Origin of the sequence: Candidimonas humi, assembly GCF_019166065.1 — a bacterium.
Classification (GTDB): Bacteria; Pseudomonadota; Gammaproteobacteria; order Burkholderiales; family Burkholderiaceae_B; genus Candidimonas; species Candidimonas humi.
This window is the reverse complement of the sequence record NZ_JAHTBN010000002.1, coordinates 112,060-169,006: the sequence shown is the minus strand read 5'-3', so window position 1 is coordinate 169,006 and position 56,947 is coordinate 112,060. Positions and strand designations below refer to the sequence as shown.

Genomic DNA, 56,947 nt, shown 5'->3' with positions numbered 1-56,947 from the left:
GCACACGCCCCGGCGTGCCCAGCAGCCGGCCGGAGTGTAGCGGCAACTGCGCCTGCATGAAGATGTCGCCCCCGGTGCCGTGACCCGGCACCTTTGCGCCGACGATCGCACCCGTATCCCCGTCCAGGTAGAGAACTTCATTCCCCATGCCGTCGTCGTCCCGGTCGTCTTCCGGCGTGAAGAACGCCACGCCATAGATGCCGAAGCGCTGGGCGTAGAAGATGGATCCAGCGGGAGTGGTCCAGCCGCGGTGGCGGCCCTCGGCCTCGGCTGCTGCGATGGCCTGCTCTCGGTCTAGCAGCGGTTCGGCCAGTTCCCGCTCGCGACTGCCTTGGCGCGACTGGAATGGCGAGGGCGTCAGGGGCGAGAAAACCGACACTAGCGGCCGCATCACTTGCGTTCCCAGGTTCAGCGACACCGAGGTCACGGCCAGCATCAGCAGCAGGCTCCACACCCACACGCCGCCGGAGCGGTGGACATCGAAATTGAGCTTGGCGCCGCCATGGCGCAGCCGGAATCTCAGCGACTTGCGCCAGGTGCGCGCACTGGGAAACGAGATATACAGCGCCAGAAAGCAGTCGATAATCCAGACCGCCGACACCATTCCCATTAGCCACACTCCGAAGTCGATTCCCCAGCCCCTGGGAATATGCATGGTGTAGTGCAGTTTGTAGAGGAAGGGCAGCAGGTTCTCGCGCGACAGCGATATCTGGCCCCACTGCCGCCGCCCCTGGACTAGGCCGGTGGCCGGGTCCATAGCCAGTTGGTTGAAGCCCAGAGGGTAAGGTGCGCCGGTGGCGGGGTCGATGCGTGCGGCGACACCCAGCATCGCCGTATGGCCGGGCTCCAGCGTCAGCGGCAGGAAGCTGACCCGCAGGCGCGGATCGTCCGCTTCGGCCCGGCGCGCCAACTCCAGCGGTGGAAGCGGGCTGTCCGTCGCACCGGAGGCGGCCAGGAACAACTGCGGATTGACCCACTCGTCGAGTTCGTGATCCCAGGCGATCACCGCCCCGGTCAGGCCGGCGATGAACAGGAAGCCGGCGATGAACAGGCCGCACCAGCGGTGCAGCGCCACCAGCGCGCCGCGCATGCCGCCGCGCATCAGAACTGGTAGCGCGCCGACAGCATCACGTTGCGCGGTTCGCCATAGACGTTGCTCGGGAAGCTCACGCTGCCGGACAGCGCGTTGTAGTACTTCCTGTCGAAGACGTTATTGATGTTGAGCTGTACGTCCAGTTTCGGTGTCGCCTGCCAGCCCGCCACCAGATCGACCACGGTGTAGGCGCCTTGGGTGATGCGGAAGGGCACGCCGCTCGTGGTGCCCTCGTTGTAGATGGAGTCCTGGTAGTAGACCGAGCCGCCGATGCGCCAGCCCTGCAGGGCACCGGGCAGGCGGTACATGGTCGACAGCTTGAACAGATGCCTTGGTGTGTCGGTGTCGAAGAGCGCGCCCACATTGCTGGCGTTCGAATCCTTGCGGTAGCGCGCGATGGCCACCGTATAGCCGGCACTCAGCTGCCAGTTGGGCGTGATGGCGCCCTGCACCTCAAACTCTATCCCCTGGCTGCGCACTTCGCCGGCGGCCGAATAGCAGGTGACGGTCGGGTAGCCGGCGCACTGGGTCTGGTCGGTGCTGCGGAAGGCACGGTTTTCCTGATCCATGCGGAACACTGTTGCTGAGGCGTTCAGCGCACCATTGAAGTATTCACCCTTGATACCGATTTCGTAGTTGCGGCCCACCACTGGATCCAGCAGCTTGTTGCTGGCATCCAGGTAGTTCTGGGGCTTGAAGATGTCGGTGTAGCTGGCATAGAGCGAGTGTTGGTCGTTCAGGTCGTAGATCAGGCCGGCGTACCGTGTCAGTTGGCTGTTGACGCTATAGCGGTTATGCGCACTGACGGATGGCGTGTTGGAGGTGAAGTTCGGATAGGTGTTGACGGTGTCGTTGTAGTCGAACCAGTCCAGTCGCCCGCCCAGTATCAGCTTCAGCCGGTCGGCCAAATTCAGGCGTGTCGTGGCGTACACGCTTTGCTGGGTGATCCAGGCGTCCATCCAGTCCCGTAGCGGGATGTTGGGATTGGCGACAGCGCTCGGGTCGAAGTTATAGAGGTCGAGGTTGCTGTTGAGAACCACGCCTTGGCGGCTGTGGCCGTCGAAATCGATGTTACGGTAGCTGGTGCCCAGTACCAGCTCATGCTTGCGGCCCAGCAACTCGAAGGGGCCGCTGGCATACAGGTCCACGCTGCTCTGTTTTTCCTGGTGGGCGTTGCGTGCACCCAATTGGCTGTATTTGCCGGTAGTGATGTTGTAGTTGATGTAATGGCCCAGCATGTCCACATCCGCTTGTGCGTAATAGGCCGAAAGGTGCATGCGCCAGCCGTTGTCGAATCGGTGGTCGAGCCCCAGGAAGGCGGAGTTGGTGGTCTTGTTCCAATGCTCCCAGTCATTGGCGTAGGACGTGGACCGAGGCAGTCCCAGATCGCTGCCATCGCGGGCCACAGGAAGGCCGGTGAAGCCGTTGCCGTGCAGCCGATTCTCTTCATGCAGCGCGCTGAACGTGAGCTTGGTGGAGGCATTCAGATCCTTCTCCAGGATCCCGTAGAAAGTCTGGCCCTTGCTGCTTTCGCCGCGCTTGTAGCTTCCGTAGTCCTGAGTGGCGATCACCGCGCGACCGCGCAGACTGCCGTCCTCCGACAATGGACCAGAGGCGTCCAACTCCGCTCTATAGCGGTCCCAACTGCCGGCGCTCACGCCGGCGGACACTTGCGGCACATCGGTAGGCCGCTTGCGCACCAGGTTGATGGCGGCCGACGGGTTGCCTGCGCCCTGCATCAGTCCGGTGGCGCCACGCACGATCTCCACGCGGTCGTAGATAGCCATGTCGGTGGTCAGCAAATCCTGTGACAGATTAGAGCTGTCCAGGCTCACGGGCAGGCCGTCGTACATGATGTTGTCCACATACATGCCGCGTGAATAGAAGGAGGCGCGCTCTGGCCCGAAACGTCGGAAGGTCAAGCCGGGAGCGGCCTGCACCACGTCGTTGACCGTCGCCAAGCCCTGGTCCTGGATGCGTTGCCGGGTGATGACAGTGACCGCCTGCGGCGTGTCGCGCATGGACAAATTGAGCCGAGTGGCCGTGCTCATGCTGCCGGTGGTGTACGAGTGCGTGCCTTCGGTAGTGCTGTCGGGCGTGGTTGTGCCGGTCACAGTGATCGGGGATAGCGTGGTGGCGTCGGACGCCGCGGGTGAGTGCGTGTTGTCGATACGCAGCACGAACGCGCCATTGTCCAGCAGCACGGCCCGAAGGCCGGTACCGGCGAGCAATAGCGCCAACGCGCCGGTGGCTGAATGTCGGCCATTCACACCGGCTGTGTGTTTGCCCTCGGTTTGCTCGGCGGTGAAGGTCAACATGATGCCAGCCGTGCTGGCTAACTGACGCAACGCTGGAGCCAGCGGCCCGGCGGCAATCCTGAAGTCGGCCACAGCGGTCCCGGTAGCAGCGGCGGCGCCTTGAGCACGCACGGGCGCCGGTGCGCCGACCGCGAGGGCGACGATCAGCGCCAGGGAAGCAAGTGCAATAGGGGATGGATGTGGGTGTCCCGAATCTTGGGTACGGCGCGGGTTCGGCATGTTCTTCCTCTTGACTGGACCCCCGAAAATTTAGGTCCCTCATAAGGTAGGTGCCGCGAAAACGCCAATCGGGCAGTCGATGCGAAAAAATTTTTTCCGCAGCCTTAATCGACTGGTACGACCGTCACCCAGTAACGGGTGCGCCACTGCAAGCGTACCGGCAGTACGCTGGGCAGCGTGTCCAGAATTCGGTCGGTGTCGGCCAAGGGGAAGACGCCTGAAAGGCGCAGCCCCGCGATCCGCGGATCGACGCGCAGCAGGCCAGGCCGGTAGCGACCCAATTCGGCCAGGAAGTCGCCCAGCCGCTGTTCGTCAGCCACCAACTGACCCCGCGCCCACGCATCCGCGTTCTCATCGACCAAGTGCGGCGCTTCGACCGCGTCGCGGCTGAACTGGGTCTGCTCGCCGGCGTGCAGCAGACGTGCACTGCCGAATCCAGCCAAGGGACGGATTTCCACTGCGCTCTCTAGAACCGCCACACTGGTCCGTCCGGTGCGCTGTCGTACGGTGAACCGGGTACCCAGCGAGCGGACGCTGCCTTCGGCGGTCTCCACCAGCAGCGGCCGCGGATCGGGCTGCCCCGGCCCATGGCGAGTGGCGATCATGATCTCGCCCGCCACCAGCAGGATGTTGCGCTGGTTCGCATCGAAGCGCAGATTGACTGCGCTGTCCGTGTTGAGAGTCAGCCGGGTGCCGTCATCCAGTGTGAAGTTGCGTTGCTCACCGGTGCTGCTGCGGCAGTCGGCCATGCTGGCCTGCCAAATGTTGGTGCGAGAAGCGAGGAGCCCGGCGCCGGTGGCCAGGCCGCCCCACAGTAGCATTCGGGAGGCCCGTCGGCGGGCGGCGGAGGACGGCCGGTCGCTCGCGCCGTAGGACGATAGGGCCGCGTACGCCGGAGCGCTCTCCAATGATTTCATCCGGCCGGTGACGGACTCGACATGCTGCCAAGCGGCTTCATGGTCGACATGTGCCTGGCGCCATTGGCGCCATTGACGTTGCTGCTCATTGCTAGCCTCTCCGGACATCAGCAGGGTGAGCCAGTCCGCAGCAGCATCCGCGGTGGCCCGGCTGATGACCCGACCGCTGGGCAGGGTCAGCGTATCTTTATGGGGAGCCATGACGTCAGACAGTCAAAGCGAACATGCATACGCGATTGGCCCTGGTCAGATACTGCTTTACCGAACTGGTCGAAGTCCCCAGCCGCTCGGCGATCTCGGCGTAGCTCAGTTCGACAAGGTGAGCCAGCAGAAAAGCTTCTCGCACTTTGGGAGGTAGACCATCGAGCACGCGATCGATCTGCTGCAGGCTTTCGACGGCCATCAGCCGTGTTTCCGGCGAGGGAGCCACTTCCTCCGGCAGGCAGGCGAGGGCTTCGAGGTAAGCGGTTTCGAGCAACTGCCGGCGGCGCCGGTGTGCGAGGAGCCGGCCGGCGACCGTCGCCAGGAACGGGCGCGGCTTCCGGATCTCGGCAGTCGCGGCCTTGCCATCCAGCAGGCTTAGGAAAGTGTCCTGCGCCAGGTCGGCTGCCGCGAACGTGTCGCCTACACGCTTGCGCAGCCAGCCATGAAGCCACGTGCTGTGCTCGACATACAGCACGGCCAAATCGTCGGTAATAGGTGGATCCTGGGCGGGCATGAGGACGGGACAGGGGAGGTCTGAATAATGTAATAATATAATGAGAATTAATCTCATTATTACACGTAATCGAACCAATCAATACGGCAGCCCGCCATCGAATGAATACGGCGGCTCGTTCCAAACCGGCTGCGGCCATCATCAATCGGGCCTTGCCATCACCTTGATCAGGCCGCTGACACCGCAAAAGTAGCGGTCTTCGCCGTTGGATTCCAGGCCCGGAACGGCTGTTTCAGGCGGCATCTCGATGATTTCCAGAACCTCGCCGGTGCGCACCGTGCCATGCCGCCACGCCGCATGCGCTAGACTTTCGCCTTTCTACCCCGTGCGTCCGGGGTGTACTTTCGGGATTTTGACATGGCCTTGCGCGCCACCATATACAAAGCGGAAATCCACGTTGCCGACAACGACCGCGGCTATTACGGCAGCCATGCCGTCACCGTGGCGCGGCATCCGTCCGAGACGGACGAACGCCTGATGGTGCGGCTGCTGGCCTATGCGCTCTGGGTGCAGGCTGACGATCACCTGGTCTTTACCCGGGGCCTGAGCGAAACCGACGAGCCCGATTTATGGAGCCTGGACCTGACCGGCGCCATACAGCAATGGATAGAAATCGGCCTGCCCGATGATCGTCGCCTGTTGAAGGCCTGCGGCCGGGCCGAACAGGTCGTGGTGATGGCCTATGGCCGGGGCGCCGGCATATGGTGGGCCGGCCTGCGCGACAAGGTTGCCCGGGCCGGCAACCTGAAGGTATACGCCCTGGATGCGGAGGCGAGCAAGGCTCTGGCGGCCCTGGCCGACCGCAGCATGGACCTGAGCGTGAACGTCACGGACCGCAATGCCTGGGTGTCCTGCGCGCGCGGCGACGTCAGCCTGGATGTGCAGTGCCTGCGGTGACTTCAATAAGGGGACGTGGGCTACCGGCCCCGGTTTATGCCGCGACGCGCCCCGTGTAGCCCCTACGTACCGGTATCCGGCGCACATCGCGCGCTTCATCCTGGTACTCGCCATGCCGCACGTCCCACAGTTCGACGGAATGCTGGATGTTCAGCCAGAACTCGGGCGAGGTACCCAGCGCGGCGGCCAATTTGATGGCCATAGGCGCAGTCAACACGCCATGATCATTGACGAGTCGGCTCACGGAATTCCGGTGCACGCCCATGGCGTCGGCCAGTTCGCTGATCTCTATGCCTCTGGGCTCCAGGAATTCGTCGACCAATATCCTGCCGATGGTTACGGGCCTGCGCTTTGTGGTTCTCATGATTAGGCTCTCTTACCCTCGGTATGTGTGAGGGTCCAAATATGTATCCAGTGCGGTACTCTCAGCCCATCTGAAGATGAGCCGGTACTTCTTGTTTACCCGAATGGAGCGCCAGCCCGCGTAATTCCCTTGTAGGTGCTCGAGTCGATTTCCGGAAGGTGCTTTCAGATCAGCCTCGGCCGTCGCCGCATCCAGTAGCTGAAGCTTTCTGAATAAAGCATCTTTGATGCTTGCCGGTATTTTTCTGTGGCCTGCGTCACTCTCGTAGAACTCTTCGAGCCACTTATCCCTGAATTCCACCGCCATGTTGTATGCCCCATGGAGTATTTTATGCACAATATGATTGTGCATCAATCGTCCATGGGGCACAGCCTGTCAATTCGGACAGTGACGTCAAGATCCCGTCAGGAGCCGAACAGAAAATCAAACTCGAGCCGCTGGTTCAGGTCTTGCCGAGACTATGTCGAGATGCCGTGTGCGGCCATGCCGCCGGCATGGGCTTTTCAGGTCTGATGTTCCAGGCCTACGGCAGCATGCGCCTCAAGGTATTGTCCCGCATCCAGTAGTGATGGAACAGGGCGGCCAGTGCGTGCAGGCCGATGAGGTAGTAGCCGACATTGCCCAGGGTTTCGTGGATGTTTTGCAGGGTCTTGCCCAGCGGCTTGTCGGGCGAGAGCAGCGGCATAAGGTGCAGGCCCAGGGGCAGGTCCAGCTTGCCCTTGGCGCTGAGCACGAACCAGCCCAGCAGCGGCATGACGATCAGGAACGCATAGAGAAGTATATGCATGGCGGTGGCCAGGCTTTCCTGCCATGCCGGCGGAGGCGGCACGATAGCGGGGGTTTCATTACAGACGCGCCGGATGATCAGGCGGGCGATCACGACCGCCAGGACCGTCACCCCGAGCAGCTGGTGCCATGCCTGCATGGCCGCGCGAGCCTCGCTGCCCTTGGGAAAGTACCCCTTGAGCTCGACCAGCGCATATACCGCGATCAGCAATAGCAACGTCAGCCAATGCATGGCGATGACTGCCCCGTGGTAGCGGGCGCCGGGCGATGGCGCCTGGCCGAAGGACGTGGCGGAAAGGGGTTCGGTGGCGCCGGGCATGTGGGCTCTCCTCGCTGGCTTAGCCATTTGCGCGATAGCGAAATAGTACTGGAATCGAACCGGAGCTGCCTGGGCGCGCCGCGAACGCAGCCCGTCCGCCCGCAACGGCTTAGCGCCGGTCGCCGCGCGGCTGCAGCAGCTTGCGATCCCTTGCCCAGGCCAGGCCGTCCAGCGTGCCGGCGGCGGGCACGTATTCGCACCCTATCCAGCCGGCGAAGTTGCGTGCCTGCAGCAGGTCGAGCAGGTATCCGTAGTTGATTTCGCCCACGGTGGGTTCGTGGCGGCCGGGCACGCCGGCTATCTGTATGTAATCTATGTCGTCGTAGTGGCGCTCGATGAGCGCGGCGAGATTGCCTTGCTCTTGCTGGGTATGGTAGAGGTCCAATTGGAGACGCAGATTGGGCGCGCCGATGTCGTGGATCAGGTCCAGGGCCTGCTCGACGCGGGTGAGCGAATAATGCGGCAGCATTTCCCGGGTCAGGGGTTCGAGCAGTACCAGCATGCCATGTTCGGCAAAGTAATTCGCGGCCCGTTCGATGTTGCGCCGCAGGAGAGAGCGGGCTGATTCGAATGTCTGGCCTGGGCCGAGATTGCCCGTCAGCAAGTGCACGCGGCGGCAGCGCAGCCGGCTCGCATAGGCCAGGCCGGCTTGCAGCGCGAGGCCGAAGTCGGCCTCGCGCCCCGGCAGCGCGGCCAGGCCGCGCTCGCCCGCGGCGTAATCGCCCGGTGGCAGGTTGATGACCGACATTTCCAGGCCGTGGGCATCCAGTTGTTCGGCCATTCGCACGGGGTCCTGGTCATAGGGATACATGGCCTCGACCGCCTCGAAGCCGGCGCGTGCCGCGGCCTCGAACCGTTGCAGGAACGGCAGTTCGGCGAACAACAGCGAAATATTCGCCGAGAGCTTGAGCATGTCGTACCTGCGCGTCTCAGTTTATTTTCACGCCGGCAATTTTGTTGATGCGCTTCCATTTATCGAGCTCCTGCGCGGCGAATTGCTGCGACTGGGCCAGGCTCATCGTCGATATGTCGGCCCCGAGGCGGCGTATCTTGTCCTGGATGTCGGGCTTGGCCAGGTTCTTGCGCAGCGATGCGTTGAGGCGCTCGACGACTTTTTGCGGTGTGCCGGCCGGCGCCAGCACGGCCCACCAGGAAGTCGTGGAAAACGTCGGATACCCTTGCTCGGCGACGGTTGGGACGTCGGGCATTTGCGGCCAGCGCTGTTCCGAGGTGACGGCTATGGCCCTGAGCTTGCCTTGCTGGATGAAGGGCAAGGACGACAAGGGCTGGTCGACCATGAAGTCGACGCGTCCGGCAACCAGGTCGGGGTAGGCGGCGGCGCTGCCCTTATAAGGGATGCTGACCATCTTGGTGCCCGACAGGGCTTCGAGCCACTTGGCGTTGAGCAGGTGCATGGTGGCGCCGGTCGCGTAATTGACGCTGTCGGGCGCGCTGCGGGCCTTGCGTATGACGTCCTGCAGTGAATGGTAATTGGACTTCGAGTTCACCAGGATCACGTTGGGGGAAGAGGCGACCATGCCTATCGTCACGAAGTCCCGATGCGAGTCGTAGGGGATCTTCGAGAAAATTGCCGGATTGATGGCGTAGACGCTGGTGGTGACCAGCATGAGCGTGGAGCCGTCGGGCTTGGCTTGCTTCAAGTCGCGCGCGGCTATGAAGCCTTCGGCGCCCGGCTTGTTTTCCACGATGACGCTGGTGTGGAGATCCTCTCCCATGCCTTTGCCTATAACACGGGCAAGAAGGTCGGTGGAGCCGCCGGCGGAAAACGGCACGATCATGGTGATCGGTCCGCCGGCGCCATTTGCGGCCGCAATCGCCGAAACCGGCGCGATGCAGGCCAGCGCTGCCGAAAGCAGCAAGTGATGGGCAAGTTTTTTCATTTTCATAGTCGTCTCCTGGGTGGTGCCGTGCCTGTCAGGCATGTGCGGCGACATGCCGCTCCAGCAATGCCATGCACTCCTCGGGCACGATATGCTGGATCATGTGGTAAGTGGTGCTCACGTATTGCAAGTCGATATGGGGCACCAGTGTGGCCAGCGCTTGCTGCTGCTCGCTGTTGGCGATGGCTCCCTGCCGTGGATACAGGCTGAGCACCGGCGCCTGTATCTGCGGCAGGTAGGGGCGGGCGTCGGCGTCGATGGCGAACTGGGCCAGCGCCGCCAACACATCGGTTCCCGTCCGTTCGACCGTATCGGTGTACCAGCGCAGGAATTCGGGACTGGTGTCCGGAGGGAACCGGGTGCTGGCATTGGTGCTGTCCAGCCAGTGCCGCGGGCCCAGCTTGCGCACTGCGGCCGGCCAGGACGATTCGCCCAGTGCATAGGCCTGCTTGGCGTTATCGGAGATGAACACGGGGCCCGAGACATTTGTCAGAGTTCGGATGCGCTGCGGATAGCGGCCGGCCACCGCCAGGCCGACCAGCCCGCCTATGGATTCCCCGCAATAGTGGATCGTCGCCGCGCCCAGATGATCGGCGATGGCGATCACATCGTCGCTCAGGGTTTCCAGCGTGAAGCCCGTATCCAGATCGAAATCCCGGCCCGATCCGCCATGGCCGCGCAAGTCGGGGCAGACCACCTTGAACCGGCGCGACAAGGCGGGTACCCATTGATACCAGAACTGCCCACGGCGGCCGTAGCCATGCTGCAGGAACAGATAGGGCGCGTCCGCCCAGGGGTCGGTAAAGTCGGTGACCGAGTAATGCAGGTCGGGCATGCTTGAGCGTTCGAGCGTGGGCACGGTTTTTCCTCGCGTACGGGTGGCGGTTCGATGCGACGGTATCGTAGGCTTTGAAGTACTATCTGTCCAATATATGAAAAGTACTCTGTGATATTTGACAAATATGGAATTGCGCCATTTGCGATACTTCATGGCGGTGGCCAAAGAGCTGCATTTCACGCGCGCGGCAGAACTGCTGGGCATCGGCCAGCCGCCGCTGAGCCAGCAGATCCAGCAACTGGAACGAGAAGTGGGCGCGCCGCTGTTCATGCGCGACCGGCGCGGGGTGTCGCTTACCGAAGCGGGCAAAGCCTTCATGGCGGAAGCGCAATTGGCGCTGGATGGCGCCGAACGCGCCACGGAGGCGGCGCGCCGCGTGGCCCGGGGCGAGGTCGGTACGCTGACGCTGGGCTTTACTGTGTCGGCCAATCTGCATCCCTTCGTGCCGAGCCTGATCCGCCTGTATCGAAGCCGTTATCCCGGCGTCGCGGTACGCCTGGTGGAGCAGACCACGCTGCAGTTGATCGAGCGCGTGCACAATGGCACCGTGGATCTGGCTTTTGTGCGCGCCCCGACCCAGCCTACGCCGGGCGTGCATGTCGAGGCGATTCTCTCCGAACCCATGGTCGCGGTCGTGCCGTCCACGCACGCCTTGGCGGGGCGTCCGTCCATCCGCCTGCGCGAACTGGCGCGGGAGCCCTTCATCTTTTATCCGCGCCAGGTCGGCGTCGGTCTCTACAACGTCCTGGTCGGTGCATGCCGGCGAGCCGGGTTTACGCTGAGCGTGGATGTCGAGGCTCCGCAGCTTACCTCTGTGGTGACTTTTGTCGCGGCCGGCATGGGCGTGTCGGTGGTGCCGGCAACCATGAGCCAGCTGCAGGTCGAGGGGGTGCGCTACCTGCCCCTGCAAGGCCGGCCGCTCGCGGCGGGCCTTGCCATGGCCTATCGCGAGGGCCCGGCCTCGGAGGCGCTGGCTTTCGCGGTCGATCTGACGCGGGAGACGGCGGTGGTCGATTATCCGCCCGGCCGTTCGGAGTAGGGCCCGCATGCCGTTGCGACCTGTGATGGCCCGCTCGGGTGCGGACGTGGGCCGTCGCGCCGCCAGGGGAAAATGCTTCGGACGGAAATGCCTTGGGCGGAAATACCCCGGGCGAAGATATTTCAGGCGGAAGAGCCTGGCGCGGCTTCGGGCGCGGCGTTGATGAAGTTGCTCATGATTTCGCTGGACAGGTCCAGCACGATGCGCGTGGCGGGCGAGACCGGCCGTATGGCCGCGGTGGCGCTGACCAGGGTGCGGCTCAGGGGCCGGCCGGCGATGCGCGCGATCGACACTTTGCCCGCCTCCAGCTCGCGATGGAAACCCAGGCGGGCCAGCAGGCTGTAGCCCATGCCTTGCTCGACCAGGCCTATCATTTCGGGCACGGCGTCGACTTCGATCTGGATGTTCAGGGGCACGCCGGCGCGGGCCGCGGCGCCGCGCACCAGCATGTTCAGCCCGTGCATGCGACCCGGCAGGATCAAGGGGTACTGGCACAGCTCGCCGAATGAAAGCTCGGCGCCTTCGGCAAACGCATGGGGGTGCCCTACCAGGAACAGTTCTTCGGTGCCGATGACGCTGCGCTTGAGGCCGGCCGCCGATTGCACGTCGAACAGCATGGCGATGTCCAGCCTGCCCGCGTGCAGCCATTCCAGCAGGAAGCCGGTCATGGCTTCTATGACCCGCGGCACGATGTGCGGGTAGCGTTCCTGCACCGCGGTCAGCAGCGGGACGATCAGTACCGGGCTTACGGTGGCCGGTATGCCGAGAGTGACTTCGCCACGGGGTTCCTTGCCCAGCGACATGACTTCCTGCTTGGCTTGCTGGAACTGATAGAGGATGCTGCGGGCATGTTCCAGCAGCAGTTCGCCGTGCGGCGTGGGTGTCACGCCGCGCGGGCCGCGCACCAGCAGCGGCACGCCCAGTTCTTCTTCGAGGTGGCGCATATGGGTGCTGAGCGCCGGCTGCGACACGTGCAGGGCCTGGGCCGCGTGGGTCATGCTCGCCAGTTCGGCCACGGTCACGAAATATCTGAGTTGCCTGTTGTCCATGGGGGCGCCGGGATGACGGGAGGTGGAAAGAAGCGCATGCGCGGAGCTGCGGGCAGCGAGAACTACGAATAGCTAGCTATTAGTATAAGTTATGTCTCGCATAATTATTATGTAATTTATTTTTCCCCTGACCCTACCTATCATGCCCTGCATTGAGCACGATCACTGATGGGGACATAGTGGAACAGGAACTTTCCGTCGATTTGTACTGGTCTTTCCGCAGCCCGTACAGCTATCTGGCGCTGCATCACGTACGGGCGCTGTCGCAGACCTATGCGCTGCGCTGGAACGTCAAGGTGGTTTATCCGCTGGCGATCCGCACGCCGGATTTCTTCGAGCGCATGGATCGGATGTGGCGTCCCTACCTGCTGACCGATACGCAGCGCATCGCCGAATTCCTGGACATGCCGTTCCGGCGGCCGGTTCCCGACCCTATCGTGCAGGACCCCCGCACGCTGCTGATTTCCCCCGACCAGCCGCGCATCCACCGCTTGACGCGGCTGGGCGCGGAGGCCACTCTGCGCGGCCGCGCGCTCGAACTGATCGACTCGGTGGGCACCATGCTGTGGGACGGCTCTGTGGACGGCTGGGACCAAGGCGACCATCTGGCGCGCGCTGTCGCCGCGGCAGGCCTCGATCTGCAAGACATGGAAGCGGCAATTGCCAGCGACCCCCAGGCGCGCGACCGCTTGATCGAAACCAACGAGGCGGACTTGCGGGCGGCAGGCCACTGGGGCGTGCCCACCTTCGTGTTCCAGGGTGAACCCTTCTTCGGGCAGGACCGCATCGGCATCTTGCTATGGCGTTTGCGGCAGCATGGGCTGCGGCCCCGGAGCAACTGAATTGGCCAATATCCCCGAAATCGCCGAGGCACAGGCCGAGGGCCGGGTCGCGACAATCTATGCGGACATCCGGGAAACCCTGGGCGTGCCCTTCGTCAATCTCATATATCGCCACTTGGCGACAGCGCCGGCCGTGCTGGATTGCGTGTGGGATGCGTTGCGGCCGCATTACGTGTCGGGCGCCCTGGCCGGGCAGGCCGCGCAGTTGCGCCGCGAGGTCGAGGCCATGGTCCAGGACTGGCCGGTGGCGCAAATGGGAAGCTCGCCGGGCGGCGCGCGCACAGCCGCAGCCGGCCTCGTGGGCATGTATAACGGGGCGAACAGCCTGAACCTCGTCGCCTTGCAGCATTTGCTGGGGCCGCGCGCCTCGCGGCAGGCGCCGCAACAAGGCGCGCACGAGCCGGCCCCCGTAACGGCGAGGTCCGCGGCGGATATGGGCGGGCAGCCCTCCATTCCGCGCCTGCCCGAATTCTGGGAGCTGCATCAGCGCGAGGTCGACCGTATCCATCGCCTCAACGCCTACGGCGAGCCCGGTGCACCGGCCATGGTGGCGAGCCTGTACCGCCACCTGGCGGCATGGCCCGGTGTACTGCAAGAGGTGGAGCTGGTGCTGGTCCCCTTGGACGAGCAGGGCCTGCTGGGCCGCGCCCGGGCCGACACCTATAGTGCGGCGCAGCGTTGCGCGCAGGCGCGGCCGCTCGCCATGAGGCCGCTGGTCGATGCCTTCCACGATCAGTACGAGACGCGCTTGCGGCGGTTCGCCGAAGTCACGATCAGCAAGATGATTCCCATAGGTACGGTCTTGTCCCGGGCCTTCGGGCCGCAGCGGGATCATCCCGGCGGCTGACCCCAGGCCTGCGCCCGCGACAGCACGCGATGGCGTGCGCCAGGCCAACAACGACAGGAGCAGCACAAATGCATCTCACGATCACGAAATTCGAGGTCGATCCCGATCTGACCGTAGCGGACCTGGTGCGCATGTTCGAACAGAGCACGGAACGCTACACCCGGGTGCCTGGCCTGCTGGCCAAGCACTACTACCTCGGGCCAGGGCGCCAGGCGGGCGGCGTGTACTTATGGGAAGACGAAGAGCGCGCCAAGGCCGCGCAGGGCGTGGAGTTCGTCGAGGCGATCCGGCAGCGCTTCGGCTCGGTTCCCGAGGTACAAGCCATGTATTGCCCCTTGTCGCTGGATAACGTCCGGCGCTGCGTGCGTACCGCGTAAACCAGTAGCGGCGGTGCGGCGGATCCGTCCGTCGTGCCGCCGGCATGGCCGCATGCGCGGGCTTTCCCGGGGCATGCGCGCCGGCTCCTTCATGGGTTTTTCACATCACCATATTGCGGACTTTATCGATGCAGCCGAATTTCTTGTTCATCATCACCGACCAGCATCGCGCCGATCACCTGGGCTGCTACGGCAACCCCATCGTGCGCACGCCGAATATCGATCGTATTGCCGAAAACGGCTGGCGGTCGCAGCGCTTCTATGTGTCCAACCCCGTGTGCATGCCCAATCGCGCCACGCTCATGACCGGCCGCATGCCCTCGGTGCACAAGGTGCGTTCCAATGGCATTGCGCTGCCGCTGCAAGCCACCACCTTCGTGGAATTGCTGCGTGCCGGGGGATATACGACCGCTTGCAGCGGCAAGATCCACCTGCAGCCCATGACCGGAGACGTGCCGATACTGGGGCGCGCCGTGGACGACCGCAAGACGCCGCCGCCGGAACTGTCCGACGCCTGGCACACGCAGCCCGGCGACGGCCCCTATGACCAGGAAAGCATCGTCAAGTGGCGCAGCGATCCCGATCACGACTTGAAGCTGCCTTATTACGGCTTCGAGGAAGTGCATCTGACGATGATGCATGCCGACGGTGCCCACGGGCACTACGGCCGCTGGCTCGAGCAGCACCATCCGGGATCGAGCCGGCTGGTGGGGCCGGAGCATGCATTGCCCAAGGGCGGCATCTCGGCGCTGCAGGCCTGGCGCACCGCCGTACCCGAGGAACTGTATTCCACTTCCTATATAAAAGAGCAGGCGATCGGCTTCCTGCAGCGCCATGCTGCGCAGGAATCGCGCAAGCCCTTCTTCCTGCAAGTGTCGTTCAACGATCCGCATCATCCCTTCACGCCGCCGGGCCGCTATTGGGACATGTACGAGCCGAGCCGGATTCCCTTGCCGGCGGCATATCGTCCCAATGTCGGAACCCCGCCGCCGCCGCTGGCCCATCTCATCGCCGAGCGCGACGAGGGGCGGGCCAATCGCGAGTCCTGGATGCTGCAGGCCGTGTCCGAGCAGGACGTGCGCGAGGCGATCGCGCTGACCTACGGGTCCATCACGATGATCGACGATGCGGTGGGCGAGGTGCTGCGTAGCCTCGAGGCGCTGGGCCTGGACCGCAATACGGTGGTGATCTTCACCAGCGATCATGGCGACTACATGGGAGACCATCAGCTCATGTTCAAGGGGCCCATCCATTACGACGGCTTGATCCGCGTGCCCTTCATCTGGAGCGATCCCGGGATCGAGGTGCGCGGCTCCGCGTCGGATGCGCTGGCCGGCACCGTGGACATCGCCGCCACCGTGCTGGCCCGCGCCGGGCTGCAGCCCTTCCAGGGCATGCAGGGCCAGGACCTGATGCCCGTCATGCTGGGCAAGGAGCGCGGCCGGCCGGCGGTACTGGTCGAAGAGGACAATCAGCGCTCGTTCATGGGCTTCGACAGGCCGGTGCGGCTGCGCACCCTGGTCACGGACAGTTGGCGCCTTTCGGTCTATCGCGGCGTCCAGTGGGGCGAACTCTACGACCTGCGCAACGACCCCCTGGAACTGCACAACCTCTGGGACGATCCGCAAGCGGGCGATATGAAGGCGCGGCTGCTGCATCTGCTGGTGCAGACCATGGAAGAGTATGCCGACGACAGCCCGCTGCCCACTGCCAGGGCCTAGTGACCTGTCCGCAGCAAAAGGACTGCGGTACCGATGGGCAACCGGTGGGCAAATGGACGCCATATGCCTTTGCGGGCTGCTTGCGTGTAGCGGCCACGCGGCCCGTGCGGGCCATCCCGCGGCTCCGATGCCGCGCCGCGGGTACCCACACATATTTGAATCGATGGCTCGAATCGCTGGAAACACATAAGGAATGAATATGAGCACGAACCCAAGCACAAACTCGGTCCGCCGGGACGAGGCCAAGCACGGCCCCGGCCCGATCGGCGCCGTGGGCGCGCCGAACGGCGGCGGAAGCGCTCCGGCCGCAAGCCCGGAATTCCCGGCCGCCGTGGAATCCGCAAGACGGCAATTCTCCCGGCTCAAGCTGTTGATCGGCGGCGCATGGGTCGACGGCGGCGAAGGCGCGGCCGAAGACCTGCTGGATCCGGCCACCGGCGAGCCGCTGGGCAAGGTGCCGCACGCCTGCACGGCGGATCTGCAGCGCGCTCTGGCCGCGGCGCAAGACGGCTTTGCGGTCTGGTCGCGCACGCCCGCCATCGAACGGCGGCGCGTCTTGATGCGGGCCGCTGCGCTGATACGCGAGCGGCAGGAGTCGATCGCCTGCATGCTGACGCTGGAACAAGGCAAGCCCCTGGCCGAGGCCCGCGGCGAGGTGGCGGGCGCCGCGGAAATATTCGAATGGTATGCGGAGGAAACCCGCAGACTGTACGGCCGCGTGATTCCGGCGCGCAACAACACTACGCAGCAATTGGTGGTGCAGCAGCCTGTGGGGCCGGTGGCCGCGTTCACGCCATGGAACTTCCCGGCGTTGACGCCGGCGCGCAAGATCGCCGGGGCCTTGGCCGCGGGATGTTCCTGCATCATCAAGCCGGCGGAAGAAACCCCGGGCACCGCCATCGAACTGGCGCGCGCCTGCATGGATGCGGGCCTGCCCGCCGGCGTCTTGAACATGGTGTTCGGCGTGCCTTCCGAAATATCGGAATTCCTCATACGCGCGCCGCAGATCCGCAAGATCACATTCACCGGATCGATCGCGGTCGGCAAGCATCTGGCGGCGCTGGCCGCGCAGCATGGCCTGAAACGCTGCACCATGGAACTGGGCGGCCATGCGCCGGTGCTGGTCTTCGACGATGCGTCGGTCGAGCAGGCGGCGCAGGCCTGCGCCGCCTTCAAATTCCGCAACGCGGGCCAGGTGTGCATTGCTCCCTCGCGTTTCTACGTGCAGCGAGGCGCCTACGAGCGTTTCGTGGAAGTGTTTACCCGGACCGCTGCCGCCCTGCGACTGGGGGCCGGCACGGATGCCTCGACTACCATGGGGCCGTTGGCCAACGACAGGCGCCTGGCGGCGATGGCCGGCTTCGTCGAAGACGCGGCCGCCCGCGGCGGCCGTGTGCTGACGGGCGGGGCGCGTGCCGAGGGGCCGGGATTCTTCTGGCAGCCTACCGTGCTGGCGGAACTGCTGGACGAGGCCAAGGCAATGCGCGAAGAAACCTTCGGGCCGGTGGCACCCATTGCCCGCTTCGACACACTGGAAGAAGCCCTGCTGCGCGCCAACAGCCTGCCTTACGGACTGGCCGCCTATGCATTCAGCAGCTCGGCCGCGACGATGATGGCGCTGTCGGCCGGGCTGGAGGCGGGCATGGTGGGGATCAATAGCTTTGCCGTCTCGCTGGCCGAAGCCCCGTTCGGCGGCATCAAGGAAAGCGGCTACGGCTCGGAGGGCGGGGTCGAAGGCCTGGGAGCCTACCTGGTCACGAAGTTCGTGGCGCAGGCGTCCCTTTGACAGCGGCATCCCGTTAACAAAATCGCCGGTACGGCCGTTGATGACATGGGCCAGCCGGAAAATCCATACCAAAGGAGATCACTCATGAATTCGCGCAAATCCGCACTGGCGGCGGCCGCCGCCGTCTGCATGGCGGTCGCCATGGTGGCACCCGCCTCGGCATCGTCCTACCCCGACAAGTCGGTGGATATGATCGTCTCGTTTCCGGCCGGCGGCATGACTGATACGGTCTCGCGCGTACTGGCCAGCGAAATGTCCAAGTCGCTGGGCCAGTCCGTCGTCGTCATCAACCGCGGAGGCGCGGGCGGCACCATAGGCACGGCCTCGATCGCGCGCTTGCCGCACGACGGTTATTCCATCGGAGCGATTGCCGACGCCGCGTTGACCACCTTGCCTCATATCCAGAAGGTTCCATACACGCTGGATTCGTTCGAATACATATGCCGCATCTATGCCGTGCCGGTGCTGATGGTGGTGCGTCCCGATTCGTCTTTCAATTCCCTGGCTGACGTGGTGAAGTATGCCAAGGCCCATCCGGACCAGCTGAATTTCGCCACCGTGGGCCCCGGCACGCTGCCGCACCTGGCTGCGCTGGACCTCATGAAGCAGGCGCACATTTCCATGACCCACATTCCCTATAAAGGGGAAGGGCAGGCCGTGATAGACCTGCTGGGCAAGCACGTGGACGTATATTTCGGCACCAGCGCCGTGGCCGCGGCGCATCACTTGAAGCAGCTTGCGGTAGCTTCGGACACGAGACTGAAAGAGGCGCCTTCGACTCCGACCTTTACCGAGCTGGGCTACAAGGTGACATGGTCCATCATGGGCGGCTTGATCGCGCCCAAGGGCCTGGATCCCAATGCCAGGACCATGCTCGGCAAGGCCTGCGCCGACGGCGTGAATTCGCGGCATTATCTGTCGACGCTGAAGACACTGGAGGCGGCGCCCGCCTACCTTACGGGCGCGCAGTTCAAGAAGGTGATGGTGGAGGAATATTCCAAGAGCCACGTGTTGCTGAAGGATGCGGTGCGGGCCAAGTAGGCGCGGGCCAAGTAAAGAGCCCAAGACCCGGGGGTACGACCCAGGCCCTGCTTGCCGAGAGGCACTATCGCCGAGCCCATGGCCGGCGTCTAAGTCTTTGACTGCAAGGCGCTGGCGAGCCCGGGCCTTACGGCATCGCCGCAATCGTCTGTGCGACCGCCGCCGTCAGCTTCCTGGCGTAGGGCACGTGCAGGAATTCATTGGGGCCATGGGCGTTGGACTGCGGGCCCAGCACCCCGCAGACCATGAACTGGGCCTTGGGAAAGCCGGTCTGCAGCAAGCTCATCAGCGGTATGGTGCCGCCCTGGCCTATGTAGCCGCAGGGGGCGCCGTAGTACTGCTGCGAGGCGGCGTCCAGCGCCTGTTCCAGCCATGCTTCGGTCGGCGGCGCATTCCAGCCGGTGGCGGCGCCCTGGTCGGGCTTGAAGATCACTTTGGCGTTGTAGGGCGCGTCGGCCTCCAGCAGGGTTTTCAGTTCCTGCACGGCGGCGACGGCGTCGACCAGCGGCGGCAGGCGTAGCGACAGCTTGAAGGCGCTGCGCGGGCGCAGCACGTTGCCGGCGCTGGATAGCGGCGGCAGGCCTTCGGCGCCGGTCACCGACAGGGTGGGGCGCCAGGTGCGGTTCAGCAGCGCCTGGCGGGGTTCGGTGGTCATGGGCAGCACGAAGCCGCCGTCGGCCCCACAGCTCCAGGGAAAGCGGCGCCAGACTTCGTCGCCCAGGACGCGGGCGGTGGCTTCGGCCTGGTCGAGGCGCTCGGCGGGGATTTCGCAGTGGAAGCTTTGCGGCAGCAGCCGGCCTGTCGCGCTATCTTCCAGGCGGTCGAGCACGTGGCGCAGGATGCGGAAGCTGGACGGCACGACGCCGCTGGAGTCTCCCGAATGCACGCCCTCGTCGAGCACTTGCACTTCCAGCGTACCGGCCACCAGGCCGCGCAGCGAGGTCGTCATCCAGAGCTGGTCGTAATTGCCCGCGCCCGAATCCAGGCACACCACCAGCGCCACTTCGCCCAGGCGATCGCGCAGCGCGTCGACATAGGGCAGCAGGTCGTAGCTGCCGGATTCTTCGCAGGTCTCGATCAGCCCGACACAGCGCGGCCGCGGCACGCCCTGGCGGTCCAGGGCCTGGATGGCCGTGATGGAGGCATAGGCCGCGTAGCCGTCGTCGGCGCCGCCGCGGCCGTAGAGCTTGCCATCGTCGTATTTCGGCGTCCAGGGGCCCAGGCCGTTGCGCCAGCCCGTGAATTCGGGCTGCTTGTCCAGGTGGCCGTAGAGCAGCACCGTGTCGCCCGGGCCGCTGCGGGTGGCCGGTGCCTCGAAGAAGATGACCGGGGTGCGCCCCGGCAGGCGCAGCACCTCCAGGGTGAGGCCGTGGATTTTCTGCGCTTCGATCCATGTCGCGGCGTCGCGCACCACGCGGTCGATATAGGCGTGCTCGGCCCACTGCGCGTCGAAGGCGGGGCTCTTGGCGGGCACGGCGATATAGTCTCGCAGGGCGGGCACGATCTCGTCGTCCCACTTGGCGTTGACGAAGTCCCGCAGGGTTTGCGGATCCAGTTGGGCGGGCAGTGCCTGCTCGGGAATGCGTGCGTTCATCGCGGGTGCCTCGGTCGGGTCGGTACCTGGAAATTTTACGCCTGTCCCCGTTCTGTTGACACCGGCCGCGGGGTCGCATAGTGTTCCCTGGCTGGAAGCTGCGTTGCAGCGGCCGATGCGTTGAAGAAGTGGCTATACCGGGTTTTATCGGGTCGCCTCCGGGCGGTCCGCGCACCATGGCTGCCCGGCCTTGCAGCGCCGCGGCCACCAATCCGACCCATGAGCGACGGCATCATGCACAACGACAATGGCATTTCCCAACCCACCTTGAGCGGCCGCCTGGTCGAGCTTCGGCCCCTGGGGCTCGAGCACGAAGGGGCGTTGCTGCAAGCGGCAGCCGACGGCGAGCTGTGGAACCTGAAGGTGACGGTGGTGCCCGGGCCGCAGACCGTGCGCCAGTACATCGCGGCGGCGCTGGCCCGCAAGCAGGAAGGCAGCGTGATGCCTTACGTGATCGTGCGCAAGGACACGGACCGGATCGTGGGCAGTACACGCTACTGGAAGATCGACGCGGCCAACCGCCGGCTCGAGATCGGCTCGACGTGGCTGTCGGCCTCGGCCCAGCGCACCGGCATCAATACCGAGGCCAAGTACCTGATGCTCGAGCACGCCTTCGAGTCCATGCGCTGCGTGCGCGTCCAGTTCACCACCGACCAGCTCAATGCGCGCTCGCGCGCGGCCATCATGCGGCTCGGGGCCAGGCCGGAAGGCATCGTGCGCAACGAGCGCATCATGCCCGACGGCCGCCGGCGCAATTCGGTGCGCTTCAGCATCATCGATACGGAATGGCCCGAGGTGAAGGCCATGCTGCAGGCAAGGTTGCAAGGTCGAGCTGGGGGATAGGCCGGCGCCGATGCCGAGGCCTGCGTGGCACGGGCCAGGTGGATCGATCTGCAGCCCGGCCTGCGTGGCGGGATCTTTGGCGTGGCTCGGCCTATGCGCGACCTGAGCGGCTCAGCCTGCGTGCTTCGACCTGCGCCGCCCGGCTTGCACGGCCCGACCTACGCGGCCCGACTTGTATTCACCTTTCGGGACTCCTACTATAAAAAAGGAGAAGAAGCAGGCCGGCCTGGAACACACAGAACACCACATAGACATGCCGCCTTGGGAATTAACCCGGCCGACGGGCGGCGTGTGACGTGCATGCGCCGGCAAGCCGGTCTTCACGCCACCGGCCGCAAGCCGGCGCGGTGGGCTACACAAGGAGTCTGCAATGAAATCTTCCCGACGAACTTTCCTGGCGGCCGGCATCGGGCTGGCTTCCGCCGCGGCCCTGTCGGGCCGCGTGCTGGCCGAGCCGGCCAAGGTCGAGGAAAGCGATCCCACAGCGGTGTCGCTGGGCTACAAGCATGACGCGTCGCTGGTCGACAAGGCCAAGCAACCCAAGTACACGGCTGGCGAACACTGCGGCAATTGCCAGTTGTTCCAGGGCAAGGCCGGCGAAGACTGGGGCCCCTGTCCGATCTTCGGCGGCAAGCTGGTGTCCGTCAAAGGCTGGTGCAGCGCCTACACCAAGAAAGCTTGATTCCGCCGATCGGGTCGCAGCGGGCGCAGGCCGGCCGCGACCCGGCTGCATGGATTTGAAGTTGGAATGGCGGTTGTGCCGTGGCAATCGCGTTGAGGCGGCCGGGTTGAAGGATGCAAACGCGGCGCCATGTGCGGCGCAGGCCGCAGGGTAGCGCGGCCGGCCCAACGCGCCCGCCGTCACGACCGCAATACGATTATCGATGCTGGGCTGCCACCGTCAGGCCCAGCCACAAGAATATCGTCCCCACTATCTTGCCCTGCCAGCGCACGAGCCAGTGCAGGCGTCCGGCCAGCCGGCCCAGGGGGCGCAGCGCCACGGCCAGCAGCGTCGTATAGAGCGCGCTCATCGATACGAATACCAGCCCCAGCACGGCGAACTGGGCCAGGGTCGAGCCGTGGCCGGGATGCACGAACTGCGGCAGGAACGCCAGGAAGAACAGCGCGGTCTTGGGGTTGAGCACTTCGGCGGGGATAGCCTGCAGATAGGCCTGCGCGGGCGTGACGGCCGCCATGCGCGGCAGCGTCGGGTCGGCGGGCCGGGCCAGCAGCGCGCGCACCCCCAGGTAGACCAGGTAGGCCGCGCCGCACAGCTTGACCGCGGTAAAGGCCAGCGACGACGCCATGAGCAGCGCCGACAGGCCTACAGCGGCGCACAAGGTATGGATCGAGTCGCCTGTCGCCACGCCCAGCCCCGTGAGTATGCCCACCTTGCGCCCGCCCTGTATCGTGCGCGTCAGCACCAGCAATACCGCCGGACCGGGTATCAGGAACAGGCCCAGCACCACGGCGATGAAGGTTCCCAGTGTGGGCAGGTCGATCATATTGTTCTCCGTGCGGGAAAGTTCGGGCCTATGCGGCGGCGCGGCCGGCCAGCCGCCGGCATGCAAGGCTGGCTATGGGAAGACTATGCTGCTCCCGAGACGCCGCGCCGCATAACGACCGGCGCCGGCCGAGAGCAAAGCTCGGCGCGGGGCCTGCGCAAAATATACCCGAAACACGGCTTGCCCGAACGTCGTCGAGGGTTCTTGCCCGGCATGCGCCCATGTCCGGTAGCGGTCCTTGTCCGCCAAGCTGCGCGGCGCCGTGGCGCCATGGAAACAGTCGAGATAAAAAGGCGCCGATAAACGAGTGGGAAATGGCTGGAGCGGCAAGGAAATCGAATAAGATTGCGCATCCCTACAACTCCCCCTCCGTGCCGCAGAGGTACCCGTATGTCCGAAGTCCATGGTTATGTCGCAACACAGTCCGGCGGCATTTGTTTACAGGGAGGGGTGGGGCGCGATCTGGATGCCGAGAGCGGCGCCGTGCGGGCCTATCTGGCGGAAATGGGCCTCGACGCCTATGTGACGATGCGGCGCGAAGTGCGGGACGGCCGCGAACTTGCGGTTTTCCGGCTGGACGAGCAGCGAGCCCGGCAGTGGGCCCCCGATTTCGACACCTTCGGCCTGGCGCACGCGTTGGGCCTGGACACGCACGGCAAGCCCGCGGATCTCGAGCGCGAGATCCTGCTGGCGATGCTGCTGGGGCCGATGGCCTTTCCCTACCCCAGTTGCGCAGAGCTGCGCTGCAGCGTGCGGGTGCGCCGCTACACCGTCGAGGCGGCGCGCAAGACGCTGCTCGCCTTCGACACGGAGGAAGCCGAGCGTCCCATGGATTGCTGGGAAGAATATTCCGAACAGCGCGGTTTCACGCTGCGCCCCGGCCAACCCTTGATTCCCGCTTTGGAAAAAACCACCCAGCCGGAGAACTCCGGCGGCAAGCTCTATTCTTTTTCCTGCTATCGGGCCACCGAATACGTGATGCTGCTGGGCATAGCGCGCGGCCTGGCCGAATGGAATCCGCCGCTGCTGGCCGAATTGCAGCGGCAGTGGGAGACGCGCGCCATCCTGGCGGAGGAATTCCACGATGTATTCCTGCACGAGTACGGCTCGCTGGAGCAGCCCATGCCCTTCAGGTACTACGTGCCGGGCGACCGCCTGTGGTTCCGCAACCCCGACGAGCCTTCCACCAACGCCGAAGGCTACGAGGGGTCCTGGGTGGTCTACCTGGGAGAAGGGCTATTCTCGAATTTCTGGAAGCCGCGCAAGCATTACACGCTGACCGACAAGTGCGTGGAAATCTTCCATTGGCGCAATGCCACCTACATGGGCGCCGACGGCAAGCTCAAGGTCGACGAGGACCTGGTCGACGCCAAGGTGGCGCAGTCGCTGCGCGACCCGCAGGAAGTGGCGGATATCCTGCAGCGCATGCTGCGGCTGCGCGAGCCGTTCGGCGTGTACCGCAACGGCGGTTGCGTGGATGCCTCGCGCGAATATGTGCGCTGCCTGTGCCCCGGCACCGCGGAACTGGTGTTCCCGGGCGCCGCGATGCCGGTAGAGGCCGCCTGAGCCCCGCTTACAGGAATCGGTCGAGCAGGCGGCGGCTGGCCTTGTCCAGCGCCGCGATGTCGCGCACCAGATACTGGACGCCGTAATAGTCGGCGATCAGCAGGGTGTTGGCCGACAGCCTGCGTATGTCGTCCTCGGCCCTGAGCAGCAGCACCGCATCGCCGCGGTCGGTCTCGATCTGCCATTTGCAGGGAGTGGCGAAGCCCGAGACCTGGCGGATGCGGCGGATCTCGGGTATGAAGTCGCGGCTGGCCAGTTCTTCCTGGATCAGCCGGCGAGAGCCTGGTTCCAGCTCGTCGAGGCGGCCTATCCAGGCGAGTTCCTTGCCGCGCGGCCCGACCAGCGCAATGCCTTCCTCGGGCGCCGATACCGGAAAGCTGCGCACCGGCACCACGCCGTCGTGCAGGACGCCGTCTTGTTCCAGTTCCAGCCGGCCGTAGGCGTTGCGGCGCAGGGGCAGCGTGCGCCCGGTGTGCGGATGATCCGCGCCCGGCTCAGGCGACTTCGGCATCTTCATCTTCCTCGTCCCCCCAGTCTTCGTTGCTGGATTCGGGCGGTTCGCCGCGTTCCTGAGCCTGGTACAGGCTGGCATAGGCGCCATTGCGCGCCAGCAATTGATCATGCCGTCCGACTTCGACGATGCGGCCGCGATCGAGCACCACCAACCGGTCGGCCTGGCGCAAGGTGCTCAGGCGGTGCGCGATGGAAATCGTGGTGCGCCCGCGCACCAGGTTGTCCAGCGCCTTCTGGATTTCGTTCTCGGTGGCGGTGTCGACGGACGAGGTGGCCTCGTCCAGGATCAGGATGCGCGGGTCGATCAACAGCGCCCGCGCGATCGAGATGCGCTGGCGTTCGCCGCCCGACAGCGCCTGGCCGCGTTCGCCGACCAGCGAGTCGTAGCCGTGCGGCAGGCGCAGGATAAATTCGTGGGCATGGGCGGCCCGCGCCGCAGCGACGATCTCGGCGCGGCTGGCGCCCGGCTTGCCGTAGGAGATGTTGTCGGCGATGGTGCCGAAGAACAGGAATGGCTCCTGCAGCACCACGCCGATATTGCGCCGGTATTCCGCGATGGGCAGCGAGCGGATGTCCACGCCGTCCAGGCTGATGGACCCCTGCGACACATCATAGAAACGGCAGATCAGGTTGGCCAGGGTGCTCTTGCCCGAGCCACTGTGGCCGACCAGCCCTATCATTTCGCCGGGCGCGATGTCCAGGTCTATGCCTTGCAGCACCATGCGGTTGCCGTAGCGGAAGCCCACCTGGCGCAGGGCGATGCGGCCCTGCACCTGTTGCAGGTGCACCGGGTTGCGCGGCTCGGGCACGCTGGAGACGTGGTCCAGAATGTCGAAGATGCGCTTGGCGCCGGCCGCCGCCTGCTGGGTGAAGGAGACGATGCGGCTCATGGAGTCCAGCCGGGTGTAGAAGCGGCTGATGTATGCCAGGAACGCGGTGAGCACGCCGACGGTGATCTGCTGGTAGGACACCATCCAGATGCCGAAGGCCCAGACCACCAGCAGGCCGGCCTCGGTAAGCAGAGTAACGGTCGGTGTGAATAGCGACCATACGGCATTGACCCGATCGTTGACGGCCAGGTTGCGGTTGTTGGCCTCGCGAAAGCGCAGCACTTCGCGGCGTTCCTGGGCGAAGGCCTTGACCACACGCACGCCCGGTATGGTGTCGGCCAGCACATTGGTGATTTCCGACCAGACGCGATCGACTTTTTCGAAGCCATAGCGCAGCCGGCCGCGCACCAACTGGATGAGCCAGCCTATGAAGGGCAGGGGGACCAGGGTCGCCAGCGCCAGCCAGGGGTCGATGCTCAGCAGCACCGCCGAGGTCATCACGATCATCAGTATGTCGGTGGCGAAGTCCAGCAAGTGCAGCGACAGGAACAGGCAGATGCGGTCCGATTCCGAGCCTATGCGGGCGATCAGGTCGCCGGTGCGCTTGCCGCCGAAATACTGCAGCGAAAGCCTCTGCAGGTGCTGGTAGGTGCTGGTGCGCAAGTCGGCGCCGATGCGTTCGCTGACCCAGGCCAGGATATAGGTGCGGCCCCAGGTCAGCAGCCAGGCCAGCAGCGACGAGACCAGCAGGCCGCCCAGGTACAGGCGCACCAGTTCATAGTCGATCGGGATGCCGTTCTGGAAGGGAATCAGCACCTTGTCCATGAGCGGCATGGTCAGGTAGGGCGGCACCAGCGACGCGGCGGTCGACAACAGGGTCAGCGTGAAGCCGATCAGCAATTGCCGGCGATAGGGCACGGCGAAGCGCCACAGGCGCAGCAGGGCCCAGGTGGAAGGCGGCGCATGCGGTTCTGAGCCTGCCTGGGGCGCCGCATGCGCCGGCCGACTGCCGGGCTCGTCGGCGGCGCGGCCTTCGCGCTGCTGTTCGTAGCGGGCGATCAGGCGCAGCGCGGCGCTTTGCTGCGCCATGGTGTAGCGCCATTGCGCCAGGCGCGCGTGGGCGTCCAGCAGTTCCAGGCTGCCTACGCCGGCGTGGTCGTAGTGGCGCAGCGTCATGGCCGGCGACAGCGGCCAGGCTTGCCACGGCGCGCCCGGCGCCGCACAGGCCAGCAGGCGCCGCTGCGTCAGCACCAGCAGCCCGCGCGCAAAGCGCAAGCGCGTGTCCAGGTCGGTTTCCATCCATGCCTGTATCGCCTCGGCCTCGCCCAGTTGCGACTGCACGGACGCGCGCCAAGGCTCCGGGACGCTGCCTGCGCCGGCGTGGGTGGATTCCGTTTTCATGCGAGATGTATGATCCGTCCCCCGATATGGGGTTCCATGGAAAGAAGTGCGGCCCCCGGCTTGCGGCCGTCCCTTCGGGGCAAAGAGTGTGGTTTTTTCGCGTTATGGCGCACAATTTTCATATCTTTTAGTAAGCTACGCAACTATCAGGCCCCACCGGCGGGCGATTTCCTTTTACGCTTGTAAATCACTACAATTTCGGCCGTTTCAACGCGCCCGCTCGCCGCCGCCTTCCATCGTCGAAGATGAAAAAGAAAAACATCGAGTTCGTCTCCATGCTGTACCTGCGTGGGCCGAACGTGTGGGCGTATCGCCCGGTTATCGAAGCCTGGGTCGATATCGGGGAGCTCGAAGACTACCCCTCCAACACCATTCCCGGGTTCTACGAACGCCTGAGCCAGTGGCTCCCCTCCCTGATCGAGCACCGCTGCAGCGTGGGCGAGCGCGGCGGGTTCCTGCAGCGTTTGCGCGAAGGCACCTGGCCCGGCCACATACTTGAGCATGTGACGCTCGAACTGCAGAGCCTGGCCGGCATGCCCGGCGGCCTGGGCCGCGCTCGCGAGACTTCGGTGCGCGGCGTGTACAAGGTCATCGTGCGCGCCTGGCACGAGCCGCTGACGCGCGCCGCGCTGTATACCGCGCGCGACCTGGTCATGGCTGCCATCGAAGATCAGCCTTACGATGTATCGGCCGCCGTGGAGCGCCTGCGCGAATTGGCGGAGCGGCTCAGCCTGGGGCCGAGCACTGCCTGCATCGTCGATGCCGCCGACGACCGCGACATCCCGGCCATACGCCTGAACGACGCCAACCTCGTGCAACTGGGCTACGGCGCCAACCAGCGCCGCATCTGGACCGCCGAGACCAACCGCACCAGCGCCATTGCCGAAGGCATTTCGCGCGACAAGGACCTGACCAAGCGCTTGCTGGAAGACTGCGGCGTGCCGGTGCCCGAGGGCCGTATGGTCGACAGCGCCGAAGATGCCTGGGACGCGGCGCAGTCCATAGGCCTGCCAGTGGTGGTCAAGCCCTGCGACGGCAATCACGGCCGCGGTGTGTTTACCAACCTGGCCACGCAAGCGGAAGTGGAGACGGCCTACGGCATCGCCGTGGACGAAGGCAGCGGCGTGATGGTCGAGCGTTTCGTGGAGGGCGACGAACACCGCCTGCTGGTGGTGGGTGGACGCCTGGTCGCCGCCGCGCGCGGCGACATCGCCTCGGTGGTGGGCGACGGCGCGAGCACGGTGCGCGAGCTGGTCGAGAGCCAGATCAATTCCGATCCGCGCCGCGGCCGCGACGAGGAATCGCCGCTGAACCCCATACGCCTGGATTCGGCCGCGCGCCTCGAACTGGCGCGCCAGGGCCTGGAAGGCGACTCGGTGCCGGCCGCCGGGAGAACCGTGCTGATCCAGCGCAACGGCAATGTGTCGATCGACGTCACCGCCTCGGTGCATCCCAGCACGGCGCGGACGGTGGCGCTGGCCGCGAAGATCGTCGGGCTGGACATTGCCGGCGTCGACCTGGTGGCGTGCGACATCTCGGCGCCGCTCGCCGAGCAGCGCGGCGCCGTGGTGGAAGTCAATGCCGGCCCCGGGCTGCTCATGCACCTGAAGCCGGCCTGCGGCACGCCGCAGCCGGTCGGCCAGGCCATCGTGGACCATCTGTTCCCGCAAGGCGACAGCGGCCGCATCCCCGTGGTCGGCATCAGCGGCAGCCGCGGCAAGACCGCGGTGGCGCTGCGGGTGGCGCATATGCTGCAACTGGCGGGCCGCTATGTCGGCGCGGCCACGAGCGCCGGGCTGATGCTGGGCCGCCGCTATGTCGAAACCGCCGATTGCGCCAATTGGCAGTCGGGACAGCGAATCTTGCTGAACCGCGCGGTGCAGGCCGCGGTGATAGAAAACGGCCTGCGCGCCATCGTCACCGAGGGCCTGGCCTACGATCGCTGCGCGGTCGGCGTGGTGACGAACCTGGATACGGCTGCGCTGCTGCCCGAATACTACATAGAAACGCAGGAACAGCTCACGAATGTGCTGCGCACCCAGATCGACGTAGTGCTGCCGGACGGAGTGGCGGTGCTCAATGCCGACGATCCCCTGGTGTGCGAAATGGCGCCGCTGTGCGATGGCAGCGTGGTGTTCTTCGGCATGAGCCTCGACGCTCCGGCCGTGGCCGCCCACCTGGTCGCGGGCGGCAGGGCCGTGTCGCTGCGCGATGGCCATATCGTGCTGGCGCAGGGCGCCGAGCTGACCGAGCTGGCTCCCCTGGCGGCGGCGGGCCCGGTGCCCGAGGGCGAGTCTGCCGGGCGCTTGTACGAGATCCTGGCCGCCACAGGCGCGGCCTGGTCGCTGGGCGTATCGCCGGAACTGATGCGCGCGGGTGTCGAAACCTATGGCGCGCAAGGCGCCGAGCCGGCCCTGGCCACTGCGCCGCTGGCTTAGGGTTTGATATGAGAGTCGTCAAATAATGGAAGTATCGCGAGTCCGGGCGCTGCGCGGCCCCAATCTGTGGTGCCGGCAGACCGTCATCGAAGCCATTGTGTCCTGCTCCGGGGCCGAGTTGAGCCCGGCCGATATGGACGCCTTCGCGGTCAGGCTGCGCGCGCGGCTGCCCGATGTCGACGTGCTGGAACCCGCTGCGCTGGCCCATGCCGACTCGATGGCGCATGCCCTGGCTTATGCGGCGCTGCGGCTGCAGACGCATGCCGGCTGTCCCGTGGCGTTCAGCCGCAGTTCGCCGACCGTCGAGCCCGGCGTCTACCAGGTGGTGGTCGAATACAGCGAAGAAGATGTGGGCCGGCTGGCCTTCGACCTGGCGCAGGAGCTGTGCGCCGCCGCGATGCGCGACGAGCCTTTCGACATGGCCGGCGCCCTGGCCCGCCTGTCCGAATTGAATGAAGACTTGCGCCTGGGGCCGAGCACCGGTTCCATCGTGCAGGCCGCGCTCAAGCGCAACATCCCCTACCGCCGCCTGACCGAAGGCAGCCTGGTGCAGTTCGGCTGGGGCAGCCGGCAGCGGCGCATCCAGGCGGCCGAGACCGACAACAGCAGCGCCATCGCCGAGGCCATTGCCCAGGATAAAGAGCTGACCAAGTCGCTGCTCGCCGCGGCCGGCGTGCCCGTGCCGCAAGGACGCTGCGTCGACGACGCGCAGGCCGCCTGCGAGGTTGCCGCCGAGCTCGGCGGGCCGGTGGTGGTCAAGCCGCGCGACGGCAACCAGGGCAAGGGCGTGGCCGTGAATGTACAAGGCCGCGAGCAGGTCATGGCGGCCTACGAAGTGGCCGCCACCCGCGGCTCGGGCGTGATCGTCGAACGCTATTGCCCGGGGCGCGATTTCCGCCTGTTGGTAGTGGGCGACCGCCTGGTCGCGGCGGCGCGCCGCGATCCGCCGCAAGTGGTGGGCGACGGCGTGCGCCGCATCGCCGAACTGGTGGACGCGGTCAATGCCGATCCGCTGCGCGGCGACGGGCACGGCACTTCGCTCACGCGCATACGGCTGGACGGCATCGCCTTGAATACCCTGGCCTCCCAGGGCTACAGCCCCGATTCGATCCCCGAGAAGGGCGCCCTGGTGGTGTTGCGCAACAATGCCAATCTCAGCACCGGCGGCACCGCCACCGACGTCACCGACCATGTGCATCCCGATGTGGCGGCAAACGCCGTGGCCGCCGCGCAGATGGTCGGCCTGGACGTATGCGGCATCGACCTGGTGGGGCAGAACGTCTACGAACCGTTGAACCGCCAGCAGGCCTGCATCGTCGAAGTCAACGCCGCCCCCGGGCTGCGCATGCACCTGAGCCCCTCGTTCGGCAAAGGCCGCGACGTGGGCGAGGCCATCGTCGACAGCATGTTCGTACCCGGCGAAGACGGCCGCATCCCGCTCGTCGCGGTGGCCGGCACTAATGGCAAGACCACCACCGTGCGCCTGGCCGCGCACCTGATCGCGGGCACCGGGTTGCGCGTCGGCATGACCAATTCCGATGGCGTCTACATAGACGGCGACCGCATCGACAGCGGCGACTGCAGCGGCCCGCGCAGCGCGCGCAACGTGCTCATGCATCCCGACGTGGACGCCGCGGTGCTCGAGACCGCCCGTGGCGGCATATTGCGCGAGGGCCTGGGCTTCGACCGCTGCGATGTCGCCGTGGTCACCAATGTCGGCACCGGCGATCACCTCGGGCTGAATTTCATCAGCACCGTCGAAGACCTCGCCATCGTCAAGCGCGTCATCGTCGAGAACGTCGCGCCCGACGGTATGGCGGTGCTCAACGCCGCCGACCCCATTGTCGCGGCCATGGCCGAGAATTGCCCGGGCTCCATCACCTACTTCGCGCAAGACCGCCAGCATCCGATATTGGCCGCGCACCGCGCCCAGGGCCGGCGCGTGGCCTACGTCGCAAACGGCGACATCGTGCTGGCCGAAGGCGCGTCCGAATGGCGTTTCCCATTGGCCCGGATTCCCCTGACGCGCGGCGGCACCATCGGCTTCCAGGTCGACAACGCCATGGCGGCGGCCGCGGCGGCCTGGGCCGTGGGCATAACCGAGGCCGACATCCGCTCGGGCCTGGCTTCCTTCGTCAACGACGCGGCGACCGCGCCGGGCCGCTTCAATGTGTTTTCATACCGCGGCGCCACCATCGTCGCCGACTACGGCCATAATCCGGACGCCATCACGGCCCTGGTGCAGGCCGTGGAGAGCATGCCCGCCACGCGGCGCAGCGTGGTGATCAGCGGCGCTGGCGACCGCCGCGACATCGACATCCGGCGCCAGACCGAAATCCTCGGCGACGCCTTCGATCAGGTAGTGCTGTACCAGGACATGTGCCAGCGCGGCCGCGCCGACGGCGAGGTGCTGGCGCTGCTGCGCCAGGGCCTGCAACGGGCCCGCCGCGCCACGGAGATCAGCGAAATCCACGGCGAGTTCCTGGCCATAGACACGGCGCTGGACAGCTTGCGGGAAGGCGAACTGTGCCTGGTGCTGATCGACCAGGTCGAAGAGGCCCTGGCGCATATTGCGCGGCGCGTAGAGGCTGCGTGAAGGCTGGCATTGTGACGGAGGGTATGGCATTGTCTATATCTTTGAGACGATGCCATTGTTCCGGAGAATTCCATGCTTATCAGCGAAGAAATCACTCTGAGAAAGCTGGAAATATTTCTGGCGTTCATGCAATACGGAAATCTCGGCGAAGCGGCGCATGCGACCGATAACAGTACCGTAAGCGTACATCGGGCGCTGCATTCGCTAGAGAGCGGCCTGCGGTGTCCGCTGTTCAAACGCCAGGGGCGAATGCTCGTGCCCTTGTCCACCGCTTATGTTTTTGCGGAGCACGCTGCGAAGGTCGTTAGCGAATGCAGCCTCGGAATTGAAAAAACACAGGAGGCTGCGGGATTCAAGGCTACTCGGCTTGTGATCGGCAGCGCATACTCCCTGACGGTCCGGACTATTCCCCAGTTGCTGTTCGGCCTCAAGTCGCGGCGCCCGCAACTGGGCCTGGATCTGAATCTGGGGTCCACAAGAGAGCTGGCCGAAAAGTTGCGCAAGGGCGATATATCTGTCGCATTGGTTGCGACGGTCAGCGACGAAGCGTTCAGTGATGATTTCGTAAGCCTGGAACTTTTTACCGACGAAGTGTGTTTCGCTGCTCCGTTGAATTCCCGCTATTCCGATCGCGACGAGATCGACCTCGACAAGGCGAAGGCGGAAAAATTCGTCTCGCTCAATCAGGACTTTCACACTGTTCAGAGCCAAAAAGCGATCTTCCATATGGCCGGCTTTGATCCCAATGTCGTCATGAGGGCTGCCAACCTCTTTGCACTCGCCAACCTCGTTGCGGATGGGATCGGCTTTGGCTTGCTGCCGCGCCGTGTAGCGCTATTTACATCCAAGGTGCAGCTGATCCCCTTAAGTGCCAAGTACCGGACTTGGCAGAAGATCGTTCTGCTGATCCCGAAACTCAGGGAACGCGATCCGAACTTGCTCGCCATTGCAGCCGAGTGCCGCTTGATTCAGCATTGAAGCATCCCCGGAGAAACTGCGGCTGCAATGAAACGCTGGCGCTTGATGGCCAAGAGTTGCTATTCGCTTTTTATTCCAGCCATGCGCACCACCTCGGTCCAATGTGCGATATCGGTCGTCATGCGTTGTTTTGCTTCTGCAGGAGTGTCGCCCAGCGCTTGCATACCCTGGTTGCGCAGCCATTGAACCATGTCGGGCTCATGCAGGATGGCCACTAAGTTGGCGTTGAGATAGTCGACGACCGCTGTCGGCGTCTTTGCCGGCACGAAGAACATATGCCAGATGCTTGCGTCGTAGTGCGACAGGCCTGGAATGCCGCTTTCGGAGACACTGGGCAGATCGGGCCAGATGGGGCTGCGCTTTGCCGTAGTCACCGCCAGTGCGCGCAGCTTATTGCCGTTTTTTGCATAGAACAAGGCGACAGGAATCGGGTTGAACAGCACCTGGATGTCGTCCGCGACGGCTGCAATGACGCTCTGGCTGCTGCCTTTGTATGGAATGTGTTCCATCCTGATGCCTGCTGCCAATTCGAACTGCGCGGTTGCCATATGCAGGGATGAGCCCAGGCCGGAGGATCCATAGTTCAGCTTGCCGGGGTGGGCTTTTGCGTAGGCCACCAACTGTGCGATATTTTTGGCTGGCAGCTTCGGATTGACCAGCACCACCAATGGAGAAATCTCCATGGTCGTTACAGGCGTGAAGTCCCGCAGTGCGTTGTAACCGAGGTGCTTCTTGACCACGGGGTCGATGGACATCGATGAAGAATTGAGCAAAATGGTGGTGCCGTCGGGTTCGGCATGCGCCACGTATGCACTACCGAGTTCGCCTGCCGCCCCCGGCTTGTCTTCCACGATGATGCTTCTATGGATACGCTTGCCCAGGCGCTCGGCGATCTGTCGCCCCATGACGTCCGCAGGGCCTCCTGCGGGGTACGGGATTACCAGGCGCAGGGGTTGGGTGCCAGGAATAGGGCCGTCGGCGGCGTGCGCCAGGAAAGTGAAAACGCATGCTGTGCCTAAGGCCATTAGACGAGGTATGAGAAATGGCATGAAGTGTCTCCGTAATTGTCGTGCGGTTTCAGGAAGCGACGCTTGCGCCGCGTAACTCGTTGGTACGACGGAGCGCCTCCGCCACCATGAATCTCAGGTCGCTGTCCGTTGTCACGAATCGGCCGCCCGCCTCGATAAAGGATCGTTGCCGAGGCCCGTTGCGGTCGCCGCCGCTGCCGGGGAATTTATTGCCGGCGGCCCGGCAGGCTTTAATGAGGCGCACATTGATTTCGCGCAGCTCCGGGCCGTCAAACTGCCCAGGAATACCTAGATCCATCAACAGGTCGTTGCAACCCAGGTGCACCACGTCGACGCCTTCGACCGCGGCAATCTCTTCAAGATTGGAGAGCCCTTCCGCGGATTCGATCATGCAGACCACCAGGGTCTCGTTATTGAGCGCCTGCGCCGCGATCGAGACGGGTAGGGGTTCGTATCCTAGCGCGACATAACCCACTGTGACCGATCGCGTACCCACCGGAACGAACTTGCATCGTTCGACAATCCGCCGCGCTTGGGCGGCGGTGCGTACGTCCGGAAGAATGACGCCCATAATGCCGGCATCCAAGAGCCGGATCGCGTCGGCATATTCGACATCCGGAATGCGCACCAGCGGGGTTACGCCAAAGCCATAGCAAGCCAGCGATATTTCCACAGCCGTTGCCACGTCCATGCCCGAATGCTGCAGATCGATCATGACCCAGTCATGGCCGCTGGCCCTGGCGGCCCCGGCGACTTCGCCGCTGCGGCCGAGCCTTAGCTGCATTCCCAACGCCGGCTCGCCCGCACGCATGCGTTTGAGCGCCTGATTTTCAACAATGGCCATTGTGGTCCTTCGATAACGGTGGAGGGCTGGTATTCAATCTCGGGCAGGGAGTTTCGTGTTGGCTCGCGCCTGCGCCGCCCCCGATATGGCACGCTGCATCAAATCTGTCTCCCTCTCATGCAGTTCTTTCAGCCGCGTCAGGCCGTAATAGTCCGGCAGTGGGATGAGGTGTTCTCGGACATCGGCGACGCCTTGTGCAGACTTGAGTGCACGAAGCATGGCCGTCACCCCGTGCGCGGCGGCGAACAGCGCGATGGATGGCAAGGTTGCGGCTGCGGCTCCCGCCTGCCGAAGCGCTTCGAAGCTCAGTCCAGTCTCACCGGCCGCTTGCGACAGGGTTGCGAAGTGCGGGCCGGGAACCGTCCGGCACACTTTGCAAATGCCCATGTAAGAGTCGATACCCTGGGGTTTGGCCATGTCTACGCCAGCTTCCATGAATTGCAGGCATCGTTCGATAGCGGCGCTCTCGCCTTCAATCGAGAAGATATCGGTGCGGGCGCAAATCACGAGGCTGGAGTCGCGTCGCGCGTCGAGGGCGGCGTGGATTCGCGCCATCATTTCTTCTATTGGCACTACTGCTTTCCCAGGCAGGTAGCCGCAGCGATTCGGGAAAACCTGGTCGTTCAGAAAAATTCCCGCCACCCCGGCGTCTTCGAATGCGCGGACGGCTTGGCGTATATTGTGGACGCCACCGAATCCGGTGTCCGCGTCGGCATAGACCGGAATCTCGACGGCTGCGCAGATGCGGGCATAGTGGTCTGCGAGATCGCGCATATTGGATTGGCCCATGTCCGCCTGGCCCAGCAGGCTGCCGACTGCGGCGTATCCTCCGGCAACCATGGCGGAAAATCCCGCCGCTTCGATCATGCGGGCCGAAAGCGCGTCATATGCGCCCGGCAGCAACAATAGCTCGGGGGCGTTGATCAAAGCACGGAATTGCTGGCGTTGCGTGGACACGGTCACCCTAATCAAAGATTCATACTGTGCGGATGAATACGATGATAGGTACCGACCTCAAGCGTATCAATAAAGCTAGTGCCGCAATCGTTACGCGTATTGAAATGATTCGGGGGCGGGAGGTAGCGACGCCTTCGACGAAGTGGTGCTGCGCCAGGACATGTGCCAGCGCGGCCGCGCTGACGGCGAGGTGCTGGCCTTACTGAGCCAGGGCCTGCAACCTTCAACGAGCCGCCGAAGGTTCCTGCGCCAGCAGGGCGAAGATTTCCTCGAGATCTTCGGCCGACAGGTCGCGCGCGATCACTACCAGTGCGCCGCGCAGTGCGGGCGGCACGCTGTCGTCGGGCAAGGCCTTGGGCGGACTGAACAGGTGGTGCACGGCATGTATGGCGTAGACGTGGCCGTCTTCCATGACCAGAGTGCCCTTGAGCCGCAGCAGGCGCTCGCCCAGCGTGCGCTGCATGGCGTCTACCCAGCGCGCATACTGGGGCCAGCTGACGGCTTGGCCGGTGTGCAGAGTGAAGCTGCCGATGCCATAGCGCAGCAGGTGCGAGAATCTGTCGGAGCGGGGGCGAGGAGTTTCCTGTGCCGCGGGCAGCGCGTGCGCCTGCAGCCCTTCGATTGCTGCGCTCGCTGCGTCGTCGGGCCGTTCCCCGGGGGACTGCACCGCCCGCGCGTGAGGATTGCGGCGCGCTACTTCTTCAAGCACCGCTTGTACCTGCGCGGCCCCGGCCACGTCGGTCTTGGTGACCACGACGCGGTCGGCCAGGGCGAGCTGGGTGGCTGCTTCCTTGTACGAGGCCAGTGCGGCGAGGCCATGCACGGCGTCCATTGTTGCGACGACACCGGCGAATTCATAGTGGGCCGCCACGGAAGGATCCGCGGCCAGGGTATTGACCAGCGGCGCCGGGTCGGCCAGGCCGGAGGTTTCCACGATTACGCGCTGAAATGCGGGAATCTCTCCCCGCAACCGGCGGTAGTAGAGATCTTCCAGGCTGTCCTGCAGCGGGCTGTTCATCGCGCAGCACAGGCATCCGGAGTCCAGCAGCACGACGTCACGATCGTCGGATTTTTCCAGCAGCACGTGGTCCAGCCCGACTTCACCGAATTCGTTGATGATGACTGCGGTGTCGGCAAAGGCGGGGTGGTGTATCCAGCGGGCCAGCAGCGTGGTCTTGCCGCTGCCCAGGAATCCGGTCAGCAGAATGACCGGCATCCGGCCGGCCGCTGTTTGCGCTTGGGCAAGCGGGTGCGGCACGTCGGCCTCAGGCCTGCCGCACCGGCAGGTCCTCCAGGTACTGTTCGACTTCGCAAGAGGGAATTACGTCGGCATACTTGCAGTTCAAGTCGAACAAGTTGATTGCGTGGCTGGCCTGGAACCTGTCGAAGGCGGCTTCTTCGGGGATGATTACCTTGAAGTTGTAGGAATAGGCGTCCACTGCCGTAGCCCGCAGGCAGCCCGAAGAGGTGCAGCCCACCAGGATCAAGGTGTCCACGTCGAGGAAGTTGAGGTGGCTCATGAAGATGGTGCCGAAGAAGCACGACGGCTTCTGCTTGGAGATGCGGATGTCTTGCGGTCGCGGGGCCAGCGGCTCGACCGTCTGGGTCGCATGGGTATGAGCGATCACGGTCTTCTCCTGGCCGCGATGGTTCTTGCCTACCTGGACTCCGCTGTCCATGAGATCGGGCCGCCGTCCGCTTTCCGTGTAGAACACGGGAATGTTCTTGTCGCGGGCCAGTTTCAACAGCGGCACCATGTGTTCGACCGCAGCCCAGGCTTCCTTGCCGCAGTGGGTGCGGTATTGCTTGAGGCCTTCGAGGATTTCCTGCGGAGTATCGCCGCAGAAGTTGTATTGGACGTCTATGATGAACAGTGCCGGCCGCTTGCCGAAGCCGCCGCGTTTGCCGTAGCCGGCAACCTTCAGCACTTCTTTGTCGCGGTCGGTGAGGAAGTCGTCCCAGATGCGTTTCGTATCGCTCATTGTCATGTTCCCTATGGGGTGTAGTGGGGGATATCAGGATGCGGCATCGGACTGCGCGCGCCGCAGGTAGCGGCCGCCGGGATAGGTGCGCGCCTCGTCGGTGATGCGGCCATCCTGCATGACGCAGCGGCCGCGCACCAGCGTACGCACCGGCCAGCCTTTGATCTTCATGCCCTCATAGGGCGAATAGTCGGCGTGGGATTCCAGCGTCGCCGGGTCCACTACCTTTTCCAGGTCCGGGTCGACGACCAGCAGGTCGGCGTCCTTGCCGACTTCGATGCCGCCCTTGGACGGAAGGTTGTAGATGCGCGCGGAGTTCGCCGCGCACAGTTCGACGATGCGCGCCAGCGGAACCTGGCGGCGATGGTAGCCTTCGTGCAGCATCAGCGGCAGGATCATGCCGGTGCCCGGAAAGCCGTTGCTGGCGGCCCAGATCGTCTTGTCCTTGGTGGCGCGCTTGCGTGGCACATGGTCCGATCCGATGGTGGTGATGGAGCCGTCCAGCACGCCTTCCCACATGGCCTCGACATCGTCCTGGCTGCGGACTGGGGGATTGACCTTGGCATAGGTGCCCGCCGGCGATTCGTCGTTCAGGAAGAGGTAGTGTGGGCAGCTTTCCACATAGATGGGCGGCCCGTTGCGGCGCAGGCGATGGCGGCGCACTTCGTCCAGCGCTTCGCGACTGCTCAGATGCACGATATTGACCGCCGCTCCGGTCTTCGAGGCGAAATAGCAAACGCGGTGGACGTTCTCCGCCTCGAGGAAGTCGGGGCTCTGCTGGTTCCAGGCTTTGAGGTCGTCGCGGCCCGCGGCGCGCAGCTCGTCGCGCAGCAGCGGGATCACTTCCACATTCTCGCAGTGCACTCCCATGATGGCCCCGGGGATGCGCGCCGCCTGGCGCAGCGCCGCATACAGCAGCCCGTCGTCGATGTCGGTGAAGCCTTGGGCCAGCCCGGCCGCACCTTTGTACATCATGTAGAGCTTGTAGGACGATACGCCGAAGCGGGCGGATATTTCCTCCAGGGTCTGCACATGCAAATGGCTGGTGATGCCGAAATGGAAGCCGAAGTCGATGCAGCTCTGCGTTTCACCGAGTGTGCGCGCCGCGTCGCAGGATTCGCGAATGTCCTTGGACCTGTGGAACGAAAGTACGGTAGTCGTGCCGCCGATGGCGGCTGTGCGCGACTCGGTCTCGAAGTCGGTCTCGGGCGAACCGAAGCCGAAGTGCACATGAGGGTCTATCACGCCCGGCAGCAGCCAGAGGCCTTCGCAGTCCAGGGTTTCGCGCGCCGCCAGGTCGGCGCCGCGGTCGGCGATGACTGCGATGCGGCCGTCGCGCACGCCCAGCGTGGCTTCGGTCAGCCCCTTTCCGGGCAGCATTATCCTTGCGTTGGTGATGAGCAGATCCAGGGTCATGTAGGGTCTCGGTCGTCCGGGATTGAAGAGTCATGCGCGCCGGCCCGCGCCGGTTCGCCGATGAAGCCGCGCAGCACGCTCTGGGGAATGCCGCCGTCGGCCATCAGGCGGCGTTCGGCTTCGGTGAGCACTTGCGGCACGGCGAGGAAGTCCACGGTGGTGCCATCGTCGCGACGGGCGCGCACCTGGACCTGGCCGTCGCCTTCGACGGCCTGCTCGATCCGTTCGAAGGAAAATGTCTCGGAGCCGGTCAGGCCCAGCTGGCGCCAGCCTTGGCCGGGCAGGAAGGCCAGCGGCAGCACCCCCAGCCCGACCAGGTTGGCGCGGTGGATGCGCTCGAACGACTCGGCCAGCACTGCGCGAACCCCCAGCAACTGCGATCCCTTGGCGGCCCAGTCGCGGCTGCTGCCTGTACCGTATTCCTTGCCTGCCAGGATGATCGTGCCATGGCCCTCGCGCCGATAGGCGAGCGCAGCATCGAATATGGTCATCTGTTCCCCATCGGGGAAGTGGCGCGTATAGCCGCCTTCGGTTTCGGGCAGCAGTGAATTCTTGATGCGGATATTGGCGAAGGTGGCGCGGGTCATGACCTCGAAGTTGCAGCGCCGCGCCACATACGAATTGAAGTCCCGCGGCGCGATGCCGGCATCCAGCAGGTATTGCCCCGCCGGGGTCTCGGCCGGGATTTCACCGCCCGGCGAGATGTGGTCGGTGGTCAGCGAATCGCCGAAAGCGGCCAGCACGCGCGCCTCGCGCAGGTCGGTTGCGAGTCTTGCCAAGGCCTTGCCGTCCGGCGTGCCGTGGAAGAACGGCGGTTCGACCAGGTAGTGGGAATCGGGATCCCAGGGAAAGCACAGTCCGGTGGGGGCCTGCAGGGTTTGCCACATTTCGGCGTCGAAGTTGTCCGGGTCGTACACGGCCTGGAACAGCGCGCGCTGCTGTGCCAGCGGCAGCAGGGCCTCGATCTCCGACGTAGCGGGCCACAGCTCGCGCAGATAGACGGGCTGGCCGGCGGCATCAGTGCCCAGGGGTTCGCGCTCGAAATCGATGTCGATGCGCCCGGCCAGGGCATAGGCGACGACCATGGGCGGCGAACCGATATAGTTGGCGCGGATCATCTTGTGGATGCGGCCCTCGAAGTTGCGGTTGCCCGACAAGGCCGCCGCGACTACCAGCCCGCGCCGCTCGATTTCGTCCGCCACGGCGGGATCCAGCGGGCCGGATTTGCCGCCGCAGGTGGTGCAGCCGTAGCCGATAGTGTGGAAACCCAGGGCTTGCAGCGCGGGCGACAGGCCGGCCTCGTCCAGATAACGCGTCACCGCGCGCGAACCGGGCGCGAGCGAAGTCTTGACCCAGGCGGCGCTGTGCAGGCCGCGCTCGACTGCCTTGCGCGCCAGCAGGCCCGCAGCCAGCATCACATAGGGATTGGAGGTATTGGTGCAGGACGTGATGGCGGCCAGCACTACAGAGCCGTGCTGCAGTTGCCCGGCGTCGCTTTGCGCGATGCCGGCGGAGCCGGAGTTTGCCGAGCCAGGCGCGCCGTCGGCATCGGCCGCAAAGCCTCCCTTCGCGCGCGGCCGATACAGCCGGGAGTGAAAATCGGTGGCGATTGTGTCCACGGGCAGGCGGTCCTGCGGCCGGCTCGGGCCCGCCATGCTGGGCATGGCCTGGGACAGGTCGATGTCGACGACGCGCGTGTATTGCGGCTGGACGTCGTCCGCGCCGCGGTACAGGCTATTGGCGCGGCAGTAGGCTTGAACCAACTCGATGCGTTCTTGCGGACGCCCTGTCAGGCTCAGATAGTCCAGGGTCTGGCCATCGACCGGGAAGAAGCCACAGGTGGCGCCGTATTCCGGGGCCATGTTGGCGATGGTGGCCCGCTCGGCGACCGCCAGGTGCGCCACGGCGGGCCCGAAGAATTCCACCATGCAGCCGGTTACGCCGGCCTTGCGCAGCAGTTGGGTGATAAGCAGCGCCGCGTCGGTGGTAAGCGCCGGGGCCTGGATCCGGCCGCTAAGGCGCACGCCCACGACCTCGGGCACGGGGAATGTATAGGCTTTGCCCAGCATGGAGGCTTCGGCGTCTATGCCGCCCACGCCCCAGCCCAGTACGCCCAGCGAGTTGACCATGGGCGTGTGAGAATCGCCGCCGATGACGAAATCGGGGTATGCCCAGGGGCCGTCCTCGCGCTGCGTGCTGGCCACCACATCGGCCACGTATTCCAGATTGACCTGGTGGATGATGCCGGTGCCCGGCGGAAACACGCGCACTCCGCGGAATGCCTGCTGCGCCCATTTCAGGAAGCGGTAGCGCTCGGCATTGCGCTCGTATTCCCGATGCAGGTTGCGCGCCACCGCATCCGGTCGCGCCCAGTTGTCGACCTGCAGCGAATGGTCGACGATCAGGTCCACGGGAATGTGGCTGTCCACGGCCGAGGGGTCCCCGCCGTGGCGCGCCACGGCGTCGCGCAGGGCGGCGAGATCCTGCAGCACCGGCAGGCCGCTGGAATCCGGCAGTATCACCCGCGCTACGCGCAGGGAGAGGTCGGTGCCGGCCGATTCCCGCCAATTCATCAGGGCCTGGATTTCCGTGTCCGCGACCGCCGCACCCCAGGCGCGGTGGCGGCACAGGTTTTCCAGCAGCACGCGGATGACATAAGGAAATGCGGCGATGTCCCGGCCATGTGCACGGGCCAGCGCGGCAATGTCCGCATAGCGCAGCTCGCGGTCGCGAAATGAGAGAGAGGAGATCATGGTCGTCTATGAGGCCGCGCGGCGCAGATGCCGTCGCCGCGGCCTGTTTCGCATCCTGTATGTAAGCGATGGTTCGAATAGCCATTATTGGCGATGGCTGCTCTAAATGTCAACACTTCGATAAGAATTCATTGAAGTATCGACAGGCCGGCCAGCAATGCGCGGTCGAAGGTTGTCGGGCAGACCGATATGGCGTCGTGACTGTGCAGCGCATTTCTCTACGTACGCCCAGAGGGAAGAGTGTCGAGATCGTGCCGTCGGGATGCTGGTGGGCGGCTAAATCGGATGGGCGGAAAACATGCTGTTGCGTGCTCCGTTCCTGCGCCTGAAAATAGATTGACAATTTCCACTCACCTCTCTAATCTGTTAACACTATGCGAGAAATAGACCCTTCGGCCAACAGTTCCGATACATCGCCCGAGCCTTTGTCGGAGCAGATATTCGGGCGCATGCTCGACGCCATCTATCAGGGGCGCCTGTCCCCGGGCAGCGTCATCAACGAGGTGGCGCTGGCCCAGGAGTTCGGTGTCAGCCGGGGGCCCGTGCGCGAGGCTGTCCGGCGCCTGCAGGGCATTCAATTGGTGACGCGCGAGCCCTATGTAAAGGCGCGTGTCATTTCCCTGTCCGCAAAATCCGCGCTTGAGCTCTTCCAGATGCGCATGGCGCTGGAAGGCGTGGCATGCAATCTCGCCACCCGTCGCATGAGCGACGAGGAAATCGGCATGCTCTCGGCCGAGCTCGAACAGGACCGCCAAAATTACCTGAGCGCTGCGGGCGGCAAGGCCGCGCTGGGGCGGGTATTCGATTTCCACGAGCGCATCGTTCGCGCCAGCGGCAATCAGCGCATCGTCAACGCGCTGTGCGGCGATCTGTACCACTTGCTGCGCATCTATCGCCGCCATTCAGGCACTGTGCTCGAACGCAAGCACGATGCCTATGCCGAGCACTGGCAGATCCTGCGGGCCATCAAGGCGCGCGACGCCGAATTGGCCGAGTCGCTGATGCGCTCGCATATCGAGCGCGCGGCCCAGCACCTGTCGGATCACTTGATCGAGCCCCGGGTCGCGGTGAACCGCAGCGCCTGAGGCTTTCTTCCCGGAGAGAGCAACTTCCATGACCGATATCGATTCCACCACGCCGCGCGGCGCTCGCGGCATGTCGCGCCGGACCTTGTTGCGTGCGGGGGCGGCGATCCCCGCCGTCGCGCTGTCCGCGCGTACGGCCTGGGCCGCGGATTTCCCCTCGCGGCCGGTGCACTTGATCGTGCCGTTTCCGGCCGGCGGGTCTTCCGACTCCCTGGCGCGTATTGCGGCGGCGGCGCTGTCGTCGCAACTAGGCCAATCGGTGGTGGTCGAGAATCGTGGAGGCGCCGGGGGCAATATCGCCGCCGACTATCTGGCGCGCAGTCCCGCCGACGGCTATACCCTGCTCGAGGCCGGCCAGGGCATCATGGCCATCAACCGGGTCTTGTACAAGCATGTGTCGTACGATTCGCGCAAATTCGAATACGTGGGGATGATGGGCGATAACGCCAATGTGTTGCTGGTCAACCCCAAGGCGCTGCCGGTGAACAGTGTGGCCGAGCTGGTGCAGATGGCCAAGGCCGAGCCGGGCAAGATCACCTTCGGTTCCAATGGCATAGGGTCCTTGTCGCATCTGACCGCGGAAGTGTTCCAGACTGCGGCTGGAATCAAATGCCTGCATGTGCCGTACCGCGGGGCGGCGCCCATGGCGACCGATCTGCGGGCCGGCCGCATCGCTTTCTGCTTCACCGGCTCCACCCTGGCGGTGTCCCTGGCCGCTACCGGCGCGTTGCGTGCCCTGGCCGTCACTACCTCGCAGCGCATCGACCAGTTGAAGGATGTGCCGACTTTCGTCGAGCTGGGCTACCCGATGCTGGACGCGCCGTCATGGTGGGCGTTGATGGCCCCGCCCGGTACGCCGGCGCCGGTGCTGGCGGTATTGCGCAATGCCTTCGCCAAGGTGGCCGCCCAGCCCTCGTATCAGCAGACGCTCAGGAAACAGGCGACGCTGCCCGTTACGCTGCCTGTCGACAAGGCCGCTGCATTCTTCGCGCATCAGCGCCAGGTGTGGGAGCAGGCTGTCAAGTCCAGCGGCGCGACCGCGGCCTGAGCCGCGCTACGTCGGCGATGCGTTGTCCGCGGCCCGCGCCAGCGGCGTGCGCCGCGCCTCTTTTTTCGATTTCATCCATTTAAAAGCATGGCTCCGGCCGTATTTCAGGATTCATCTATGCAAAACAGACCACGCCAGTTCCGCGAACTGCTCAAGAACGAGGCATTCATCGTCTCGCCCGGCGTTTATGACGGCTACAGCATCCGCCTGGTCGAGGCGGCCGGTTTCAAGACGGCTTGCACCAGCGGCGCCGCCGTGTCCAACTCCTTGTTGGGTGTGGCCGATATCGGCGTCATGGGCCTGAACGAAAACGTCACCCATTGCCGCAATCTGGCCCGTTCCGTTTCCATTCCCATGACGGCCGACGCCGACACGGGCTACGGTAATCCCGTCAATGTGTTCCATACGGTGCAGCAGTTCGAGGAGGCCGGGGTGGCCGGCATCAACCTGGAGGACCAGGTCAGCCCCAAGCGCTGCGGGCACATGCCGGGCAAGGACGTCGTGAGCCAGGCCGAGATGGTCAAGAAGATCGAGGCTGCCTGCCTGGCGCGGCGCAACGACGACTTCGTCATCATCGCGCGCACCGATGCGATAGCGGTCGAGGGGATCGAGGGCGCGATCCGGCGTGCCAAGGCCTATGCGGCGGCTGGGGCCGACATGTTGTTTCCCGACGCGGTGCGCAGCGAGGAGGACATCCAGCGTTTGGTTGATGCGGCGGGGATTCCCGTCAGCGTCAACATGGGCTTCGGCATCCGTTCGCGGCCGACCACGCCGCTGATTCCCATTCCGCGCCTGAAGGCGATCGGGGTCAAGCGCATCAGCCTGCCGCGCATGCTGCCCGCCGCGGCCATACATGCCATGACGCAGGCGCTGCAAGTCATGCAGGAAGTGATACGCAGCGGCGAGCCCACGGATCGCCCCGACCTGCTCGTAGGCATAGAAGACATCATGAAGTTGATGGGCTATGCCGAGATGCGCGAACTCGAGAAGCGCCTGACCACGCTTCCGCCCGAAACCGCGGGCGCCTGATTTTCCCGGATCGGCTCATGGACGGCAGGTGTTGCCTCGTGACCGGTGCGGCCTCCGGAATAGGCCGTGCATTGGTCGACAGCTTATTGGATGAGGGCTGGCGGGTCGAGGGCGCCGATTTGCAGTCTGAAGAGCCGGGGCCTGGCACGCGCACCGGCGGCCGCTACACACATCATCGCGTCGACCTCGCCGACACGATGGCCTGCGATGCATTCGCTGCGGCAATGGCGGATAGGGGCATCACTGCCTTCGTGCATTGCGCCGGCATCATGCGCACGGGCGGCGTTGTGGACACCGATATGGACGAAGCGCAGTACTTGTGGCGGCTGCACGTGGCCGCACCCATCGCCATATTGAAGACCGTCGGTGCGGGCCTGCCCGACCGGGCGGGGCGCGTCGTCCTGGTTTCGAGCCGGGCGGTGCTGGGCCGAGCGGGTCGCGCCGCCTATGCGTCGAGCAAGGCGGCGCAGTTGGGGTTGATCCGCAGCTGGGCTGCCGAATTGATAGGCCGGGGCGTCACGGTCAATGCTGTGGCGCCAGGCGCGGTAGATACACCCATGCTGCGCGATCCGCAGCGTGGTGCTCCCCCTGTCTCGGCCCTGCCCTTGGGCCGCCTGGTGCGGCCGCAGGAAGTGGCCGCCACCATTGCTTTTTTCCTGGGAGACGAGGCGGGGGCGATTACCGGGCAGACGCTGTATGTATGCGGCGGGGCGTCGCTGGGTGCTGCACCCATGTGAAGCGGTCCGTGCGGGCTTGTGTCCCGCTTTTCAGCTACGGTAATTGTTGACAGTTAACGCAAAAAGATATTAGCACCGCAAGCTGCCATTAGTCTGTTTCCAGACGTATATCGAGTAAACACCTATGTTTCACGGATGAATATTTTATTGTGCAATTCTTTGCGTCTATTTATACTGTTAACACTTAGATTCAGACGTTTTTCTTTTTTATTACCCGTACCCAGTACCCATACCTGAGCGAACTTACTCTTGGGGGAGACCATGAGCCACTCTGATCACAACACATCTACCGCATCCATTTTCCGTCCCGCTTCCCGCCGTCCGGCCAGCCGCCGCCGGATGCTGGGCGCGAGCGCTGCCTTGCTGCTGCCCATGCTGCTTCCGGCCAGCGGGTGGGCCGCAGGCAGCTATCCCAGCAAGGCCGTAACGCTGGTGGTGCCCTACACTCCGGGCGGTCCGACCGACATCGTGGGCCGCGCCCTGGGCCAAGCCCTGTCGCAGAAGTGGGGGCAGTCAGTCATCATCGAGAACCGTCCCGGGGCCGGCGGCAACATCGGCTCGGCCTATGTGGCCCGCTCCGCGCCCGACGGCTATACCTTGGTGCTTGGCGTCACGGGTTCGCACGCCATCAATAAATGGCTCTACAAGTCGTTGCCGTACGATCCGCAGAAAGACTTCGCCGCAGTCAGCCTGGCTGTGGTGTATTCGAACGTAATCGTCGCCAATCCCAAGTTTCCTGCCAACAATCTGAAGGAACTGGTTGCGCTGGCGCAGAAGAATCCCGGCAAATACAGCTATGGCTCGGACGGCAATGGTTCGGCTAGCCACCTGTCGATGGAATTGCTCAAGGAGCGGGGCAAATTCAATATCGTGCACGTGCCCTATCGTGGCAGCGCGCCACTGCTCAATGACGTAGTCGGAGGCACTATTCCCCTGGGCATCACGGGGCTGCCCTCGGCCGGGCCGCTCATCGAAGGCGGCAAGCTCAAGGTGATCGGCCTGACGACGGCCAAGGACTACAGCGGCCACAACTATCCGACCATCGAGTCGCAGGGTTTCCCCGATTTCGACATCGCGCCGTTCTCGGCCGTCTTCGCACCCAAGGGCACGCCGTCGGCCATTGTTGACAAGATCTCCGCCGATATCAGGGACGTCATGTCGCAGCCAGCCATGAAAGAAAGAATGGCCAAGCTCGGCCTCATGCCTATGCCCACGACGCCGGAAGAGACGCAGAAATTCCTGGCCAAGCAGATAGCCGAGTGGCAGAAGGCGGTGAAGATTTCGGGCGCCTCGATCAATTAAGCCTGGCCTGGGCGGCCGCGGCCGCAAGCTGCGCTACGAGCACGGTCGCGTACGCGCCGTGACGGCCGCCCGTCCCCGGCTTTCCGGAACTCTGCGATGCTACATGACCGAGACGTCGAATTCGACGCGGCAGTCGATATCCTGGTGATCGGCGCGGGCGGCTGCGGCCTGTGCGCGGCATTGTCGGCGCATAGCGCTGCGCAGGGCGGCGACATTGCCGTGCTCGAAAAAAACGACAGGCTGCAAGGCAATACCGCGCTGTCCAGCGGGTCGATTCCCGCCGCAGGAACACGCTTCCAGGCGCAGGCCGGTCTGGCCGATTCGGCCGAGGCCTTTGTCGAGGATCTGCAGCGGATTGCCGGCGTGCATCAGATGCCCGGGCTTACGCGCAGGCTGGCGGAAGTCTCGGCCGAGCTGGTGGAATGGCTCGTCGATGTCGCAGGCGTGAACCTGACATTGGTGGAAACTTACAAGCATATCGGGCATCGTCAATATCGCCTGCATTCGCCGCCTTCGCGGCGCGGCGCGGACCTGCTCGACGATCTGGCCGACGCCGTAGCCAGGCGCAATATCCCGATCGTATTCGGCAACGGAGCGACGGATCTGGTCGTCGACGAGCGCGGCCGCGTTTGCGGCGTGCAGGCCCGCACCCGGGACGGGGCATGCACGACATTGGCAGCGCGGGCGGTGATACTGGCCACCAACGGCTTCGGAAACAATCGCGAGTTGCTGCGCGAGTTCTGCCCCGAAGTCGCGGCTGCGCCATACGGCGGCGCGACCGGCAGCGAGGGCGAGGCGGTCCTGTGGGGCCGTGAACTGGGCGCGGATCTAGCCAATATGGGGGCCTACCAGGCCCATGCCAGCCTGGCAGACCCTCACGGCTCGCTCGTCACCTGGACTGTAGTGGAAAAGGGCGGCTTTATTGTCGATGCGTCGGGCCGTCGCTTCGGAGACGAAAGTCAGGGCTACTCGTCTTTCGCCGCCCTGGAGCTGGAGCGGGCTGGTCCGTTCCATGTGATCGCCGATGCGCGCATACGCGACCTCACCGCCCAGGGCCAGTCCGAATACGCCGAGCTCGTTGCCAACAAGGGTGTGCTGGAATTCGACACCATCCAGGCCCTGGGTGACCGTTGCGGAATCGAGCCCGTCCAATTGGCCCGTACATTGGGCCACGCCGTGGCGGCTGCCGCTGGCGAGGAGGCCGATTCCTGGGGCCGCAGCCAGTGGGGAGGCGGCCCCTTGCGGCCGCCTTATACGGCTATGCGCATCAGTGCGGCCCTGTTTCATACGCAGGGCGGCTTGCGTGTGGATCCGGAAGGGCGCGTGCTGCGCAAGGACGGTTCGATCATTCCCGGCTTGTACGCTGGCGGCGGCGCCGCCGCCGGCATCAGCGGCGCTCGGGGCAGCCAGGGATACATGTCTGGCAACGGCCTGTTGTCGGCCCTGGGCCTGGGATATCTGGCCGGCCGTTGCGCGGCCGGGCAATTGTCCCGGGAGGCATGCTCCTGAGCCTGCGGCGGCTGCCGGTGCGCTTCCGCCGGCAGCCTGTGAGCCCTCTTTGTGCCGTGTTACGCGGCGCCGGACACATTTCCGGAAGGGGGCGCATTCGCTGCTCTGCTGTGCGCGAACTCAGGCACAACCCACCGGCCGCCGCAGCGGCGCCTTGCGCGCGGCCAAGGCTGCGTCCAGCGCACCCGACGAGAACAGCACTCCGGTAATCACCAGCAGCGCGCCCACCCATTGGGCCATCGACACTTGCTCGCCCAACACGATGGCGATCAGCATGGTGAAGATGGGTACGAGGTCGAAGAAGACCGCGGTGCGCGCCGGCCCTATGGTCTTGACGCCATTGTTCCACCACAGGTAGGCGAGCACGGTCCCGAACAAGGCCATGGCCGAGATCGAGGCCAGGCTCGGGGCCGCGGGCAACGGCAAGGCGCCGCCGTGCCCGAACAGGGCTAGGGCCACGATGCCCAGGCCGCCCATGACCGTGGTGGCGGTAGTGGTCTGCAGCGCGGAGAGCTGGCGGATCGAACGCTTGCCGATGACGCTGTATGCCGCCCAGCACAGGTTGCCGAGCAGGATCAGGCCGTCGCCCAGCACAAAATGAAAATGGCTCAACAGGGCCGTCCACGAGCCGCCGGTGACTACGATGACGACGCCGGCCATGCTCAGCGCCAGGCCCAGCACCTGGCGCCAGGACACGGCTTCGCCCAGGACCAGCGCGGTCAGCATCACAGTGATGGTGGGGTTGAGCGTCATGATCAGCGCGCCGTTGACCGACGACGTGGTCTGCAGGCCATAGAAAAAGGCCATGTTGAAGCCGAAGATGCCCAGCGCGGCCATGGCGGCCAGGGGCAGCAGGTTGCGGCGGATTCCGGCCCAGTCCAGGCCCTCCCGCAGGCGGGTGTAGAGCAGCATGGCGGCGCCGGCGATGATGAAGCGCCATGCCGCGGCCGAGGCCGGGTCGGTGTAGTGCACGACGTATTTTCCGAGATTGAAATTGGCTCCCCAGAACAGAGTGCTGAGGACTAGCGCCAGATAAACACCACGGTGTTTCATGATGGTTCCTTGATCCAAAAGGCTTCGAAGTCCGGGAGGCGGCGCAATCCGAACCGGGGGCTGGCTGCGCGATCCGCGGGGGCTTCTAGCGGTTGTACGCAAGAATGCGACATGGAGGCATTATTCTTTTTTTATAAATAAAATGATATAGATCTAAATTCAAAATCATTTTTCATAAATAAAAAATGAACTGGGAAGACATACGCTATTTCCTGGCGGTTGCCCGTCAGGGCGGCTTGACCCCGGCGGCAGCGGACTTGGGGGTCAGTCCGGCGACTGTGTCGCGGCGTGTCGAGGCCTTGGAGCGGGACTCGGGCATGGCGCTGTTCCTGCGTCGCCAGAGCGGCTATGTGCTCACGGACGAGGGCCAGTCCATGTTCGAGGCGGCGCAGGGCGTGGAGCAGGCCATGCTCGGATTCGAGCGCCGCGCGCAGCGGGTCGGCGAGCCGGGACGCTGGACGGGCTGCACCCGGCTGGCGACTTCGGACGCGCTTGCCTCGCATGTGATCGCGCCGCGCCTGGGGGATTTCCTGGAAAGGCATCCCGGCTTGCAGGTGGAGCTGGTCACAGGGATACAGGCGGTGAATCTGTCGCGGCGCGATGCCGACATGGCTTTGCGCATGGCGCCTCCGAGCGCCGATGAAGAAGGCGAATATATCGCTCAGCGGCTGCCCGACCTGCAATTCGCAGCGTACGCTGCGCGCGCGCTCGCGCGGCGCGGCTCCGACTGGCGCGAACTGCCCTACGTGTCATGGCCGGACTCGCTGTCGCATATAGCCATGGCCAAGTGGATGCGGGCCACTTATGGCGCCGCGCAGCCGCCGCTGCTTACCAATAGCGTGGGCACGCAATACCAGGCCGCGCGCTACGGAGTGGGGGTGGCGGTCCTGCCGGTGTTCATGGCCGATGAAGATCCGCTGCTGCAGCGGGTGGAGCCCGGGCATCTCGCCTGCGTCCGGCCGCTATGGCTCATGCACCATCGCGACCTGCGTTCGAGCCGGCGCATCGTCGCGATGAAAGAGTTCATCCTGGGCTTGTTCCCGGGCCGGCCTGCGTGAGCGGGCGAGGGGGCGTTGCGCAAACTCGGCCGACGCCTGGGCCGCCGGAGACGCAGGCGGCGAATGGGACGAGGAATAGGGCGGTGATAGGGTGGCGAATAGGGTGGCGAATAGGGTGCGGCGGCTTTGCACCGCGGCCGGCGCGCTTGCCGCCTCCAAGGAATGCGGGCCCCGCAGCTCTGCGTATTTACCCTAGACCGGGCTGGCGGGCGCTGCCGGCCAGCCTGATAATGGTTGACGTCGCAAGGGGTATGTATATACTTTTTGCCAGGCTCGGAACTGGTGCTGCGGCGCCGGAGAGCCTGCGGCCGCGCAGACGGCCGTGTGATACAAAACAGTCTTTCCATCCAGAGCGAGGAGTACAGGAAAATGCGATTTTCATATACCCTGAAGGCCTGCATGGCCGCGGCGTGTTTCATGGCGGCTTCGGTGTCGGCCCACGCCGAGGACCAATTGGCGCGCATCAAGAAGGCCGGCGTGCTGGTGATGGGCACGGAAATGCAGTTCGCGCCGTTCGACTTCCTGAAGGACGGCAAGCAGGAAGGCTTCAACAAGGAATTTTTCGCCGAGGTGGGCAAGGGGCTGGGCGTGAAGGTGCGCTTCATCGACCTGCCCTGGCCCAGCGTGCTGCCTGGCCTGGATGCGAAGAAATTCGACATGGTGGCTGGCCCGCTGAATGTCACCAAGGCGCGCATGGAGCGCTACCATTTCACGCTGCCGATCGCCGATGGCACCGTGGCGCTGCTCAAGCGCGCCAGCGACAAGTCGCTGCAGAAACCGTCGGATATCGCCGGCAAGGTGGTGGGCGGGGGCAAGGGCTCGGCGCAACTGGCCCAGCTCAAGGAATACGCCGACACGCTCAACCCCAAGCCGCAGATCCGCGAATACATCGATAACAACCAGGCCTATGCCGACCTGGCGGCCGGGCGCATCGTGGCGGTGGGCAATTCGCTTACCAATATCGCCTACGTGGCGCAGCAGCGTCCGCAGATGTTCGCCGTGGTCAAGCCGGCCTTCGGCAAGAAAGTGTATTTTGCGTACATGGGCATGAAGGGCGCGGACAGCGACTCGCTGATCCAGGCGGTGAACAATGTCATCCTGGCCATGCACAAGGACGGCCGGCTGGCCGCCCTGCAGAAAAAATGGTTCGGCGTCGAGATGGACGTGCCCACCGGGGCTTTCGTGCCCAATGTCTGAATGCCGGCTCTCCGGGCCCCGGTTTCTCCAGGCCCGGGCTCTTGAGCTTTGATCCTCGATCCGTGAGCCGCGCGCCTGCCGTGTCCCGGCAGGCCGGCGGTTCCGGATCCCTGTTCCGGTTCCCGCTTGCGCGCCAGCGGGGGCCGCATACGCGAGATTCATGTTCGACCTGAAAGCCATTGCCGAGGCCTTGCCGCTGCTCGTGAAGGCGGCGCAAATGACGCTGCTGGTGTCCGCGCTGGGGCTGGTGGTCGGCTATGTGCTGGCGGTGGGCATCGCCACGGCCCGCCTTTCGTCCAGTCGGATGCTGCAGCGTCTGGGCGCGGTCTATGTGTTCATCTTCCGCGGGGTGCCGCTGATCGTGCAGCTCATGATGGCCTATTATTTCCTGCCATTCGTGGGCATCAACGTTCCGCCCATCGCGGCGTCGATACTGGCCATTTCCCTGTGCGAGGGCGCCTACCTGGGCGAGATACTGCGCGGCGGATTCCTGGGCATACCGAAAGGCCAGCTCGAGGCCACGCAGTTGCTGGGATTCAGCCGCGTGGACACTTTGCTGCGCATCGAAATCCCGCAGGCGCTCAAGCTGACCATGCCCTCGCTCATCAACGAGATGATCATGCTGGTCAAGGCCTCGTCGCTGATCTCGATCGTGGGCGTGGCCGAAATCACGCGCACGGCGCAGAACATCGCGGCCAGCACTTTCCTGCCGCTGCAGACATACATCGCAGCGGGGCTGGTGTACATGGTGATCAACGGCGTCTTGTCCATTGCCGGCCATGTCGCCGAACGCCGCTACGGGAGATCGTGATGGCGCTGCACATGGGCATACTCAGTCAATATTGGCCGAACATACTCAGCGGTTTCCTGGTGACGATGGGCACCTGGGCGGGCGCGGTCGCGCTGGGCATGGCGCTGGGCTTCGTCATCGCGGTATTGCAGCTGTTCGGCGGGCGCTGGCTGCGCGCCGTGTTGCGTGTCTATATAGAAGTGCTGCGCACCACGCCTTTCCTGATCCAGTTGTTCGTGCTGTATTACGGCGGGCCCAGCGTGGGACTGGAACTCTCGCCCATCGCGGCCGGCATTGTGGCGCTGGCCGTGTACGGCAGCGCTTATTTCGCCGAGTCGTTCCGTTCCGGATTCATGTCCGTGCCGCGCGGGCATGTCGAGGCCGCGGAATGCCTGGGTTTGTCGCGGCTGGCCACGGTGTGGAGGGTGCAGTTGCCACAGATGCTGGTGATCATCACGCCGGCGCTGGTGAACCTTATCATCATACTCAGCAAGGAGACCGCGGTGCTGTCGGTGGTGACCGTGCCCGAGCTGACCGCGGTGCTGACGCAGATCGGCACCGAGCAATTCTCTTATGTCGAAACGACTCTGGTCCTGTGCATATGCTATTTGCTGCTTATCGGCGCGACCGAGCGCCTGGGGCGCTGGGCGGAAATGCGCGTGAGCCGTTACATGGTGCGCTGATGGGCAGGCATGGCGCGCGGCGGGCCGGCCCGGGGTTGCGCATCCCTGCAGTGTTGCAGCCTGGCGGCTGCGCACCTTTCCTTCCCGGCACGGATGCCGGGGCTACTCGGAGAGTCTGATGAACTTGAAGGCCAAGGCCGCCGTGGACGAAGACGGCGGGGATTATCTGATCGAAGCGCGCGGCATCAGCAAGTACTACGGCCAGGCCCGGGTACTGAACAATATATCGCTGGGCGTGCGCAAGTCGGAGGTCACTTGCATCATCGGCCCGTCGGGATCGGGCAAGAGCACGCTGCTGCGTTCGCTGGCGTTCCTCGAGGAATACGACGGCGGCGAGGTGCTGATCGAGGGCGAGCTGCTGGGCTACGTCGAGAAAGACGGGGCGCGGGCCAGGGCGCCGCTGTCCGAGATCAAGCGCGTGCGCCGCCATGTCGGCATGGTGTTCCAGCAGTTCAATCTGTGGCCGCACATGACCGCCGCGGGCAATGTCGCCGAGGCCTTGCTGCGCGTCAAGAAAATGCCGCGCGCGCAGGCGCGCGAGCGCGCCATGCGCATGCTCGAAAAAGTGGGCCTGGCCGACAAGGCCGATTCCTATCCGGCGAGACTGTCGGGCGGCCAGCAGCAGCGCGTCGCGATCGCGCGGGCGCTGGCCATGGAACCGCACATCATGTTGTTCGACGAGCCGACCTCGGCGCTGGACCCGGAACTGGTGGGCGAGGTGCTGCAGGTCATGAAAGAGCTGGCGCGCGAAGGGATGACCATGGTGGTAGTGACGCATGAAATGGGTTTTGCGGCACAGGTGGCCGACCGTGTGGTCTTCATAGACAAGGGCGAGATCGCAATCAGCGGGCCGCCGGACGAAATCTTCCGCAACCCCGCGCAGCCGCGGCTGCGCCAGTTCCTGCAGAATTACCTGGACCGCAACGCATTCTGGACCCGGCCCCAGGCCGTGCCGGGCGCCGCTGCGGCATAGTTTCGTGTCGCAGCGCCGCTCTGTCGCGGTTCCGTGACGGATGTTGCGGCAATGCCGGCGGCCTGCGCGGGCGCCGGCGACGCCGGCACGGCATGTTCACGCTACACTGGCCCGAGCGCCGCCGGCATGCATCGCAGGCCGGGCACGGCGTCTGCATCATCGATCCGGGCCGCGCCGGCATGCGGGGCCCCGACACACGCAACATCGATCATTACACTGAAGCCATGGCCGCCGTGTTGCGCGAACGGCCGGGCGCGGAGTCACAGATGGCCGACGATCGGCAGCATACCGTGGGTGAAGAAACCATGAACAAGCGGGCCGGCGCCGATGCGCCGTCTATAGAGACGCAGCCGGGCCGGCCTGTTCCGGGTAGCTCTTATACCCTCGAATCCCTGGCGCAGACGATCTCCTGCCTGAGCCGGCCCGAAGACATGCAATCCTACCTGCAGGACGCCAGCGGCCTGGCCGCCGAGGGCCTGCCTGCCCTGGTGTTCCGGCCCGACAGCGTGGAACAAGTGGCGCAGATCGTGCGCGCCTGCCACCAGGAAGGCCGCCGCTTGACTATACAGGGCGGGCGCAGCGGCCTGGCCGGCGGTGCCGTGCCGGACGAAGGCGACGTGGTGCTGGCGCTGGAAAGGCTGGACCGGGTCGATGAATTCGACACCGCGGGCGGCACCATCACTGTGCAGGCCGGCATGATCCTCGAGAACCTGTGCGCACTGGTCGAGGACCAGGGCTGGTATTTCCCCCTGGACCTGGGGGCGCGCGGCTCCTGCCAGGTCGGCGGCAATGTCGCCACCAATGCCGGCGGCAACCGGGTGCTGCGCTACGGCACTACGCGCGAGCTGGTGCTGGGCCTGGAAGTAGTGCTGGCCGACGGCACGGTGATGACGATGCTGAACAAGGGGCTGAAGAACAATACGGGCCTGGATCTGAAGCACTTGTTCATCGGCACGGAAGGCACGCTGGGCGTGATCACCCGCGTGGTGCTGCGGCTGTTTCCCAAGCCCGAGAGGCGCTACAGCGCGCTGGCCGCGGTTTCCGACCTGGACCAGGTGGCGCGCCTGCTGAAGCTGGCGCGCGCACGGCTGCCCGAGCTGTCGTCGTTCGAAGTGATGTGGCGCAATTATCTGGTGGCGGCGGGCCAGGTGCTGCAGAAGACGCCGCCCTTCGAGGCGCGTTACCCCATCTGCGTGCTGCTCGAGACCGAGGGGCGCGACACGCCCGAGGCGGCCGCGGCGCTGGAAGGCTTCCTGGGCGAGATGCTGGACAGCGGCGACGTGCTCGACGCCATCATTCCCCACAGCCAGGAACAGGCCGCCATGCTGTGGAAGTTCCGCGATTCCATCGGCGAGATCCTGCGCACCATACAGCCGCGCGTGGCCTTCGACATCGGCATCCCGCTGCAGAAAATGGAGGCCTTCATTGATGTGGTCTGCGCCGGCCTGTCGCGCATGTCGCCCAAGGCGCACAACCTGCTGTTCGGCCACCTGGGCGACGGCAATCTGCACCTGTCGACAGGGCCGCATGCGCCCGAGAACCTGATGGCGGTGGAAGAGCTGGTCTATCGCGAAGTGGAACGCGTCGGCGGCAGCATCTCGGCCGAGCACGGCATAGGGCGCATCAAGAAGCCGTTCCTGAAGCACAGCCGCGGCGCGGCCGAACTCGCGCTGATGCAGCAGGTCAAGCGCGCACTGGACGGCGGTGCGGAGCTGAACCGGCATCGCGTGGTCGACGCCTGACTGCTGTGTTGGTCTCGGGTGTGTCGCCACGACTGCGGCCGCGGTCGTGGCGTTGGGGACTCGCCGCAGGCGGCTTGTACGGGCGTATGGTTATCGAATCGTCTCGGGCGGGCCGTCAGAATCTGCCAGCTCGGTGCAGCCCGCCGCGCGCTGCCGGCACGCGTTGGAAGGCTATGCGAGTGCCTACACTCATTGAGGAATAGACCAGCCCATCTGCCGGCCTGGAAATTTGGGTTCACAAATCATGAATGCCCATTTACGCCGGCTGTATTGTCCATATCTTATCCACCGCCTAGACTCCTGGCACGCAAGCATAATTAGACATACATATAGCCCTCGTGCTGTCTGACGGGAGAACAGCCCAAGAGTATCTATCAGAGCGCGGCCTCGTTGGGGGGGCTCGAGAAATACCAATCTAAAGAACC

At 64.8% G+C, this 56,947-nt stretch carries 48 protein-coding genes and 1 pseudogene (1 of these 49 cut by a window edge); 26 read left to right on the top strand and 23 right to left on the bottom strand.

Annotation, left to right across the window (positions count from 1 at the left end; translation table 11 throughout):
- The 4 genes from KVP10_RS04205 to KVP10_RS04190 form a co-directional block, all read right to left on the bottom strand.
- A protein-coding gene (locus KVP10_RS04205; protein ID WP_376810952.1) for a PepSY-associated TM helix domain-containing protein crosses the window boundary here: on the bottom strand, positions 1–1,090 show its 5' portion. 173 nt of this gene lie to the left of the window's left edge; 1,090 of the gene's 1,263 nt are visible here — the first part of the coding sequence; the start codon lies at positions 1,088–1,090; its stop codon lies beyond the left edge, outside the window.
- Positions 1,091–1,101: 11 nt separating this feature from the next.
- Positions 1,102–3,411: a TonB-dependent siderophore receptor gene (locus tag KVP10_RS04200; RefSeq protein WP_246600327.1), complete on the bottom strand. Its 2,310-nt coding sequence runs from the start codon at positions 3,409–3,411 to the stop codon at positions 1,102–1,104.
- Between the two features lie 323 nt (positions 3,412–3,734).
- Positions 3,735–4,748 carry a FecR domain-containing protein gene (locus KVP10_RS04195; RefSeq protein WP_217963226.1) on the bottom strand — a complete coding sequence of 338 codons (1,014 nt, stop codon included), beginning with the start codon at positions 4,746–4,748 and terminating at the stop codon, positions 3,735–3,737.
- 4 nt (positions 4,749–4,752) lie between these two features.
- The gene (locus KVP10_RS04190; protein WP_217963225.1) at positions 4,753–5,265 is read right to left on the bottom strand and encodes a sigma-70 family RNA polymerase sigma factor; all 513 of its coding nucleotides are present in this window, start codon (positions 5,263–5,265) and stop codon (positions 4,753–4,755) included.
- Positions 5,266–5,622: 357 nt separating this feature from the next.
- Between KVP10_RS04190 and KVP10_RS04185 the strand changes: the two genes are divergently transcribed.
- Positions 5,623–6,162, top strand: a complete 540-nt coding sequence (locus KVP10_RS04185; protein WP_217963224.1) for a YaeQ family protein — start codon at positions 5,623–5,625, stop codon at positions 6,160–6,162.
- Between the two features lie 34 nt (positions 6,163–6,196).
- On the opposite strand, the gene KVP10_RS04180 is transcribed toward KVP10_RS04185, so the two are convergent.
- The 6 genes from KVP10_RS04180 to KVP10_RS04155 form a co-directional block, all read right to left on the bottom strand.
- Positions 6,197–6,526, bottom strand: a complete 330-nt coding sequence (locus KVP10_RS04180; RefSeq protein WP_217963223.1) for a HigA family addiction module antitoxin — start codon at positions 6,524–6,526, stop codon at positions 6,197–6,199.
- A gap of 12 nt (positions 6,527–6,538) precedes the next feature.
- A complete protein-coding gene (locus KVP10_RS04175; RefSeq protein ID WP_217963222.1) occupies positions 6,539–6,832 on the bottom strand; it encodes a type II toxin-antitoxin system RelE/ParE family toxin in 294 nt (97 codons plus the stop codon).
- A gap of 217 nt (positions 6,833–7,049) precedes the next feature.
- Positions 7,050–7,631: a cytochrome b gene (locus KVP10_RS04170; protein ID WP_217963221.1), complete on the bottom strand. Its 582-nt coding sequence runs from the start codon at positions 7,629–7,631 to the stop codon at positions 7,050–7,052.
- 109 nt (positions 7,632–7,740) lie between these two features.
- Positions 7,741–8,544 (bottom strand): hydroxypyruvate isomerase family protein, encoded by an 804-nt coding sequence (locus KVP10_RS04165; protein ID WP_217963220.1) that lies wholly within the window; start codon positions 8,542–8,544, stop codon positions 7,741–7,743.
- A 16-nt stretch (positions 8,545–8,560) separates the two neighbouring features.
- Entirely contained in the window at positions 8,561–9,538 is a 978-nt protein-coding gene (locus tag KVP10_RS04160) for a Bug family tripartite tricarboxylate transporter substrate binding protein (RefSeq protein WP_217963219.1), read from the bottom strand.
- A gap of 28 nt (positions 9,539–9,566) precedes the next feature.
- Positions 9,567–10,391 carry an alpha/beta fold hydrolase gene (locus KVP10_RS04155; protein WP_217963218.1) on the bottom strand — a complete coding sequence of 275 codons (825 nt, stop codon included), beginning with the start codon at positions 10,389–10,391 and terminating at the stop codon, positions 9,567–9,569.
- 103 nt (positions 10,392–10,494) lie between these two features.
- Between KVP10_RS04155 and KVP10_RS04150 the strand changes: the two genes are divergently transcribed.
- Positions 10,495–11,409, top strand: coding sequence for a LysR family transcriptional regulator (locus KVP10_RS04150; RefSeq protein ID WP_217963217.1), 915 nt, complete (start codon positions 10,495–10,497; stop codon positions 11,407–11,409).
- A gap of 122 nt (positions 11,410–11,531) precedes the next feature.
- On the opposite strand, the gene KVP10_RS04145 is transcribed toward KVP10_RS04150, so the two are convergent.
- Positions 11,532–12,458, bottom strand: a complete 927-nt coding sequence (locus tag KVP10_RS04145; RefSeq protein ID WP_217963216.1) for a LysR family transcriptional regulator — start codon at positions 12,456–12,458, stop codon at positions 11,532–11,534.
- 152 nt (positions 12,459–12,610) lie between these two features.
- Between KVP10_RS04145 and KVP10_RS04140 the strand changes: the two genes are divergently transcribed.
- From KVP10_RS04140 to KVP10_RS04115, 6 genes are all read left to right on the top strand, one after another.
- Positions 12,611–13,300, top strand: a complete 690-nt coding sequence (locus tag KVP10_RS04140) for a 2-hydroxychromene-2-carboxylate isomerase (protein WP_246600326.1) — start codon at positions 12,611–12,613, stop codon at positions 13,298–13,300.
- 1 nt (position 13,301) lies between these two features.
- Positions 13,302–14,147, top strand: a complete 846-nt coding sequence (locus KVP10_RS04135; protein WP_217963215.1) for a halocarboxylic acid dehydrogenase DehI family protein — start codon at positions 13,302–13,304, stop codon at positions 14,145–14,147.
- Between the two features lie 68 nt (positions 14,148–14,215).
- A complete protein-coding gene (locus KVP10_RS04130) occupies positions 14,216–14,524 on the top strand; it encodes a YdhR family protein (protein WP_217963214.1) in 309 nt (102 codons plus the stop codon).
- A 128-nt stretch (positions 14,525–14,652) separates the two neighbouring features.
- Positions 14,653–16,245 (top strand): sulfatase family protein, encoded by a 1,593-nt coding sequence (locus KVP10_RS04125; RefSeq protein ID WP_217963213.1) that lies wholly within the window; start codon positions 14,653–14,655, stop codon positions 16,243–16,245.
- 199 nt (positions 16,246–16,444) lie between these two features.
- A complete protein-coding gene (locus tag KVP10_RS04120) occupies positions 16,445–18,031 on the top strand; it encodes an NAD-dependent succinate-semialdehyde dehydrogenase (protein WP_217963212.1) in 1,587 nt (528 codons plus the stop codon).
- Positions 18,032–18,115: 84 nt separating this feature from the next.
- Positions 18,116–19,072 (top strand): tripartite tricarboxylate transporter substrate binding protein, encoded by a 957-nt coding sequence (locus tag KVP10_RS04115; RefSeq protein ID WP_217963211.1) that lies wholly within the window; start codon positions 18,116–18,118, stop codon positions 19,070–19,072.
- Between the two features lie 127 nt (positions 19,073–19,199).
- Here the strand turns inward: KVP10_RS04115 and KVP10_RS04110 are convergent, their stop codons facing one another.
- Positions 19,200–20,666, bottom strand: a complete 1,467-nt coding sequence (locus KVP10_RS04110; RefSeq protein WP_217963210.1) for a M20 family metallopeptidase — start codon at positions 20,664–20,666, stop codon at positions 19,200–19,202.
- 219 nt (positions 20,667–20,885) lie between these two features.
- Here KVP10_RS04110 and KVP10_RS04105 point away from each other — a divergent pair, with 219 nt between their 5' ends.
- Complete coding sequence (locus KVP10_RS04105) at positions 20,886–21,509, top strand: GNAT family N-acetyltransferase (protein WP_246600324.1); 624 nt, start codon at positions 20,886–20,888, stop codon at positions 21,507–21,509.
- Between the two features lie 370 nt (positions 21,510–21,879).
- A complete protein-coding gene (locus tag KVP10_RS04100; RefSeq protein ID WP_088602096.1) occupies positions 21,880–22,191 on the top strand; it encodes a high-potential iron-sulfur protein in 312 nt (103 codons plus the stop codon).
- 196 nt (positions 22,192–22,387) lie between these two features.
- On the opposite strand, the gene KVP10_RS04095 is transcribed toward KVP10_RS04100, so the two are convergent.
- Complete coding sequence (locus KVP10_RS04095; RefSeq protein ID WP_217963209.1) at positions 22,388–23,014, bottom strand: LysE family translocator; 627 nt, start codon at positions 23,012–23,014, stop codon at positions 22,388–22,390.
- Positions 23,015–23,404: 390 nt separating this feature from the next.
- Between KVP10_RS04095 and KVP10_RS04090 the strand changes: the two genes are divergently transcribed.
- Complete coding sequence (locus KVP10_RS04090; protein ID WP_217963208.1) at positions 23,405–24,580, top strand: hypothetical protein; 1,176 nt, start codon at positions 23,405–23,407, stop codon at positions 24,578–24,580.
- Between the two features lie 7 nt (positions 24,581–24,587).
- Here KVP10_RS04090 and KVP10_RS04085 read toward each other — a convergent pair whose 3' ends face one another.
- Together KVP10_RS04085 and KVP10_RS04080 are read right to left on the bottom strand one after the other, a co-directional pair.
- Positions 24,588–25,091 carry a cyanophycin metabolism-associated DUF1854 family protein gene (locus KVP10_RS04085; protein ID WP_217963207.1) on the bottom strand — a complete coding sequence of 168 codons (504 nt, stop codon included), beginning with the start codon at positions 25,089–25,091 and terminating at the stop codon, positions 24,588–24,590.
- Entirely contained in the window at positions 25,075–27,324 is a 2,250-nt protein-coding gene (locus tag KVP10_RS04080) for a cyanophycin metabolism-associated ABC transporter (protein ID WP_217963206.1), read from the bottom strand. The genes KVP10_RS04085 and KVP10_RS04080 overlap by 17 nt, the downstream gene beginning before the upstream one ends.
- A gap of 245 nt (positions 27,325–27,569) precedes the next feature.
- On the opposite strand from KVP10_RS04080, the pseudogene KVP10_RS04075 reads away from it, so the two are divergent.
- From KVP10_RS04075 to KVP10_RS04065, 3 genes and pseudogenes are all read left to right on the top strand, one after another.
- Positions 27,570–29,714, top strand: a pseudogene (locus KVP10_RS04075) (cyanophycin synthetase); the annotation flags it as partial.
- A 73-nt stretch (positions 29,715–29,787) separates the two neighbouring features.
- Positions 29,788–32,358, top strand: coding sequence for a cyanophycin synthetase (gene cphA, locus KVP10_RS04070; protein WP_217963204.1), 2,571 nt, complete (start codon positions 29,788–29,790; stop codon positions 32,356–32,358).
- Between the two features lie 72 nt (positions 32,359–32,430).
- Positions 32,431–33,336, top strand: coding sequence for a LysR substrate-binding domain-containing protein (locus tag KVP10_RS04065; protein ID WP_217963203.1), 906 nt, complete (start codon positions 32,431–32,433; stop codon positions 33,334–33,336).
- A gap of 59 nt (positions 33,337–33,395) precedes the next feature.
- Here KVP10_RS04065 and KVP10_RS04060 read toward each other — a convergent pair whose 3' ends face one another.
- The 7 genes from KVP10_RS04060 to acnA form a co-directional block, all read right to left on the bottom strand.
- Positions 33,396–34,385, bottom strand: coding sequence for a Bug family tripartite tricarboxylate transporter substrate binding protein (locus KVP10_RS04060; RefSeq protein ID WP_217963202.1), 990 nt, complete (start codon positions 34,383–34,385; stop codon positions 33,396–33,398).
- 28 nt (positions 34,386–34,413) lie between these two features.
- Positions 34,414–35,208 carry an HpcH/HpaI aldolase family protein gene (locus KVP10_RS04055; RefSeq protein ID WP_217963201.1) on the bottom strand — a complete coding sequence of 265 codons (795 nt, stop codon included), beginning with the start codon at positions 35,206–35,208 and terminating at the stop codon, positions 34,414–34,416.
- Positions 35,209–35,241: 33 nt separating this feature from the next.
- Positions 35,242–36,165 carry an isocitrate lyase/PEP mutase family protein gene (locus KVP10_RS04050; protein ID WP_217963200.1) on the bottom strand — a complete coding sequence of 308 codons (924 nt, stop codon included), beginning with the start codon at positions 36,163–36,165 and terminating at the stop codon, positions 35,242–35,244.
- Positions 36,166–36,388: 223 nt separating this feature from the next.
- Positions 36,389–37,381, bottom strand: a complete 993-nt coding sequence (locus KVP10_RS04045; protein WP_217963199.1) for a CobW family GTP-binding protein — start codon at positions 37,379–37,381, stop codon at positions 36,389–36,391.
- A gap of 49 nt (positions 37,382–37,430) precedes the next feature.
- Complete coding sequence (locus KVP10_RS04040) at positions 37,431–38,147, bottom strand: isochorismatase family protein (protein WP_217963198.1); 717 nt, start codon at positions 38,145–38,147, stop codon at positions 37,431–37,433.
- Between the two features lie 33 nt (positions 38,148–38,180).
- Positions 38,181–39,563, bottom strand: a complete 1,383-nt coding sequence (locus tag KVP10_RS04035) for a dihydroorotase (protein ID WP_217963197.1) — start codon at positions 39,561–39,563, stop codon at positions 38,181–38,183.
- Positions 39,560–42,316, bottom strand: coding sequence for an aconitate hydratase AcnA (gene acnA, locus KVP10_RS04030; protein WP_217963196.1), 2,757 nt, complete (start codon positions 42,314–42,316; stop codon positions 39,560–39,562). The genes KVP10_RS04035 and acnA overlap by 4 nt, the downstream gene beginning before the upstream one ends.
- A 374-nt stretch (positions 42,317–42,690) precedes the next feature.
- Here acnA and KVP10_RS04025 point away from each other — a divergent pair, with 374 nt between their 5' ends.
- The 6 genes from KVP10_RS04025 to KVP10_RS04000 all read left to right on the top strand — a co-directional run bounded on the left by KVP10_RS04025 (position 42,691) and on the right by KVP10_RS04000 (position 49,026).
- Positions 42,691–43,401 (top strand): GntR family transcriptional regulator, encoded by a 711-nt coding sequence (locus KVP10_RS04025; protein ID WP_217963195.1) that lies wholly within the window; start codon positions 42,691–42,693, stop codon positions 43,399–43,401.
- A gap of 28 nt (positions 43,402–43,429) precedes the next feature.
- On the top strand, positions 43,430–44,449 hold the full coding sequence (locus tag KVP10_RS04020) for a Bug family tripartite tricarboxylate transporter substrate binding protein (RefSeq protein WP_217963194.1): 1,020 nt from the start codon (positions 43,430–43,432) through the stop codon (positions 44,447–44,449).
- Between the two features lie 117 nt (positions 44,450–44,566).
- Entirely contained in the window at positions 44,567–45,478 is a 912-nt protein-coding gene (locus tag KVP10_RS04015) for an isocitrate lyase/PEP mutase family protein (RefSeq protein ID WP_217963193.1), read from the top strand.
- A gap of 17 nt (positions 45,479–45,495) precedes the next feature.
- On the top strand, positions 45,496–46,215 hold the full coding sequence (locus KVP10_RS04010) for an SDR family NAD(P)-dependent oxidoreductase (RefSeq protein ID WP_217963192.1): 720 nt from the start codon (positions 45,496–45,498) through the stop codon (positions 46,213–46,215).
- Between the two features lie 261 nt (positions 46,216–46,476).
- Positions 46,477–47,517, top strand: coding sequence for a Bug family tripartite tricarboxylate transporter substrate binding protein (locus tag KVP10_RS04005; protein ID WP_246600322.1), 1,041 nt, complete (start codon positions 46,477–46,479; stop codon positions 47,515–47,517).
- A 96-nt stretch (positions 47,518–47,613) separates the two neighbouring features.
- On the top strand, positions 47,614–49,026 hold the full coding sequence (locus KVP10_RS04000; RefSeq protein WP_217963191.1) for an FAD-dependent oxidoreductase: 1,413 nt from the start codon (positions 47,614–47,616) through the stop codon (positions 49,024–49,026).
- Positions 49,027–49,146: 120 nt separating this feature from the next.
- Here KVP10_RS04000 and KVP10_RS03995 read toward each other — a convergent pair whose 3' ends face one another.
- A complete protein-coding gene (locus KVP10_RS03995) occupies positions 49,147–50,079 on the bottom strand; it encodes a DMT family transporter (RefSeq protein WP_217963190.1) in 933 nt (310 codons plus the stop codon).
- 185 nt (positions 50,080–50,264) lie between these two features.
- Between KVP10_RS03995 and KVP10_RS03990 the strand changes: the two genes are divergently transcribed.
- The 6 genes from KVP10_RS03990 (at position 50,265) to KVP10_RS03965 (ending at position 56,522) form a co-directional block, all read left to right on the top strand.
- Positions 50,265–51,137, top strand: a complete 873-nt coding sequence (locus KVP10_RS03990; protein WP_217963189.1) for a LysR family transcriptional regulator — start codon at positions 50,265–50,267, stop codon at positions 51,135–51,137.
- A gap of 369 nt (positions 51,138–51,506) precedes the next feature.
- On the top strand, positions 51,507–52,334 hold the full coding sequence (locus KVP10_RS03985; protein ID WP_217963188.1) for a transporter substrate-binding domain-containing protein: 828 nt from the start codon (positions 51,507–51,509) through the stop codon (positions 52,332–52,334).
- A gap of 160 nt (positions 52,335–52,494) precedes the next feature.
- Entirely contained in the window at positions 52,495–53,145 is a 651-nt protein-coding gene (locus KVP10_RS03980; protein ID WP_217963187.1) for an amino acid ABC transporter permease, read from the top strand.
- Entirely contained in the window at positions 53,145–53,807 is a 663-nt protein-coding gene (locus KVP10_RS03975; protein ID WP_217963186.1) for an amino acid ABC transporter permease, read from the top strand. The genes KVP10_RS03980 and KVP10_RS03975 overlap by 1 nt, the downstream gene beginning before the upstream one ends.
- Before the next feature lie 118 nt (positions 53,808–53,925).
- Positions 53,926–54,780, top strand: a complete 855-nt coding sequence (locus KVP10_RS03970) for an amino acid ABC transporter ATP-binding protein (protein ID WP_246600321.1) — start codon at positions 53,926–53,928, stop codon at positions 54,778–54,780.
- A gap of 92 nt (positions 54,781–54,872) precedes the next feature.
- Positions 54,873–56,522: an FAD-binding oxidoreductase gene (locus tag KVP10_RS03965; protein WP_246600320.1), complete on the top strand. Its 1,650-nt coding sequence runs from the start codon at positions 54,873–54,875 to the stop codon at positions 56,520–56,522.
- Positions 56,523–56,947: the final 425 nt, after the last annotated feature.

Bases quoted from the DNA above. Each gene is read 5' to 3' on its own strand.
- KVP10_RS04180 (WP_217963223.1), bottom strand. From the start codon at position 6,526: ATGAGAACCACAAAGCGCAGGCCCGTAACCATCGGCAGGATATTGGTC.
- KVP10_RS04055 (WP_217963201.1), bottom strand. From the start codon at position 35,208: ATGGCCATTGTTGAAAATCAGGCGCTCAAACGCATGCGTGCGGGCGAG.
- KVP10_RS04185 (WP_217963224.1), top strand. From the start codon at position 5,623: ATGGCCTTGCGCGCCACCATATACAAAGCGGAAATCCACGTTGCCGAC.
- KVP10_RS04095 (WP_217963209.1), bottom strand. From the start codon at position 23,014: ATGATCGACCTGCCCACACTGGGAACCTTCATCGCCGTGGTGCTGGGC.
- KVP10_RS03975 (WP_217963186.1), top strand. From the start codon at position 53,145: ATGGCGCTGCACATGGGCATACTCAGTCAATATTGGCCGAACATACTC.
- KVP10_RS04035 (WP_217963197.1), bottom strand. From the start codon at position 39,563: ATGACCCTGGATCTGCTCATCACCAACGCAAGGATAATGCTGCCCGGA.
- KVP10_RS04160 (WP_217963219.1), bottom strand. From the start codon at position 9,538: ATGAAAATGAAAAAACTTGCCCATCACTTGCTGCTTTCGGCAGCGCTG.
- KVP10_RS04170 (WP_217963221.1), bottom strand. From the start codon at position 7,631: ATGCCCGGCGCCACCGAACCCCTTTCCGCCACGTCCTTCGGCCAGGCG.
- KVP10_RS04065 (WP_217963203.1), top strand. From the start codon at position 32,431: ATGCTTATCAGCGAAGAAATCACTCTGAGAAAGCTGGAAATATTTCTG.
- KVP10_RS04200 (WP_246600327.1), bottom strand. From the start codon at position 3,411: ATGTTGACCTTCACCGCCGAGCAAACCGAGGGCAAACACACAGCCGGT.
- KVP10_RS04025 (WP_217963195.1), top strand. From the start codon at position 42,691: ATGCGAGAAATAGACCCTTCGGCCAACAGTTCCGATACATCGCCCGAG.
- KVP10_RS04175 (WP_217963222.1), bottom strand. From the start codon at position 6,832: ATGGCGGTGGAATTCAGGGATAAGTGGCTCGAAGAGTTCTACGAGAGT.
- KVP10_RS04130 (WP_217963214.1), top strand. From the start codon at position 14,216: ATGCATCTCACGATCACGAAATTCGAGGTCGATCCCGATCTGACCGTA.
- cphA (WP_217963204.1), top strand. From the start codon at position 29,788: ATGGAAGTATCGCGAGTCCGGGCGCTGCGCGGCCCCAATCTGTGGTGC.
- KVP10_RS04090 (WP_217963208.1), top strand. From the start codon at position 23,405: ATGTCCGAAGTCCATGGTTATGTCGCAACACAGTCCGGCGGCATTTGT.
- KVP10_RS03965 (WP_246600320.1), top strand. From the start codon at position 54,873: ATGTTCACGCTACACTGGCCCGAGCGCCGCCGGCATGCATCGCAGGCC.
- KVP10_RS03995 (WP_217963190.1), bottom strand. From the start codon at position 50,079: ATGAAACACCGTGGTGTTTATCTGGCGCTAGTCCTCAGCACTCTGTTC.
- KVP10_RS04150 (WP_217963217.1), top strand. From the start codon at position 10,495: ATGGAATTGCGCCATTTGCGATACTTCATGGCGGTGGCCAAAGAGCTG.
- KVP10_RS04015 (WP_217963193.1), top strand. From the start codon at position 44,567: ATGCAAAACAGACCACGCCAGTTCCGCGAACTGCTCAAGAACGAGGCA.
- KVP10_RS04005 (WP_246600322.1), top strand. From the start codon at position 46,477: ATGAGCCACTCTGATCACAACACATCTACCGCATCCATTTTCCGTCCC.
- KVP10_RS04105 (WP_246600324.1), top strand. From the start codon at position 20,886: ATGAGCGACGGCATCATGCACAACGACAATGGCATTTCCCAACCCACC.
- KVP10_RS04195 (WP_217963226.1), bottom strand. From the start codon at position 4,748: ATGGCTCCCCATAAAGATACGCTGACCCTGCCCAGCGGTCGGGTCATC.
- KVP10_RS03985 (WP_217963188.1), top strand. From the start codon at position 51,507: ATGCGATTTTCATATACCCTGAAGGCCTGCATGGCCGCGGCGTGTTTC.
- KVP10_RS04100 (WP_088602096.1), top strand. From the start codon at position 21,880: ATGAAATCTTCCCGACGAACTTTCCTGGCGGCCGGCATCGGGCTGGCT.
- KVP10_RS04045 (WP_217963199.1), bottom strand. From the start codon at position 37,381: ATGCCGGTCATTCTGCTGACCGGATTCCTGGGCAGCGGCAAGACCACG.
- KVP10_RS04060 (WP_217963202.1), bottom strand. From the start codon at position 34,385: ATGCCATTTCTCATACCTCGTCTAATGGCCTTAGGCACAGCATGCGTT.
- KVP10_RS03990 (WP_217963189.1), top strand. From the start codon at position 50,265: ATGAACTGGGAAGACATACGCTATTTCCTGGCGGTTGCCCGTCAGGGC.
- KVP10_RS04145 (WP_217963216.1), bottom strand. From the start codon at position 12,458: ATGGACAACAGGCAACTCAGATATTTCGTGACCGTGGCCGAACTGGCG.
- KVP10_RS04085 (WP_217963207.1), bottom strand. From the start codon at position 25,091: ATGCCGAAGTCGCCTGAGCCGGGCGCGGATCATCCGCACACCGGGCGC.
- KVP10_RS04125 (WP_217963213.1), top strand. From the start codon at position 14,653: ATGCAGCCGAATTTCTTGTTCATCATCACCGACCAGCATCGCGCCGAT.
- KVP10_RS04040 (WP_217963198.1), bottom strand. From the start codon at position 38,147: ATGAGCGATACGAAACGCATCTGGGACGACTTCCTCACCGACCGCGAC.
- acnA (WP_217963196.1), bottom strand. From the start codon at position 42,316: ATGATCTCCTCTCTCTCATTTCGCGACCGCGAGCTGCGCTATGCGGAC.
- KVP10_RS04165 (WP_217963220.1), bottom strand. From the start codon at position 8,544: ATGCTCAAGCTCTCGGCGAATATTTCGCTGTTGTTCGCCGAACTGCCG.
- KVP10_RS03980 (WP_217963187.1), top strand. From the start codon at position 52,495: ATGTTCGACCTGAAAGCCATTGCCGAGGCCTTGCCGCTGCTCGTGAAG.
- KVP10_RS04115 (WP_217963211.1), top strand. From the start codon at position 18,116: ATGAATTCGCGCAAATCCGCACTGGCGGCGGCCGCCGCCGTCTGCATG.
- KVP10_RS04020 (WP_217963194.1), top strand. From the start codon at position 43,430: ATGACCGATATCGATTCCACCACGCCGCGCGGCGCTCGCGGCATGTCG.
- KVP10_RS04120 (WP_217963212.1), top strand. From the start codon at position 16,445: ATGAGCACGAACCCAAGCACAAACTCGGTCCGCCGGGACGAGGCCAAG.
- KVP10_RS04000 (WP_217963191.1), top strand. From the start codon at position 47,614: ATGCTACATGACCGAGACGTCGAATTCGACGCGGCAGTCGATATCCTG.
- KVP10_RS04010 (WP_217963192.1), top strand. From the start codon at position 45,496: ATGGACGGCAGGTGTTGCCTCGTGACCGGTGCGGCCTCCGGAATAGGC.
- KVP10_RS04190 (WP_217963225.1), bottom strand. From the start codon at position 5,265: ATGCCCGCCCAGGATCCACCTATTACCGACGATTTGGCCGTGCTGTAT.
- KVP10_RS04110 (WP_217963210.1), bottom strand. From the start codon at position 20,666: ATGAACGCACGCATTCCCGAGCAGGCACTGCCCGCCCAACTGGATCCG.
- KVP10_RS03970 (WP_246600321.1), top strand. From the start codon at position 53,926: ATGAACTTGAAGGCCAAGGCCGCCGTGGACGAAGACGGCGGGGATTAT.
- KVP10_RS04080 (WP_217963206.1), bottom strand. From the start codon at position 27,324: ATGAAAACGGAATCCACCCACGCCGGCGCAGGCAGCGTCCCGGAGCCT.